Below are 57,671 nucleotides of genomic sequence, written 5' to 3'. Positions count from 1 at the left end.
GGTCGCATTCACGCAGAAGGACTAAAACCAGTAAGCCGCCTAGCAGGACACAACTACGCAAAACTAGGAGAACAATTTGAATTGGTGAGGCCTGTTTAAAAGCGGAAGCGGCTCGCTCAGAATCGCAGGACACTTCGATCGAGAGAGCTCCATCACCCAAATATAAAATCCCCCGCTAAAAGCGGGGGATTTTTTCACTGTCATTCTTCCTTCTTCTCCTCTAATGCAGGTAATTTCTCTTTTTTAGATTTACCAAGCTTTATTACAAAGAAATATAAGGAAAGCAATGTAATAAGAAAAACAATTAAAAACGGGTATGGAGAATAAAAAGTACGTGCTGCCTCCGTTTTTCCTGCAACAAATTTTAATGACTCAATATCTAAAAACTCGGCAAACATTTGTACACCGAGCATACTAAACCAAAAAACAAAAAAACTAATAATAATACCAAAAACTTGCTTCAATCTCGTCATTCATCTCATCCTTTCTATATTTGCAATTTTTTAGTGCGATCAATATAGTACAAACAAAACTATGCACAGAAAGGAGTCATCTTACCATTCACGAATTAATTTAATCCAACCTAACATCGAAATTCGCAAAATAATACCCAAAATTATAAGTCTTCTTAGCCATCGAGGAAAGAAGGTTAAAAACTTAACATACCATCCCCATAACTTGTTCATAATTCCTTCCTACATAAAATTATATAGGAAAAAGGATATATAATCCAAATCCAACTAGAATGATACCACCTACTATTTCACCATATGTACCAAGCATACCTTTCGCATGTCTACCAATTAATAAGCCAATCCATGCCAATAACATGCTTACAAATCCAAATAGTAATATCGTAATAATCGTCTGCGCACCATAAATCCCAAGACTAAGACCTACTGAAAAACTATCTATACTGACACCAAATGCAAATACAAATAAACTAATTCCAATTGGAGCAGTTCTAGTCTCTTCACCTTCTAAAATAGACGAATATACAATATAGAACCCTAGTCCAATTAATAAAATAGCCCCCGCGAAATTCGCGACATCCCCATACCTCTCTGATAGAAAACGTCCTAGTACCATTCCAATAAACGGCATAATAATATGAAATATCCCTATCGTCATACCGATATAAAGGATTTGTCTTAACTTTAACGTTACCATCCCCATACCGAGGCTCACTGAAAATGCATCCATCCCTAGGGCGAATGCCATAATTATTAAAGGTATTAGCTGTTCAAGCGTCATTCATGTCCCCCCTCGGACGTGCTACTTCACAATATGCTTATCCGAGGAGAAATATTCTGTTTGCTAAAGGTACATTATCATTCAGTAATAATATGATGTCCCGCTGCTTTTGTTAAACGATTCATAATTGCATTTCCTATTCCTTCATTCGGGAATGATTCACTAAAGATAACATCTACTTCACTTGCATCAAACGTTCTAAGCACATCATATAATTTAGTCGCAACGCTAGCTAAATCACTTCGCATACCACAAGATAATACAACATCAGCACTATATACATGTTGATACTCTTCGGTCGTTAATACACCTACTTTAAATCCTTCTTTCTTTTTCTCATCCACAATACGCTGAATAAACTCACGGGATCCTTCAACAATACTAAGTGGTGCTTTCGGTGCATAATGTGTATATTTCATTCCCGGCGATTTCGGTTTTTCTTTCTCATCCTTTAAAGCTGGATCTAAAGAAACATTTCCTATTACTACTTCCAATTGTTCCTTCGTAATCCCACCAGGACGTAAAATCGTCGGAACTTCGCTCGTACAATCAATTACAGTTGATTCAACGCCTACTCCTGTGGCCCCGCCATCAACGATACCAGCAATTTTCCCGTTTAAATCTTCATACACATGAGAAGCTAATGTTGGACTTGGGCGTCCAGAACGATTCGCACTCGGTGCTGCAACAGGCACGTTTGCTTCTTCAATAAGAGCGAGCGCTACTGGATGATCTGGCATCCTTACTCCAACTGTATTAAGTCCCGCCGTAACCCTCTCTGAAATCCCTTCTTTTCTCGGTAAAATGATTGTTAATGGACCTGGCCAAAAATGCTCCATTAACTTTTCTGCAACCGGTGGAATTTCTCTTACAATACCATCTAACTGAGATTTTGTTCCTATGTGGACAATCAGTGGATTATCACTCGGTCTCCCTTTCGCTGCAAAAATTTTCGCTATCGCTTCGTCGTCCATTGCGTTTGCTCCTAACCCATATACCGTTTCTGTCGGGAAGGCTACCGCTTCATTTTCTCTTAATAATCTCGCTGCTTCTTTTAACTGTGGATAATATTTTTTTCTTTCCACAACATTATCCACAACCCACATATTTGTATGCATTTTTTCCCACGTCCTTTTCTACCATGAAATACTTGTCTATTTTTAGTTTACTATGAGATTTATCCAAAAGACAAACAAGGTTTATCCACAAAATGTGGATAAACCTTGTTAATCCGTGGATAACTTTGTGAATAGCTGACAATTTAGTATTATTGCATTTGGCTCTTTTATATTTTTACAAAAGTGTTCTAATTGTCGAATTCCCTCTGGAACTTTCTCTTTCTCTATAATGACAAAGTTAAAGAACTGAAAGATTGTCGCAGATTGTGGATGGTTTGTGAGTAAGTACAATTGTCGAATATTTTTTTCTTTCATATACTGCAAAAACATTTCAAAAAAATATAAGAAAGTCTGCTTATCCACATTAGGTGTGAATAAACAAGAACGAATAAGTGCATCTCCTTCACTTTGTTCATATCCAATTACAGCTCGTATTTCTCCCGCCTCTTCCAAAATCATAAATTGCGCGTACAACTCATTTATTTTATCATCTTTTTTATTAGCTTGTCCGAAAAAAGAATGCAATCTTTCCACATCTGCTTTCGTAGCAAAATACACGTTCTTCATAGTAAATCCCTCCTCATTTTTATATATGAGGAGGGATTTACTAATAGTACTATTTAGAGAATAAAGATGTAAAAGCTTCGACGATAAATAATTTAACCTCTGGTTTTTCTTCTTCCTCTTCTACTTTTACATACTCATTTTGCTTTTCTTGTTTTTGCTCCACAGATTTCTCCACTTTTTCCACAGATTTTGTTTCTATTTTTTTTACAGGCTGTTCTTCTACTTGTGTTTCATTTGTCACTACTTTCTTTTCAGGTGCTGTTACTTTTTCAGCTTTTTCCATCTTTACTACTTTCTTTTCTTTCACCTTATCATCTTTCTTCTCCGGTACATCCATTAATTCCTCATCTGATTGTTCCACCTGCTCTTCTTCAGGAGATTCAGCTTTCACAACATGTTCTTCTTTCCTTACAGCTGTACCACTCGAAAAATCTAAGAAACACATCGGTGGAAATAATACACACCACCAGTTTGCACCTTCACCTTTTCCAATTGTAATAAGTACCGCTTCATATTCCCCTGCTGGATAAATAAAATTCCCATATACCTTTGTAGGAAACTTCACATTCTTACCGAATTTCACTTGAAAAGTCTCTTTACTTCCTTCCCCTTTCAGCGTATTCGCCACTGTCTTTTCAATTTCAGGAATATGATTTTGAATTACTTTTTGAGCTTCTTCAAATGACGTTAAATCCGCTACCCATCCATCGATTTGCGCTTTCACTTCATCACGTACTTTACGTTTTAATGCCTGATCTTTATCGGAATCACTATTAGCTAAAATACGTAATCGAACGGCCTCTTTCGGAATAACAGTAGGCCCTTTTGCATCAGCTTTCATATATCCAAACTGCACAAGTAACTGTGCACCAATTAATAATAAAAGAAAATAAGCAATAACTTGTTTTTTCATTTCCTCCACCGTCCCCTCTAGAAACAGTGTGGACAGAGTTACTTCTTTCTAAACTATTAAATTCAAAATCTATATAAATTTTTTCAAAAAAATAGAGTAAGGTTTTAACCTTACTCCATCTCTGCAAATACCATGCGATCTTTTCCATTAATATCAAAGACAACTTCAACGTGAGCGTGCGGGAAAGTTTGCTGTAATAATGCTTTTACATCTTCACCTTGCCCCACACCAATTTCAAACGCCACAATCGCCTTTTTCTTTAATACGTTCGGCAATTCCTCCATAAAACGACGATAGAAATCTAGTCCATCTTCACCGCCAACAAGCGCCCTTTTCGGCTCATGCTCTTTCACAACAGTAGAAAGACCACGCCAATCTTCCTCCGGTATATACGGAGGATTTGAAACAACGACATCTAACTTCTGACCAGTTTCATAAAACGGAGACAGTAAATCACCGTGATAGAAAGTTACTTCCGCTCCTAAAGCCTTTGCATTTTCTTTTGCAACTTCAATCGACTCCTGTGCAATATCTACCGTATACACATGAAGATTTTTATTTTCTAAAGCGAGCGTAATAGAAATCGCTCCACTACCTGTGCCAATATCCGCTACATGAAGCTCCTCATTACCGAAATGACGCTCAATTCTCTCTAGGACCCCAACTATAAGTTCCTCTGTTTCTGGCCTTGGTATTAATACTTCTTCATTCACAAAGAACGATCGTCCATAAAACATTTCATAACCAATCATATATTGAATAGGAATACCTTCTACATGCTTGTGGATAAACTCCGTAAAGCTTGTCTCTTGTTCCGCAGTTATTTCTTCACGCATATTCATGAGCATTCCTGTTCTGTTCGTCTTTAATACATGACAAAGGACAATTTCTCCCGCATTCTCATCTCGTCCATTTTCTTGTAAAAAAGAAGAAGCCCATTTCAGGGCTTCATAGACACGCATTACTCAGCTGCCTCCATCTTTTGCGCCTGATCTTCCATCACTAAGGCATTGATGAAATCATCTAACTTACCTTGTAGGATTTGATCTAGCTTTTGAATCGTTAAGCCGATTCGATGGTCAGTAACACGGTTTTGCGGGAAGTTATACGTACGAATACGCTCTGAACGATCTCCCGTACCAACAGCTTGTTTACGGTTTTGATCGTACTCAGCTTGTGCTTCTTGTCTAAATTTATCATAAACACGTGCACGTAATACTTTCATTGCTTTTTCTTTATTCTTAATCTGTGATTTCTCATCCTGACAAGATACAACTACACCAGTCGGTAAATGCGTTAAACGTACCGCTGACATCGTTGTATTAACGCTTTGTCCACCAGGACCACTAGAAGCGAACGTATCAACACGAACATCTTTTTCATGAATATTAATTTCTACTTCTTCCGCCTCTGGTAACACAGCTACCGTTGCTGTAGATGTATGAATACGTCCACCAGATTCCGTTTCAGGAACACGTTGTACACGGTGAGCGCCATTTTCGAATTTCAGTTTCGCGAAAGCACCTTTACCGTTGATCATAAAGATAATCTCTTTATATCCACCTAATTCTGTATAGCTAGCCTCAATAATTTCAGTTTTCCAACCTTGTACCTCAGCGTAACGACTATACATACGGTATAAGTCACCGGCAAATAAAGCCGCCTCGTCACCACCAGCTGCACCACGAACCTCAACGATAACGTTTTTATCATCATTAGGGTCTTTAGGAACAAGTAAAATTTTCAGACGTTCTGATAATGTTTTCTCTTGTCCTTCTAATTCAGAAACTTCTTCCTTAACCATTTCACGCATCTCAGCGTCTAACTTATCTTCTAACATTGCTTTTGCATCTCGTAATTGCTCACGAACATCTTTATACTCACGGTACACCTCTACCGTTTCCTGCATATCAGATTGTTCCTTTGAATACTCACGAAGCTTATTTGTATCGCTAATAACCTCTGGGTCACTTAACAATTCATTTAACTTCTCATAACGATCTTCTACAGCTTGCAAACGATCTAACACACCATTCACCTCTACATCCTAGTATCTAATACAAATAGTATATGGTACTTAATCAAAAAAACGCAAATTATATTTAAAAGCGGAGCCGACTGCTTAGGTCCAGTGGCTAAGGTTCTCTCGCACAGAAGACGCTTTTTGTCTTCTCGTGCGGGAGGTTCTTAGACTCAAGGACCTAGGAGGCGGAGCTAGATAATATTTAAAAGCGAAAGCGGCTCGCTCAGAATCGCAGGACACTTTCAGCTCTCGACCTTGAAGCGCTTTTTGCTTCGAGCGAGAGAGTGAAATGGCCGGAGATTCTAGCCGCTGGAGCTAGATAATATATTTAAAAGCGCAAGCGGCTTGCTCAACTCTGACTGCCTAAAGTTCTTAGCTGTGCGAAGAGCTGGCCACCAATCTTCATCTATTTTCGAAAAAAACCCGCTCTACATAGCGAGTTTCATTTATCTTTGTTTTGTAGGTACTGCATGACAATGACGACAACGTGGTTCATACGATTCTGAAGCCCCAACTAAAATAATTGGATCATCAAATGCCGCTGGTTCTCCATCGATTAAACGTTGCGTACGACTTGCAGGAGATCCACATGCAGAACAAACTGCCTGCAATTTAGTTACATGTTCAGCAATCGCCATCAGCTGAGGAACTTGTCCAAATGGTAGACCACGGAAATCTTGGTCTAATCCAGCTACAATGACACGATAGCCACGATTTGCCAATACTTGCACCACTTCCACAATGTCCCCATCAAAAAATTGTACCTCATCGATTGCAATAACATCCATTTCTTCTGTTACATGGTTAAATATATCTTTTGAAGCTGAAACAGGAACTGCTTTAACCTTTAATCCATTATGTGATACAACATCTTCTTCACTATAACGATTATCAATACATGGTTTAAATACAATTGCATGTTGTTTCGCAAATTGTGTACGGCGTATACGGCGGATGAGCTCTTCTGATTTTCCAGAAAACATACTCCCGCAAATCACTTCAATCCAACCATTTTGATTCATTAAGTACATTGAGCTCTCCTTTCATCTACTTTCCTAATCCAAAGTAGGGTAAAGGTTTAATATTTTTGCAAAAAAAACAGACAAGCGAATACATACACTTGCCTGTTTTATGTTCTTTATTACTTGATGCCGTATTTCTTATTGAAGCGGTCAACACGTCCGTCTGCAGTAGCAAACTTCTGACGTCCAGTGTAGAATGGGTGAGAATCAGAACTGATCTCAATTTTTAGTAATGGATAAGTGTTACCATCTTCCCACTCAACAGTTTCGCTAGAGCCTTTAGTAGACCCGCTTAAGAATTTGAAGCCTGTGTTCGTGTCCATAAATACAACTTTATTGTAATTTGGATGGATTCCTGCTTTCATTCTTTTCATCTCCTTCCGCCCTGAATCATTTTCGAAACAGAGTTTTTCATCTTCAGCTGCTTACACAACTATATTGATGAAACACATATGATGAAATTATAACAAGGCTAACTCCATTTTGCAACTACCTGTTTTTGTCTTTTTAAAAATTAAAAGCACAAGCGGCTCGTTCAGAATCCAGGACACTTCAAGCTCTCTCGCATGAAGCGCTTTTTGCTTCAGGCGAGAGAGCGAAATGACCGGAGATTCTAGCCGCTGGAGCTGGATATTAATTAAAAGCGCAAGCGGCTCGCTCAGAATGGAAGGTGGATGGAGCTTCTGACGCAGAGGCGCTTTTTGCCTCGTAGGAAGACGCGAAGCCACCGACCATTCTCGCCGCTGGAGCTAGATAACACCTGAAAGTGGAGGTGGCTCGTTCAGCTTTGACCAGCTAAGGTTCTTTCGCCCTAAAGGTGCTTTTTACCTTTCGGGCGGAAGGTTCTTAGATGCGAAGAGCTAGCCACCGGAACTGGATATTAATCAAAAGTGGAGATGACTCGCCCAGCTCTAATACAAAATATGATTTCCATCTCAAAAAACATAATTATTCCCATATATTACTCTCTCTAATATTCCCTTAAAAAACATAAAAAACTCGCTTACTACGAAATAAGCGAGTCCCAATCTTTTCCCTTTACTTAGTTGTTACATACCTTTTTGAGTCTGCAACAATGTTTTGTAAAAATTCTTCATTTGTCTTTGTTTGACGAAGTTTACGTAAGAAACTTTCAACAAAGTCTGGTGTATCACGCATCGTTTTACGAATACCCCATAATTTGTCTAAATGTTCTTTCGGAATTAACAGGTCTTCTTTACGCGTACCAGAGCGACGAATATCAATCGCTGGGAAGATACGACGCTCAGCTAATGAGCGATCTAAGTGAAGTTCCATATTTCCAGTTCCTTTAAACTCCTCGTAAATTACATCGTCCATACGAGACCCTGTATCAACAAGGGCTGTTGCTAAAATTGTTAAGCTACCGCCTTCTTCAATATTACGCGCAGCTCCGAAGAAGCGCTTCGGTCTATGGAAGGCAGCTGGATCGATACCACCGGATAATGTTCTACCACTTGGCGGAATAACAAGGTTGTAAGCACGCGCTAAACGGGTAATACTATCCATTAAAATGACAACATCTTTTTTATGTTCCACAAGACGCATTGCACGCTCTAATACAAGCTCGGCTACTTTAATATGATTTTCTGGTACTTCATCAAAAGTAGAGCTTACAACGTCACCTTTAACAGAACGTTCAATATCTGTTACTTCCTCTGGACGCTCATCAATTAAAAGTACAATTAATTCTGCTTCCGGATGATTTGTTGTGACACTGTGTGCAATTTCTTTTAACAGACTTGTTTTACCAGCCTTTGGAGGCGCAACAATTAAACCACGTTGTCCAAATCCAACTGGTGCGATTAAATCCATGATGCGTGTCGGTAACTTTTTCGTTTCCGTTTCCAATTTCATTTGGCGATCTGGGTATAACGGTGTTAATGCAGGGAAATGCACACGCTCTTTTGCTGATTCTGGATCATCACCGTTTACAGCTTCAACTTGTAATAATCCAAAATAGCGTTCATTTTCTTTCGGAGGTCGTACTTTACCAGAAACCTTATCTCCATTACGTAAATCGAAGCGACGAATTTGCGAAGCTGAGATATAAATATCTTCTGAGCTTGGAGAATAGTTGATAGGACGTAGGAATCCAAATCCTTCTGATTGAATAATTTCTAATACGCCTTCCATGAAAAAGAAACCTTCTTTTTCTGCTCGAGCTTTTAAGATAGCAAAGATTAGCTCTTTTTTCGTTAACTTGCTGTAATACGAAATCTTAAATTCTTTCGCAAGCTCGTATAACTCTTTTAATTTCATGTTTTCTAATGCTGCAATTGACAAATTCATTCAGACACCACACTTTAACGTTATTCTCTTTTCAAATGGGTAAAGGGAAAAAATACGGAAGGCAAATAATTAATAATGAAAGGCAATAAGTTCAAGTAGGGTAATATTCACTATTGTAACCCTTTTGTCTAGTTTTAATCAATACGTTGAAACACAAATACAAGAAGCGAAGACAAGAAAATTTGTCTTCGCTTTTTGCATGAACGGGCTGTAAGACTCCCACCTCAAAATCTGGCTATAAAGTACAGAATTTAGGCGGGAGATCAACCGCCCGTAAAAGCACGATTGGTGAAGGTTAATAATCAGCGGGGGATGAAGCTCCCCCCACTGATTAAAGTTTCACTTTATATTTCTTTCTTTTTTCTACTCACCTGATTTTAAGGAAGAATAGATGAGGCATTTCTACTTTTATTTAATCTAGTTTCGGCGGCTAGAATGGTCGGTAGATTCGCTTCTTCCTCCCATTCTGAACGAGCTGCCTCCACTTTTTATTTAATAACCAAGTTCGGTTTTTTATTTAAGCTATGACGTCCGTCTACGAAGCGTACTGTACCTGACTTCGCACGCATAACAAGGGATTGTGTTGTTCCTACGCTACCTTTAAATTGAACGCCGCGTAATAGTTCTCCGTCTGTTACACCTGTTGCAGCAAAGATTGCATCGTCACCTTTTACTAAGTCTTCCATACGAAGGATGCGATTTATATCTTCAATGCCCATTTTTTTACAACGTTCTAATTCAGCTTCGTCTTGTGGTAAGAGCTTTCCTTGAATTTCTCCGCCTAAGCATTTTAGCGCAACCGCAGCTAGTACACCTTCAGGAGCCCCACCAGAACCGAATAAAATATCTACACCTGTACGGTCAAATGCTGTATTGATTGCTCCAGCTACATCTCCATCATTAATTAACTTAATACGTGCACCAGCCTTACGAATTTCTTCGATAATTGCTTGATGACGTGGACGATTTAAAACTGTCGCTACAACATCTTCAATATCTTTATTCTTCGCTTTCGCAACGGCACGTAGGTTATCGATAATAGGTGCGTTAATATCAACTGCCCCAACTGCTTCTGGGCCAACCGCAATTTTATCCATGTACATGTCAGGAGCATGCAACAAATTACCATGATCTGCAATTGCAATAACAGCAAGTGCATTCCATCCGCCAGCTGCTACGATGTTAGTCCCCTCTAAAGGATCAACTGCAACGTCTACACGTGGTCCATATCCTGTACCTAATTTCTCTCCGATATACAGCATTGGTGCTTCATCCATTTCACCTTCGCCAATTACAACTGTCCCTTTCATCGGAACTGTATCAAATACATCACGCATAGCTGATGTTGCTGCACCGTCTGCCTCATCTTTTTTCCCGCGCCCCATCCAACGCGCTGATGATAATGCTGCAGCCTCCGTTACACGTACTAACTCCATAGATAAACTTCTTTCCACGATAATCCCTCTCCTTTAAGTCTTTATATTTCTGCCGTATTTTGTGAACCGTGTTTTTCTATAAAGTGTACTTCCGCAAGTGGTGATTCTTCGCTCCCCACTTGCGGAAGTATCATCACTTTAAGCGTTCTTCATTTCTTCAATCTCTTGATTTGTCATTTGTTCCCGCCAAATGTTTGCACCAAGCCCTTTAAGCTTGTCTACTATATTTTCATAGCCTCGATCAATATGTTCAAGTCCGGTTACTTCTGTAATTCCATCCGCCATTAACCCTGCAATAACAAGGGAAGCCCCAGCTCGTAAGTCACTTGCCTTCACTTTTGCACCTTGCAATAAAACAGGACCAGTTACAATTGCCGAACGACCTTCTACTTTAATTTGCGCATTCATACGACGCAATTCATCAATATGTTTGAAACGTGCGCCGTAAATTGTATCCGTGACAACTCCCGTCCCGTGCGCCTTTGTTAAAAGCGTCGTAAACGGCTGTTGTAAATCTGTTGGGAAACCTGGATATACAAGCGTTTTTATATCAACTACTTTTAACCTTCTATTACCGTTCACTGTAATTTGGTCATCGTTCGTTTCAACTTGGACACCAGCTTCTCTTAGCTTCGCAGTTACTGACTCTAAATGCTGAGGAATAACATTATCAACTGTTACTTCTCCTCCTGATGCAGCTCCTAAAATCATATACGTACCAGCTTCAATACGATCTGGAATGATAGTATGGTGACAACCATGCAGGGAGTCCACACCATCAATTCGGATTACATCTGTACCAGCACCTTTAATGCGCGCTCCCATACTTGTTAATAATGTGGCTACATCAATAATCTCCGGTTCTTTCGCTGCATTTTCAATAACAGTTCTACCTTTCGCTCGTACAGCCGCTAGCATAATATTGATTGTTGCTCCTACACTAACAACATCTAAATAAATACGTGCCCCGCGCAATTCATCGGCTCTTAAATAAATGGCACCTTGTTCATTTGTAACATGTGCCCCTAACGCTTCAAACCCTTTAATATGCTGATCAATCGGTCGTGGCCCTAAATGACATCCACCTGGAAGCCCAATAACAGCTTTTTTAAAACGGCCAAGCATTGCACCCATTAAATAATAAGAGGCGCGCAATTTTTTCACTTTTCCATTTGGTAAAGGCATCGCAACCATGTTAGAAGGATCGACTACCATCTCTTCTTCCTGCCCATAAGTTACTTTCCCTCCAATTTCCTCTAGTAAGTCTCCTAACATTTTCACGTCCGAAATATTAGGAACGCCACCGATAGTTACTGGAGTATCTGCTAAAATTGTCGCTGGAATTAATGCAACAGCACTGTTCTTTGCACCACTCACACGAATTGTTCCATTTAAAGCTCTTCCGCCTTCAATTAGCAACTTTTCCATATTGAGCTCCCTTCTCGTGAATGTATTTATCTTCTACTGCTTTATAAAAAGAAGTAAAAGGTTCCCCTTAAGAATCTCAACCACTCTTTCCACCCTAAAACTCAATAAGTAGAAAACCATCACCTGTAGCTCCCCTGCTGTACAAATAGATGAAGATTAACTATTCATCGAATCAAATTCCCCAACTCAGATACTCATCACATTTATTAATAGGACTATGCACATTATTTTCTATATTTGCAGGCTAAAAATTCATTTTATAAAATCTTTAGACTTGTTCACGCTTTCATTATACAACGAAAGGAAACCGTCTAAAAGACTAGACGGTTTCCAAAACGGAATTTTATTCTTACGCTTTACCGTTAGAACCGAACTCACGCATTTTACCAGCAACAGTTGCTTTAATAGCGTCGCGGCCAGGTCCAATAAATTTACGAGGATCGTAAACTTCTTGGTCTTTGTTTAATACTTCACGAACAGCTTTTGTAAACTCAATTTGGTTCTCAGTGTTTACGTTGATTTTTGAAGTACCTAAAGAAATAGCTTTTACGATATCAGCAGTTGGGATACCAGTACCACCGTGTAATACTAAAGGTACGCCAGTGAAGTCACGCACTTGTTCCATTTCAGCGAATCCTAAGTTAGGCTCACCTTTGTAAGGACCGTGTACAGAACCTAAAGCTGGAGCTAGGCAATCGATACCTGTTGCTTCAACAAGGTGTTTACACTCTGCTGGATCAGCGTAAATTACGCCTTCAGCGATGATGTCGTCTTCTTGTCCGCCAACTGTTCCAAGCTCAGCTTCAACAGATACGTTACGAGCGTGTGCGTATTCTACTACTTTTTTAGTAGTTTCAACGTTTTCTTCGAATGGGTGGTGAGAAGCGTCGATCATTACAGATGTGAAACCTGCATCGATTGCTTCTTTACATTTTTCGAAGCTTGAACCATGGTCAAGGTGAATCGCTACAGGAACAGTGATGTTCATTTCTTCGATTAAAGCTTTAACCATAGCTACAACTGTTTTGAAACCAGTCATATGACGAGCTGCACCCTCAGATACACCTAGGATTACAGGAGATTTTTCTTCTTCCGCAGCAGCTAAGATAGCTTGAGTCCACTCTAAGTTGTTCATGTTGAATTGACCAACTGCGTATTTTCCTTCTAGTGCTGTGTTTAGCATTTCTTTCATAGAAACTAAAGGCATGGTGAATCCTCCTAAAAAACGTTTTTTGTATCCGATAAGTTCTTATCGCTGGTAGTATGACCAGAATAAGGTAAAATATGTATATCTGTATACCGGACTTTTTTCTACACTCATTAGGATAACAACTTGTACTAAAAAACTCAACCGTATTCACCCGCTCAATAGTCCATGTAAACGCTTTTTTCCATATTTTTTATAAAAAATTCATTTTTTACGCCTCTACAGCAAGTTGATCTCTCACTGCTTGACGAATCTCATCAATATCAAACGGTTTAGCAAAGTGCATTAAAGCTCCTAAATCTTTCGCTTCTTGAATCATATCCAATTCTCCATAAGCAGTCATTAAAATCACTTTAATACTCTCATCAATTTCTTTTACATGTTTTAAAATCTCTATACCATCCATACCTGGGATTTTCATATCTAACACTACTAAATCTGGATTATCTTTTTTCACGATATCTAAAGCTTGAAATCCATTCGCTGCTTGGAACGTCTGATAACCTTCTTTTTGGAACACTTCATGTAATAACACACGAATGCCATATTGATCATCAACGATTAAAATTTTACCTTCCATAACTCCCAACCTTTCTGTGTAAGTACAAGATTTACAGCTTCTTATATCTTATCGATTTATTTTCGCTATTCTTTGCCAAATTCCTTCCTATTCTTTCTTATTTTACCGTTTACTATTTCGTTACGCTACCTACGATTTCACCTTTCTAAAAAAATAAATTATAATGAAAGCCGGCAAACACGTACGAAGGGAGTAACATTATGTTAAAAATTTTTTCAACTCAATTAAGTGGTTATTTCTCCAGAGTTTCTCAAAAAGAGGAAATGAATATAGAAGATAGCGCTCGTCTACTTGCTCAAGCACTAGTTGGCGATGGTTTCATTTATTTACATGGTACAAATGAAATGGAGGGCGTTGTTGCTGAAGCACTATTTGGTGCTGAACCAATGAAACAAGCAAAACGTTTAATAGAAGACGGCGAACTAGCGGCTGTAACCTCTGCGGACCGCGTGCTTCTTATTAGTCGTTTTTCGACGGATGAGGAAATTGTAAAAATCGCAAAAAAATTTCAAGAAGAAGGTCAATCTATTGTTGGAATCTCGGCTATTCAAGAAGGTACGGAATCACTGGAACAATACACAGATGTACATATCGATACAAAACTGTTAAAAGGCCTTATTCCAGATGATGAAGGTAACCGCTACGGGTTCCCAAGTTTAATTGTAGCTTTATTTGCTTATCACGGATTGAAATTTACAATTGATGAAATGTTAAACGAATATTAAAAAAAGCGCCCTATTTCAGGCGCTTTTTTTTATTACTTGCTCTCTTTATTCGTAATAGAAGCACTTACGAAGTCATGGAACAATGGTTGTGGACGGTTTGGACGAGATACAAGTTCTGGATGGAACTGTGCTGCCACGAACCAAGGGTGGTCTTTTAATTCAATGATTTCAACTAGACGACCGTCTGGGCTTGTACCAGAGAATACAAATCCTGCTTTTTCCATATCCGGACGGAATTGATTGTTGAACTCATAACGATGACGATGACGCTCATATACAACCGGCTCGTTGTAAGCATTGTAAGCATTTGTTTCTTCAGCAAGCTTACATGGGTATAGACCAAGACGAAGTGTACCACCTAAGTCTTCTACATCTTTTTGTTCTGGTAATAAATCGATAATTGCATAAGGTGTGTCAGGATTAATTTCAGAAGAGTTAGCTCCTTCTAATCCTAATACGTTACGTGCGAATTCGATTGATGCAAGTTGCATACCTAGGCAAATTCCTAAGAATGGAACTTTGTTTTCACGAGCATATTGAATTGCAACGATTTTACCTTCTACACCACGATCTCCAAAGCCACCTGGTACAAGGATACCATCTGTATCGCCAACTAATTCTTTCACGTTCTCTGCTGTTACGTGCTCAGCATTTACCCATTTTACTTCTACATCTGTGTCGAATGAATAACCTGCATGACGAAGTGCTTCTACAACAGAAATGTATGCATCTTGAAGTTCTACGTATTTACCAACAAGAGCGATTTTTGTTTTCTTAGAAAGGTTACGTACTTTATTAACTAGCGCAGTCCACTCTGTCATATCTGCAGCAGGATTGTCTAATTTCAAGTGATCGCAAACGATTTGATCCATGTTTTGCTCTTGAAGAGATAATGGAACCGCATATAAAGTATCTGCATCGCGTGCTTCGATAACTGCTTTTGTATCGATGTCACAGAATAATGCAAGCTTATCTTTCATGTCCTGAGAAACAGGTAGTTCTGTACGAACAACGATAATATTTGGTTGAATACCTAAGCTACGAAGCTCTTTAACGCTATGTTGTGTTGGTTTTGTTTTCATTTCACCCGCAGCTTTTAAGTACGGGATTAACGTACAGTGAATGTACATTACATTGTCACGACCGATGTCGCTCTTAATTTGACGAATTGCTTCTAAGAATGGTAGAGACTCGATATCACCAACAGTTCCACCGATTTCTGTAATAACAACGTCCGCGTTTGTTTCGCGACCAGAACGATATACACGTTCTTTAATTTCGTTAGTAATGTGAGGAATAACCTGAACTGTTCCCCCTAAGTATTCACCACGACGCTCTTTTTGAAGAACTGAAGAGTAAATTTTACCTGTTGTTACGTTGCTGTATTTATTTAAGTTGATGTCGATAAAACGCTCATAGTGACCAAGGTCTAAGTCCGTTTCTGCACCATCATCTGTTACGAATACCTCACCGTGTTGGTATGGGCTCATAGTCCCCGGGTCTACGTTAATGTATGGATCAAACTTTTGAATAGTTACGTTTAAACCACGATTTTTTAAAAGTCTTCCAAGAGATGCTGCTGTAATACCTTTACCTAAAGACGATACTACACCGCCTGTTACAAAAATATACTTAGTCATGAAAATACTCCCTTCTACCTTGTTGTTATATAATCACCGTTGCAAAGCGCAACGTATGTAGATAACACTGTACCTATCTTATTGTTAGACTCTTTTTATTTTCTAAACAAAAAACAAAAAAGAAAATTGCTCCCCTCATCACATAAGTAATAAGTAGGGAGCAATTTTCTTTTATATTTACACTTTAAAAGTATTATCGTCCTGTTTTAAAGAGCCCAAAAATGATTCTACATGGACGATAATGAAAAGTCAAGAACTACAGCTCTTCCTCTTCTTCTTCAGCTTCATCGTACTCAATTTCTTCTTCTGCGAATTCTTCATCATCTTCTTCTAAATCATCAAGATCATCATCTTCGTCATCTGCGTCTTCTTCTTCAAGAACCTTGTCCAAATCTTCTACATCATCTTCTTCGTCTGCATTTCCGTCTGCATCGTCGAATTCATCTTCATCTTCTTCGATGTAGTCGTCAAAACCGTCCTCTTCAACTTTACGTTTCTTCTTCGGCTTTGGCTGAGGTAAGATTTCTTCATCAATTTGCTCATATGGGTACCAGCTGCGTAGTCCCCAACGATTTTCTCCTAAATTAATGAAACGTCCATCGATGTTTAAATCTGTATAAAATTGTGCGAGTTTCGCATTAACTTGCTCTTGAGATAGTCCCAGCACTTGAGCGATTTCTTGAACCAACTCGTTGAATGTCGTTGCTTGTCTTTTATCCCCTAAAACGCTATGTACAACTTCAATCATTGAACATTCTTTTAGCTCTTCTGGTGAATATTGCTTAAAATTCACTTATGCGGCACTTCCTTTCTTCAAATATAACCTTATATATAACGGTCTGCTTAAAAAAATCCATACTATTCATTATAAACAAAAGTCGCACAAATATGCTACAAAAAAAACGGGAAACTTTAATATGGTAATAAAATTATAATTTGTCCATTCCTTATTTCGGAAGCATATGCGCCCCTTGCAATACATACCTAATTTGCATTTCTGTATATTCTTCAAGCGTATACAGTTTTTGCAGGGCCCAACGTCTAAATCCCCACATTTGTCCTTGTATGAAAATATTATGTGCAAGAAGCTGTATTTCTTTTTTATTTAATGTAAATGTTCCATTTTCCGTACACTGTTCTAAAATATTCTCGAACATTCCTACCATTTGAAACTCTTTTTCTAATACATATGGGAGTGATTCTTTCGGTAAAAAACGTACCTCTTGGTACATAATTAATACTTCTTCTTGCAATTCATCCATCACTTTAAAATAATTCGTTATTGCTATCTTTAAACTTTCTATACTTCCCTTCTCTGTACACACTACTTCCTCTAACCGCTCTTTTACATGTTCATATATACTATCACAAACTAAATATAAAACATCATCTTTTGTACGAATGTACTCATAAAGTGTTCCAATACTAAACCCAGCCGCCTTCGCAATTTCTCTCGTTGTTGTACGTGGGAACCCTTTTTGCTTAAACAGTTGCACCGCACCTTTAATCATTTGTTCACGCCTTAACGCAACTAATTTTTCATCTTTCACTGATGCATGTACATTATGTTTAACCATCCCCTTCACCTCTCTCTATTATTTTTGGAAGGAAAAAGCGTAGGAAAATACCTACGCTTTCGTTCCTATTTCGTTAACATACGAGAAATTACAAGTCTTTGAATCTCTTGCGTTCCCTCATATATCTGTGTAATCTTTGCATCGCGCATGTAACGCTCTACTGGATAATCTTTCGTATAACCATAACCACCAAATACTTGTACTGCTTCAGTCGTTACCTTCATCGCTGTATCACCTGCAAATACTTTTGACATCGCTGACTCTTTCCCGTACGGAAGCCCTTCAGATTCAAGCCAAGCCGCTTGATATGTTAAAAGACGCGCCGCCTCTACATCCGTTGCCATATCTGCAAGTTTAAAGCCAATCCCTTGCTGCGCCGCAATTGGCTTACCGAACTGATGACGCTCTCTTGCATATTCTACAGAAGCATCTAAGGCTGATTGTGCAATACCAACCGCTTGCGCCGCAATACCATTACGACCGCCATCTAACGTTTGCATCGCTACCTTAAATCCTTGCCCCTCTTCCCCTAGTAAATTCTCTACAGGAATGCGGCAGTCTTCAAACATAATTTCAGTAGTCGGCGAAGAGCGAATCCCTAGCTTGCTCTCTTTTTTCCCAACTGAAAATCCCGGCGTATCGCTCTCCACGATGAATGCGCTCGTACCGCGCTGCTTCGATTCAGGGTCTGTTAGTGCAAAAACAACATAAATATCAGCAATGCCACCATTTGTAATAAAGATTTTCGATCCATTTAAAATGTAATGGTCTCCATCTCGTTTCGCAGTTGTCCTCATTCCGCCAGCATCTGAACCGGAACTTGGTTCCGTTAAACCGTATGCGCCAATTTTCTTTCCTTCTGCCATTGGTCGTAAAAACTTTTGCTTTTGCTCTTCCGTTCCAAATTTAAAAATTGGCCAACCAGCAAGTGAAGTATGTGCAGACAATGTTACGCCTGTAGAAGCACATACGCGAGATAATTCTTCAATGGCAATTACATACGCTAAGTAATCGCTTCCAATTCCACCATACTCTTCAGGCCACGGAATGCCGGTTAAACCAAGCTCTGCCATTTGATCAAATAAAGCGCGATCAAATCGCTCTTCCTCATCACGCTCTGCCGCCGTCGGTGCTACTTCATTTCTTGCAAAATCCCGAACCATTTTTCTTATCATTTCATGTTCTTCTGATAATTTAAAATGCATTCCCGTCTCCCCCTCGTCTTTTTATAAAGCTCGACTAATTACAAGCTTTTGTATTTCGCTCGTTCCTTCATATATTTGCGTGATCTTCGCATCACGGAAAAATCTTTCTACTGGATAATCTTTTGTATAACCGTAACCGCCAAATACTTGCACCGCTTCAATTGCAACTTCAACAGCCGTCTTAGAAGCAAATAATTTCGCAATAGAAGCTTCTTTACCGCATGGTAATCCTTGCGCTCTTAGCGATGCCGCTCTGTATACAAGTAATCGCGCTGCTTCTACGCTAGTCGCCATATCTGCAAGTTTGAATCCGATTCCTTGCTGCGCCGCAATTGGCTTACCGAATTGCTCGCGCTCTTTCGCATAATCAATCGCACATGCAAGCGCCGCTTCCGCGATTCCTAATGCCTGCGCTCCGATTCCAATTCGCCCAACATCTAAATTCGCCATCGCCACCTTAAATCCTTGTCCTTCTTCACCAAGTAAATTCTCGGCCGGTACTTTCATATCTTCAAACGTAAGTTGCACTGTACGAGAACCAAGAAGACCCATCTTATGCTCATCTTTTCCGATGATTAAGCCTGGCGTATCTTTCTCTACTATAAATGCAGAAATGCCACTTTTCCCCGCCTCTGGATTTGTAGAAGCGAATACAATGTATGTACTTGCTTCGCCGCCATTCGTAATAAATACTTTCGATCCATTAATGATGTAGTGATCGTCTTTTTTTACAGCTCTTGATTTCAAACTACCTGCATCTGATCCTGCATTTGGTTCTGTTAGAGCAAATGCGCCTAAATACTCACCAGTCGCCAATTTAGAAACATATTTCTGCTTCTGTTCTTCTGTTCCGAAGTATAAAATCGGATTCATTCCAACTGACGTATGTACAGCTAAAATTACACCAACCGTTGCACTTACCTTTGAAATTTCCTCAATTGCTAGAATGTAAGAAATAAAATCCATTTCTGCCCCGCCATATTTTGCAGGCGCTGGAATACCCATTAGTCCAAGCTCACCCATCTTTTGCAAAATCTCTTTCGGGAACACCCCTTGTTCCATACTAGGAACAGAGGGAGCTATTTCCTTCTGCGCAAAATCTCGAACCATTTTCCTCATCATTTGTTGCTCTTCAGTAAAGTGAAAATTCATGTACTTCGCCTCCGTTTGCTATATATCTTTTTAACAATCTGGTAAGACCACTATTTTAATAAAGGGAGGACTTTATTCGTAAACGTAGAAACCACGACCCGTTTTACGTCCTAACCATCCTGCATTCACATACTTGCGTAATAATGGACATGGGCGATATTTACTATCTCCTAATCCTTCATGCAACACTTCCATAATGTATAAACACGTATCTAAACCGATAAAATCAGCGAGTGTCAAAGGTCCCATCGGATGATTCATACCGAGCTTCATTACTTCATCAATCGCTTCTTTCGTTGCTACACCTTCATATAACGTATAGATCGCTTCGTTAATCATTGGTAATAAAATACGGTTCGATACAAACCCTGGGAAATCATTTACTTCCACTGGCACTTTCCCGATTTTTTTCGTAATATCCTCAATCGTTTCGTACACTGCATCATCTGTAGCTAAACCACGAATAATTTCAACGAGTTTCATAACTGGAACTGGATTCATAAAGTGCATGCCGATTACTTTCTCAGGACGTTTCGTTACCGCTGCAATTTCCGTAATTGGTAACGATGACGTATTCGTCGCTAAAATTGCGTGTTCTGGAGCGATTTCATCTAGATTCGCAAAAATTTTCTTTTTAATATCCATTTTCTCAACAGCTGCTTCAATAACAAGATCCGCTTCTTTGACACTATTTAGATCGAGCGTCCATGTAAGACGATTTAAAGTCGCTTCTTTCTCTTCTTCCTTCATACGGCCTTTTTCTACTTGACGGGCTAAATTTTTCGAAATAACAGCTAGCCCTCGGTCTAACTGCTCTTGCTTTAAATCTTGCACTTTCACATCATAGCCTGCCATTGCACACACTTGTGCGATACCTGAACCCATTTGTCCTGCACCAATTACAACTATTTTTTGTACACCCATTCTTTCTTCCCCCTTAATATAAGTTGTTAATAAACCCAAAATTTCCTGAACGTAAATTAATGAACCTCAATCATCACTGCATCACCTTGACCGCCACCGCTACAAATAGAAGCAATTCCAATTCCGCCGCCGCGCTGCTTCAGTGCATGGATAAGTGTAACGATAATACGTGCTCCGCTCGCTCCAATTGGATGCCCCATTGCTACAGCACCGCCATTTACATTCAATTTTTCCGGATCAATCCCTGCAATTTCAGTACTTGCAATTGCTACCGCCGCAAATGCCTCATTGATTTCAAATAGATCAATTTCTTCAATTGTCTTACCTGTCTTTTTCAGCAATTCATTAATTGCATAACCTGGCGTTCTTGGGAAATCCTTCGATTCTACCGCAATTGCTGTATGCGCCAAAATTGTCGCTAATGGCTTTCTTCCCTCTTGCTTCGCTCTGTCCTCGCTCATTAATACAAGCGCCGCACCGCCATCATTTAGTCCAGGAGCATTACCAGCTGTCACCGCTGACGTCTTATCAAATACAGGCTTTAATTTTGCTAATTTTTCAATCGTTGTATCCTCGCGTGGCGCCTCATCCTTAGCCACGACGATAGGATCGCCTTTTCTTTGCTGAATTGTTACTGGTACAATCTCCTCTTCAAAACGACCTTCCTTATGTGCTGAAACCGCACGTTGATGGCTACGATATGCCCATTCATCTTGTGCTTCGCGAGAGATCCCGTCTTCTTTTGCAACTTCCCCTCCATAAACACCCATGTGTATACCTGAAAATGCGCATGTTAAACCGTCTGCAACGTTTAAATCGATAACTTCGTTATTACCCATTCTGTATCCCCATCTTGCTCCTCGTAAAATGTAAGGACTGTTACTCATCGATTCCATTCCACCAGCTACAATCAGTGATTGGTCACCAGTACGAATAATTTGATCCGCTAAAGTAACTGCGCGAAGCCCTGATGCACAAACTTTATTTACTGTTTCTGTCTGCACTTCCCAAGGAATTCCAGCCGCTCTTGCTGCTTGGCGTGATGGAATTTGTCCTTGTCCTCCTTGGATAACCGTTCCAAATATAACTTCTTCAACATCACTCGCGGAAATATTCGCCCTTTCAAGCGCTGCCTTAATTGCGATTCCTCCAAGTTCCGTTGCTTTCACGTCTTTTAAAGTCCCTCCAAATTTCCCAACCGGTGTTCTTGCAGCACTTAAAATAACTGTTTTACTCATGTTTCTTTCCCCCATTTCTTTTTTTAACGCCGAGCGCTCGCTCGGTATTCCTACGTTGAGAAGAGGTGCAATAATTGCACCTCTTTCTAAAGTTGTATGCATTCCCACAAACTAGATTGCTTCTTTCTTCTGTCCGATAACTGAGCGTTCTAAAATCTCTGTTACGTCCAGAGTTTGAACCGTTTCTTCAACTTCTTTCGCTTTCGTACCGTCACTAATCATCGTTAAGCAATATGGGCATCCTGTACCGATAATTGACGGTTGTACAGCCAGCGCTTGTTCTGTACGAGCAACGTTAATACGAGAACCAGCCGTTTCTTCCATCCACATTAAGCCGCCACCTGCACCACAGCACATTCCCGTTTCACGGTTACGCGCCATTTCTACAAGGTTTACACCTGGAATTGCTTTTAGAATATCGCGCGGTGCCTCATATACTTCGTTGTATCTTCCTAAGTAACAGGAATCATGGTACGTAACTGTTTCTTCAATAGAATGGACAGGTTTTAAACGTCCTTCCTTCACCCACTGGGCTAGTAATTCTGTATGATGATAGACTTCTGCTTGTAAGCCAAAGTCCGGGTACTCATTTTTAAAAATGTTATAAGCATGAGGGTCAATCGTAACGATTTTCTTCACTCCTGCTTTTTCAAATTCTTCAATGTTTTTCGTTGCCATCTCTTGGAATACAAATTCGTTTCCGAGGCGGCGCGGTGTATCACCAGAGTTCTTTTCCTTATTACCAAGAATTGCGAATGAAATGTCTGCTTCGTTCATTAGCTTCGCAAATGATATCGCAATCTTCTGACTGCGGTTGTCATACGAACCCATTGATCCAACCCAGAATAAGTATTCAAACTCTTCGCCTGCTTTTGATTTCTCTTTTACAGTTGGAACTGTTACTTCATCATCACCTTGACGCCATGTTTCACGCTCTTTACGATTCAGTCCCCACGGATTACCTTGACGCTCGATATTAGTCATTGCACGCTGCGCCTCTGCATCCATTTTCCCTTCTGTTAAAACGAGATAGCGGCGTAAATCAATAATTTTATCAACATGTTCATTCATAACTGGACACTGATCTTCACAGTTACGGCACGTTGTACATGCCCAAATCTCTTCTTCTGTAATAACATCTCCGATTAAGCTCGGATCGTAAGCGAGTGCTGTAGCTGCTGATTCTTGTTGTCCTTTTCCAGCTGCCATCATCGCTAACTGATTTCCTTGTGTATTATTAAAAGCAACAACTGGAACCCACGGTGCTTTTGATGTTACCGCTGCTCCTTTATCAGTTAAATGATCACGAAGTTTTAAAATTAAATCCATCGGTGATAACATTTTGCCTGTTCCTGTTGCCGGACACATATTTGTACAACGGCCACATTCTACGCAAGCATATAAATCAACGAGCTGATTTTGTCTAAAGTCTTCAATTTTACCAACACCGAATGTTTCTTGTGTTTCATCTTCAAAATCGATTTTTTCAAGTTTTCCCGGATTTGAAAGACGACCAAAAAACACGTTAACTGGTCCAGCAATTAAATGCGCATGTTTTGATTGTGGAACATACACTAAAAATGTTAACAAGATTAGTAAATGCACCCACCAAGAGAAATAGAACACAGAAATGGCTACGGTTTCATTTATCCCTGAGAAAACGTAAGCGATTGCAGAAGCGATTGGTTCACTCCATGAAAGCTCCTCACCGTGCCATATAATTCCCATCCCATTACCAAGTAGCACAGAAATCATTAAGCCACCAATAAAGATAAGAACAAGACCTGATTTGAAATTACGTTTTAAACGAACAAGCTTTTCAACATAGCGTCTATGGAAAGCCCAAAAGACTGCAATTAAAATAACAAGTGTGACAATTTCCTGGAAGAATGTAAATGCAGGGTATAGTGGTCCAAGTGGAAGATGTGATCCTGGTGCGAGCCCTTTCCAAACGAAGTCAATTGCTCCAAATTGGACAAGAATAAATCCGTAAAAGAACATAACGTGAATGATGCCGCTCTTTTTATCTTTCAGCAGCTTTTTCTGACCGAAAACATTGACCTTAAGAAGATCCCAACGCTCTTTAAAACGACGGTCAAATTCAATCTTTTTTCCTAATTGTATGTAGGCCATCCTCGTTCGTATAAGATATACAAACAAATATCCCGCATAAGCAATAACAGCAATGGCAGCCAGCCAATTAATGATCAGTAAGCTATTCATTTTTATGCTACCCCTCTCTTTGTAAGCTCTCTTTCTTTTTAGAATCTTCAAAAACATATAATTTTCTGAATTTTATCCCCTACCTTCATTATATAATGAGTGAGCATTCAGTCAACAGTTTTTTGTTATACAACAACATATTTTTTAATAAAGCTGTTTATTTGGGTGAAACTATAAAGTGAAACTTTAATCAGTAGGGAGCTGTTTATGCCCTCCTGATTATTAGCCCACACCAATCGGGCTTTTACGGGCTGTTGCCTCCCGCCTGACTCCTTTGAGTAAGCCTAATTTTGAGGTAGGAGGCTTACTACCCGCAAATAGCGGGGTAAAGTGAAATTTTGATTTGTAAAAAACTGATGGTGAAAAGACCGTGAAGGAGGGAATTTACTTATGTTCTTCTTATCTCTCTTGTTAATAGGTAGCGCTCTCTGGATTACAATCGACCTTTCATATGGGAGAGTTGTTCATTTAAAGCGTGTACGTTCTCGTTCTTTCCCTTTACGTCAAAGTGATTTTCACCTTTATACATACGGAAAAGATTTGTATGACACCCTATTTACTGATATAAAACAAGCTAAACACCATGTGCACGTTTTATTTTTTATTGTAAAAAATGATGAGATAAGTCGTAAGTTTTTAAAGTTACTTATCGATAAAGCACAAGAAGGAATTGAAGTAAGACTTTTACTCGACCGGTTTGGCAGTCATTATTTATCAAAAGAAGCGATTTACTCGCTACAAAAGCATGGTGTCTCTTTTTCATTTTGTCACAAAGTAAAATTTCCTTTTCCTTTCTTTTCTGCAAATCAAAGAAATCATAGAAAAATTATAGTTATTGACGGGGAAATTGGCTATATTGGTGGATTTAATATTGGCGAGGAATATTTAGGGCATAATCAAAAGTTAGGATTATGGCGAGATTATCATTTACGTCTTACAGGAGAAGGGATACAAGATTTACAAAAACAATTTTTACATGATTGGCTCGACGATACAGGCCAAAATTTATTAGATTCATCTCTTTATTTTCCTAAGCAACAACCAGGGACCGTTCTACATCGTTTTATCCCTACTGATGGTGCCTATTTACAAAATACATTTTTACAATTAATCGAAAGCGCGAAAAAAGAAATCTTTATCGGTACACCCTATTTCATTCCTGGAAAAAAAATTATGAACGCATTATTAAACGCACGAAAACGTGGGGTTCAAATAACTATTCTCGTTCCACAAAAGGCCGATCACGCCCTCGTTAGAGAAGCAAAATTCCCATATTGCCGAAAGTCAATACAAGCTGGTTGTAATATTTACGCTTTTCAACAAGGATTTTTTCACGCAAAAATCATTATAGTAGACGATCATATTTGTGATATTGGAACTGCTAATTTTGATATGAGAAGTTTATATATTAATCATGAAATCAACTGCCTTTTGTACGATAAACACTTCATACAAGAAGTAAAAAATAAATTCCATGAAGATCTAAAAAATGCGTCATTACTTTCCTTTGATGATGTCAGCCCACTTTCCCTTATTGATAGGGGCAAAGAATGGATAGGAACGATATTTGCGTTCTTTTTATAGGAAAGGCGATGAATAAAAGAGGTGTATCCTTTATGATTATGCGGTTTGGATATGTCTCACATGCAATGGCACTCTGGGACTGTTCTCCTGCTAAAACGATGACATTTACAAGCTTTAAAAAACTCAATAAACAAGAGCGAGAAGATAAATTGTACCATGTTACAAGGCAGAATCTAGAGCATACAATACGCATCCTTCATTACAATATTGCACACGAAATTCCATTATATCGTTTATCATCTTCTATCGTTCCGCTTGCAACACATCCTGAAGTTGAATTTGATTACATTCAACTATTTGCTCCACTATGGCGTAAAATAGGAGCATTAATTCAAGAACACAATTTACGCGTAAGTTTTCACCCAAACCAATTCACACTATTTACAAGCGACAAACCACATATTACAACTAATGCAATTACAGATATGACCTATCATTATAACGTGTTAAATGCTATGGGAATTGCAGATTCTTCCTACATTAATATTCATGTAGGTGGCGCGTATGGAAATAAGGAGAAGGCAATCGAACGGTTTCATGAAAACATACAAAAACTTCCTTATCATATAAAAAGACAAATGACTCTTGAAAATGACGATAAAACATATACAACTTCTGAAACTTTGGCTATTTGCCAAAAAGAAAAAATCCCTTTCGTGTTCGATTATCATCATCACATAGCGAACCTTTGTGGTGAACCGCTAGAAGAGTTACTTCCTATGATATTTGAAACTTGGTCACATACAAATATCCCACCTAAAGTTCATATTTCTTCTCCTAAATCAGAAAAAGAATTTAGGGCCCACTCAGATTATATTGATTTAGAATTTATTAAACCCTTTTTGCACATTGCAAAAAAAGTTGGCCGTAATTTCGATATTATGATTGAAAGCAAACAAAAGGATTTAGCACTTCTCCAATTAATAAGTGAAATCTCTTCAATAAGAGGAATAAAAAGAAAAAATGGCGCAACGTTACAATGGTGATTTGTAACATTGCGCTATTTTTTCAAAAAAAAGTAATTTTCACAGTAAAAAATATCCCAATTTATATGCTATTATTTAAATTAGCATTTTCCCCCTGAGATTCAACTTTATTGAAATGGAGTCATAATATGATTAATCAAAAGAAATATGTACAATTTGTCATGATGTATATAATTATATTTTCTCTTTGGATATTCCTTATCCCTAGGAATTTAAATATAAAAGAAATTGGAATTCTCTTCTTATTTTGTTTTGCGGCACTCTTTTCTTGCTATTGCTTATATAAAGCAATTAAGAAGATGAAAAGCAGTGACAAACTATTTTGGGTTTTACTACTATGTACTTGCATATGTGGACTAATTATGGAAATAACTTTATTTCTTCAGTCACCTTCTATTTATGATCAAGTCATATTCTCATATAAAGCACTACCTTTTTTCATCATACAATATATTTTGCTTTTTTCTGGCTTTGCTATAAAGTTTATAAAACATTACTCCATTAGAGGTCTTGCTCAATTTTCATTCGATAGCATCTTCATTGTTATTATGAATATTTATTTTGCCCTAACCTTTATTTTAGATATTTCTAGCTTTCGTATGTTGAAGACGGACACGTGGCTTTTGATTGGGTATTTTATCGCACAATCATTAGTAATTTACGCCGTTATTAGCCTATATAGAAGAGAACAATATTCTTCTAGTAGAATCTCATTAATTATCGGCTTTACTATCATACTTATGTACGGATATATACATCTGTTCCAATTAAACAAAGGAATGGAAACTTCTTCTGAAGTCTCTTATTTAATACATACTGCTTCGATTTTACTAATCGGTTTATCGTCCATACTGTACATTTTGGATAAACCAATGCAACATGAAACGAAAATGAAGTATTATCGATTCGATTATGTACGCTTTATATTACCTTATTTTAGTATAATCATTACTTTTTCCTTTATTGTCATTCAGCCTTGGGACGATAAGTTCATGCTAATCGGTCTAGTATTATCACTAATCTTATTATTCCTACGACAACTTTACATGTGGAAAGATAATCAAGTATTAATCGATACGTACGAACAGTTGACTACACAACTAGAAGGTGAAGTCGAAGAAGGTGCATCTGCCCTATCAAAAAGTGAACAGCGTTATAAGTCTTTATTCGAAGATCATCCTGATGCTGTTTTTTCTTTAAATATGAACGGGATTTTTCAACAATCTAATAAGGCTTGTGAAAGTTTATTTACACCCTATTATTGTGAAGTAACAAGCTATTCTCTTCTACACTTCATTGATCCCCAAGATCATGAATTATTGAAGAAATCTTTACAAAGTACAAGAGAAGGTAGACCACAAACTCTAGAAATTCGTACAAAAGAAAAAGAAGGCTATTATTATTATCTTCACATTACATTCATCCCTATTTTTATAAATAAAGAAGTTGTTGGGATGTTTGGTATAGCACGTGATATTACAACTTTATATGAAAAACAAAAACAAGTAGAGCATTTGGCTTTCCATGATGCACTTACAGGACTGCCGAATCGACGAAAATTCGAAAAAGATTTAAAAACGATTTTAAATACAGCGAAAAACAAAACTAATGACGTTGCCGTCATGTTCCTCGACTTAGACCGATTTAAAAAAATTAACGATCGACTCGGTCATGATGTCGGAGATTTATTATTAATTGAAGTGGCAAAAAGATTACGTGGATGTTTGCGTTCAAAAGATATCGTCGCCCGCCAAGGCGGAGATGAATTTACGATCCTATTACCAGATATGTACTCTGAAAAAAGTGCTGCTTTTATAGCCGAACAAATTTTAACCATCTTAAATAAGCCTTACTTCATTAAAGATGAAGAACTTTCTGTTACACCGAGTATCGGAATTGCAATGTTTCCGGAATACGGAACCGATGTAACCAAATTAATGAAAAATGCAGATATGGCTATGTACCGGGCAAAAGCTAATGGGAAAAATAGATTTATTTTCTTCTCAAAAGAAATGAGTGTTGCGCAAAATGAACTACACTTCCTAGAAGGTGAACTTTCAAAGGCTCTACAACAAAATGAATTTTTCCTTGAGTATCAACCGCAAGTAAATACAAAAACAAAACAAATTATCGGTTTTGAGGCATTAATTCGCTGGAAACATCCAAAACTCGGAATTGTATCACCTGCCCAATTTATTCCTCTAGCAGAGGAAACAGGATTTATTATTGAACTTGGTAATTGGATTTTACGTACCGCCTGCTTAGAAGCAAAAAAGTGGCATAACCAAGGATTTTCTCACCTAAAGGTTGGTGTGAATTTATCTGTTGTTCAATTTAATCACGCAGATTTAATATCAACTATTTCAAAAGTCTTGGAAGAAACAGAACTAAAACCAGAAGCGCTAGATATTGAGATTACAGAAAGTATCGCGATTAATCAAAATCATTCTGTAATTGCTAAACTAGAAGAACTTCAAAATCTCGGTATCCAAATTTCAATTGATGACTTTGGAACAGGTTATAGTTCTTTAGCTTATTTAACGAAATATCCAATCAATACATTAAAAATTGCTCGAGAGTTTATTTGTGGAATTACAAATAGCCCTTTAGAAGAAGCGATTATCGCTTCCATTATTAAGCTATCGAAAGAATTAAATTTAAAGGTTATTGCGGAAGGTGTAGAAACAGAAGAACAATGGAAGTTTTTACACGAACAAAACTGTGACCACATTCAAGGATTCCTATTTAGCAAGCCTGTTTCTAGTAAAGATGTTTGGATGTTACTCCACTAAAAAACAACCGTCTAAGTAAGACGGTTGTTTTTTAGTACTCAAAAGGTACATCTGAAGCTACTTGTATCTCTTGATCATTATAAGAAATTACTTGATTTTTCTCTAAAACTGTATCTCCTAATGAAATACCCCATGCCATCGCTAACGTTAATAGACTACCAATAAGTAGTTTTTTCATATTCCATCACCCGCATTTTTTCTTTAAATATATCATGAAAATTTATCCACATCTTATGCAATTATGCATATTTGTTTTTTGTTTTTTTTATTTCTTCATTTTTTTTATAATTGACTCTTTTAACGTGTGATTTCCTAATATATCGAAAAAGAAGCACGCTTTTTCGTAAGCATCTTCAATTTCTGCTCTATCACACTCGAGCTTTTCTAGGCATTCACCTTTTCGATAGTATAACTGTCCAATCAATGTCATACTATTAATTCGACACGATAGTTCAATGGCTTTATTTGCGTGACAAAGCGCTTCTTCGTATTGATTGTCTAAGTATAATGCTTTTGCATGATTATGTCTCACCTTCACATCAAACTCTTTATTATCATGTAATGCCTCTAATTGTTTTAATATATTTTCAAATAACTCAATACTCTTCTTAAAATAGCCATTTTCAGCGTAAATGTTTGCAATTGCGTTTTCAATATAAAGGTTCTGATATACATCTATTCCTGCCAATTGTTGATTGAGCAATTTCTTTAATTCTAAAATACAATATTCGTAATCGATTTTTTTCAATATGTAAGCAGCTACATAATATTGCCATTGAAGAAATTGCTGAAGCTCGGGATGATATTCTTCCTTTTTCAACTCATTCCATACCTTATTATAAATTTCTTTATATTTCTTTTGCTTACAAAGCATAATAATTCGATCTTTTAATTGCTTATTCCTCTCAATATCAGAATAAATGAGTACCTCATAAAAATGAATAATGGGAACTTGTAACTTCGCTGCAATACCTTGCAATATATCCATACTTGGGTATACCGCGCCCGATTCAATTCGACTCACTTCCGATTGATGACATATGTTCTCGGATAACTGCTTTTGTGTTAATCCTCTCATCACCCTAATTTTCTTAATTTCACTTCCTAGTTTTTCTGCGTGCATACTTACTCACCATCCCATTATAACAATCTAATTTTTTGAGTTGTCATACCACTACAATAATGTGAATTCGACAATTTTTGATATGAAATAATGCATAATATATATAAGATTCGGCAAATTTTTCATACAATCCATCTCACATAATATAATAGACTAGTAATTTTATAGATCAATTATAGAAAATTTGCCCGTGCTTTCGTTACATTCGGTCTTCTTTATCCTTTATCAGCAGAAGCTATTCACACCCAAGAACTAGATAGAAATGAAGTAAACGTTGAAATTGCTCAGCCTAGTTTAACGATTTAACAATTAACACAACCTCAAAATGATACAAAAATATATGGCGAAAAAGTATTTAAAGGGTGAGATAAATGAGGCTAAAGCTCAACAAAAGTGAGTGACAACTGAAATGAATGTAGATTCCCAACCTACAAATAAAGATACAAAAGAAAATAAAACCGAAGTTCGCCTTGCACAAACTTACAAAAATTATAAAGTATATGGCCAAGATCTTATTGTAAAAGTAGATAAAAATGGAGTAATTACAACTGTTAGTGGTAAAGTTGTCCAAAATTTAGACCAACAACCTAATCTTACTATAACAAATTTTTTGTCGAAAAATGAAGTAAAATCTAAATTACGCGATATACTTCAAATTCTGAGCTATGCGACTGCGACGAAACTCTCTATTGAAATACTTGTTTATAAGAAAAAAGAAGCTTACCACTCATAGGTAAACTTCTTTTCATATCCATCCCTTTTCTTCCGCAATTGTAATTGCCTCAATTCTATTTTTCGCATCAAGCTTCGTTAATACTTCAGAAATATAATTACGTACTGTACCAGGTGAAAGATAAAGTGCCTTCGCAATTTCATTTGCCGTCTTTCCTTCTTTCGCAAGTAACAATACTTCTTTTTCGCGATCCGATAATGGATTTTGCTCCTGCCATAAGCCGAACATTAAATCTTGAGAGATCTCTCGCTTACCTTTCATTACATTACGAATTGCTGCAGCTAGATCTTCACTTGGGCTATCTTTTAATAAATACCCGTGAACACCAGTTTTCATTGCCCGTTCAAAATAACCTGGTCGTGCAAATGTTGTTAAAATCATTACTTTACAAGGTGACTTTTCCTTCTTCAGCGCTTCAGCAACATCTAAACCACTTTGAATCGGCATTTCAATATCCATAATACTTATATCAGGCCTTAGCGATTCGATTAATTTTAACGCCTCTTCCCCATTCGCAGCCTGACCAACTACTTCAATATCATCCTCTAGATCAAGCAGGGCTCCTAACGCACCACGAAGCATTCGCTGATCTTCCGCAATAATAATTCGAATCATGCCCTCACCTCATCTTTTCCTGTTCGAATAACAACTGGTACTTTCACTATTAATAGTGTCCCTGGATTGATTGTACCCAGTTCAACAAACCCATCAATAAGAGCGATGCGCTCTTTCATACCACGAATGCCATTTCCATCGTGGTTTTGATCCGTTAAGCCAACTCCATTATCTTCTACTGTCAAAATTAATTCACCTTGTGATTCTAGTACAGAAACTGTACAACGCGTCGCCTTACTATGCTTTACAACATTCGTCACAGCCTCACGTAAACACATTCCTAAAATATTTTGTTCAATCGGTGATAACGAACTTGCACTTGTTTCTTGTTTTATTTCTAATTCAATAGTAGCAGCTTGTAAGATTGCTTTTATTTGCTCAAGCTCTTCTTCCACTGTAATCATACGCATATCCGAAATTAATTCCCTTAACTGCTTTAAAGCGGTACGAGATGTTTGTGTAATTTCCTTCGCTTCCACACTTGCACGCTCCGGATTTTTTACAATTAACTTCTCCACAAGCTGACTTTTTAAAGTAATGAGTGATAACGTGTGCCCTAACGTATCATGAAGATCCCTTGCAATCCGCTGACGTTCTTCACGTTTTACTAAGTCTTTAATTTGCTCATTCGCTTCGTTTAATTGATTTCTTAACATCTTTTTCTGATTAAAATTACGCATTCCAAATGGCGTAAGAAGCATTAAAATAAACATCGGAACGATATTCACTAAACTCGGGATTGTTAGTTGATTAACATTTACAAATATAAAAGCTCCAAGCATTACAACTAATAAACCTAATAGCACACGAAACGCTTTCTTACTTGGCGCAAATCCCATCGCACTCGCCGTGAAATATCCAAACAATATCATGAAGGGATTATAAAATAAAGCAAATGAGAATGTGAGCATCATTTGAATACACGCCCACAAAATGAACGTTTTCTTAACAAAATAAAGCTGCCGGTATGTGACGGTGAAGACTATCAACATACCGATCCCTATTACAAGCTTCCATCCTGATACTTGTGTTAAATTATAGATTGGAAATAATAAATACACGAGCCACATATACGGGAAGAAACCCATCTGTTTCGGAAAAACTTCAAACCTTTTCTTCTCTATCATTTATACCGCTTCCTGTCTTTTTCTTATATATATTGATACTACAACAAATATAAGGAAATAACCTCCTAGTACCGCGATATTTTCCCAACCAATCGACTTTCCAGCTACAATATCCCATGCACCACTTCCGAAATGATATGTTGGTGTCCATTCGCCGATAGATCTTAAAATTTTCGGGAATACTTCAATTGGCATCCATAATCCACCGATTACAGCTAGACTCATATTTAAAATATTCGCTAAGCCAGCAGCTGCATCCGCCTTCTTAATTGAACCTATTACTGTTCCAAGGGCTAAAAATGGTGTCACGCCTAGTAATAGCCATAATCCTGCACCAATCCATTGGCCTATCGTTAACTCAACATTATTAATTAATATTCCTGCCATAAAAATAACTAAGATTGAAAAAGCATTCACTACTGTTTGAGCAATAATTTTGGCTGCTAAATATGCCCCCTCTGGAAGCGGGGTAATTTTTAACAAATGTGTCCATCCTTGCCCTTTTTCCTGAGAAAGTCTCACACCGAAACTAAAAAGGGCAGTCCCTACAATACTGAAAGTCGCCATTGAAATTAAATAATGCGCTTTCCATACATCTCCGTTTTGCGGGACTTGAACAACATTTGTAAAGATGTAATAAAACATAACTGGCATTAATAATGAGAAAAAGATGAATAATTTATTGCGGAACGTACGTAAAACCTCTATTTTACATTGCATCCATAATGCTCTCATGCGATTCCCTCCTTCTGATTTGCAACAAACTGTTCAAATGCTTCATCGAGGCTTCCACGTTCAACTGAAACGTCTGTTACAGGTAGATTCCTCTGATAAATTGCTTGTAAAGTGGCATCTGTATCTTCCGTCGTTAAAGTGAAGCGCTCTTCATTTGACTGTACTTCCGTTACATGCGGTAATTCCTTTAGTAAACTCTTAGGAATTTTTTCTTTCGAATAAAACGAGATTGTTTTTCGAGAAATCGTCGCTTTCATCTCATCCGGTGTGCCATCTGCGATAATCTTTCCGTTCGCAAATAATAAAATTCGATCTGCTAACGCATCCGCTTCTTCTAAATAATGTGTTGTTAAAATAATCGTTTTCCCTTCACTTGCTAATTTTCTAATCGTTTCCCAAAACGTTTTTCGAGATGTAATGTCCATTCCTACAGTTGGCTCATCTAAAAATAACAAATCTGGATTCCCTGCAAGTGCCAGCACAAAATTTAACCTTCTTTTTTGACCGCCCGACAATTTCTCACATCTTTGCTTTCGTTCTGATTCCAAGTTTGACAACTGCAGTAATGTTTCTTTCTCTACAGGATTCGTATAATAACTACGGAATAACTCGATTGCCTCTTCTACCGTGATGCTATCAATCACACTTACTTCTTGCAGCATCGCACCGAGGCTATTGCGAACCTCTCTATGCTTCGGACTCTTTCCAAATATAGAGATATTCCCTTCTGTTGGATCTTTTAACCCGAGCATCATTGAAATTGTCGTTGTTTTCCCCGCACCATTCGGGCCGAGTAATGCTACTATTTGCCCTTTATTCACATGAAATGAAACGTTATTTACTGCTTTTTTATGTTTAAATGTTTTAGAAACACCATTTACTTCAATAATCTTTTCCATCTCTCCACCCCCGCCGTTTCTTATATTTACATTGTATGCTCTGGAAAAGTTAGGAAACAGTATGATGCGTCATGACATCCATATGACAATTGTCATGTATTCTCTATGAGAGGAATCAACCCGCATACCGCACGCGAGTAGCAGTACAAAAACAAACATGATACAATCGGATAAGACATATATTCGAGGAAGGACAGTGGTTTTCATGATTATTCGTAATGAGCAAGATTTAGAAGGTTTACGAAAAATCGGCCGCATCGTTGCACTTGCACGCGAAGAAATGAAGAAACAAGCGAAGCCAGGTATGACAACGAAAGAGCTTGATTTAATTGGTAAAAAAGTATTAGACGAGAACGGTGCTATTTCAGCGCCTGAAAAAGAATATAAATTCCCAGGTGTAACTTGCATTAGTGTAAACGAAGAAGTTGCTCACGGTATTCCAGGCGATCGTGTATTAAAAGAAGGCGATTTAGTAAACGTAGACGTATCGGCAGCACTTGACGGCTATTATGCAGATACAGGTATCTCATTTGTTCTTGGAGAAGATGAAGAAAAAGAAAAGCTATGCCAAGCTGCAGTAGATGCATTTTGGGAAGCAATGAAAAAAGTAAAAGCTGGATCAAAACAAAATCAAATTGGTCGTGCTGTTTCTAACTTTGCACATAAAAGTGGATATAACGTAATCCAAAACTTAACTGGTCACGGCATTGGTCTTAGTTTACACGAAGCTCCAAACCACATTTTAAGCTACTATGATCCAATGGATAATGCACTTCTAAAAGACGGTCTTGTTATCGCTGTAGAACCATTCATCTCAATGAAAGCAGATCATATTATTGAGCGCGGTGATGATGGTTGGACATTCGTTACGCCAGACAAAAGCCTTGTTGCACAATGTGAACATACAGTTGTCGTCACTCGTGGCGAGCCAATTATTTTAACTCAACTATAATAAAAAATAGCCGTTTTGTAGATTCCTTCTACTAAAGCGGCTGTTTTTATTATTTTTAAGTATGTAACATCCCCATAAACAGAAAGCTTATAAAAATAAAAAGGTGATACATCAAAGTATCACCTTTTTAACGGGGTGAGGCTGCCCAAAAGTACGTAAAACTCTTGAACAGCCTCGTATTTTCATATGGATGCCTTACATATATCATTGATGATAATTATGAAATGCGGAAACATAGTTATCATCACATGATTCAAACAAAAGAAAAGAAACCCTATAACAGATCTCTTTTCCCTACATAATCTAAAGTTTGGGTACACTAGATTCATGCAATGTAGGAGGCTTCAGAACTGAAAGCGATCCTTCATTTAAAATGATAGCATACATATATCCGCTAAAAATATGCAAATGTGCATATAGCGTTTTTCATTTCTCAACTTACAATTATTGAAAATTAAGGAAAATAAAGGTAAGATTAAGTCGTTATCCGTCTTCTTTTGTCAGTCAGAGAGAATAGAAGAATGGGAGAGGAAAAAATGAGAAAATCACTGAAACAAAAAATAGTAAGCTCCTTGCTTGCTGTATCACTCGCCGTTAGCTTAGCTCCAATCGGACAAGCAAAAGCTGATTCCACGTCAGAAATTACACAAACTCCATCTATTACAAAACAAGTTGATGCAAGCCGTGCCCTCGAGCATATCCGTTTCTTATCCGAAACAATCGGTCCCCGCCCAGGTGGTACAAAATCAGAAGAATGGGCTTCTCGCTATGTTGGTATGAAGCTTAAATCAATGGGATATGAGGTAGAATATCAGCCCTTTCAAGTGCCGGATCAATACGTTGGATTTATCGAATCACCATTAGGGACAAAGCGTAATTGGCAAGCTGGCGCTGCTCCAAATGCACTAATTTCTACAGAAGCTGTTACAGCTCCGCTTATCTTTGTTCATGGTGGTACAAAATTAGACGATATTCCAAATGAGGTAAACGGGAAAATTGTTTTATTCGAAAGAGGTACAACTGTAGCAGATTATAATAAACAAGTTGAAAATGCTGTTAGTAAAGGGGCAAAAGGTGTGCTTTTATACAGCTTAATTGGAGGTCGTGGAAACTACGGACAAACCTTCAATCCTCGCTTAACTAAAAAGCAGTCTATCCCTGTCTTTGGTCTTGCTTATGCTCAAGGAAATGCGTTTAAAGAAGAAATTGCTAAAAAAGAGACATCGATGCTTTCCCTAAAAGCGAGACATGAGTCTAATTTAACATCCCTAAATGTCATCGCTAAAAAGAAACCAAAAAATAGTACAGGTAATGAAAAAGCTGTTGTTGTAAGTTCACACTATGATAGTGTCGTTGGGGCACCTGGGGCGAATGATAATGCTTCTGGTACAGGATTAGTATTAGAATTAGCTCGTGCTTTTCAAAATGTAGAAACTGATAAAGAAATTCGTTTTATTGCTTTTGGCTCTGAAGAAACTGGCTTACTTGGCTCTGATTATTATGTTAATAGTCTGTCCCAAAAAGAACGTGATCGAATTTTAGGTGTCTTTAACGCAGACATGGTTGCAACAAATTATGATAAAGCAAAGAATTTATATGCAATGACTCCTGATGGATCAACGAACCTTGTAACAGATGCTGCCTTACAAGCAGGTAAACAATTAAATAATGATCTCGTTCTTCAAGGAAAATTCGGCTCTAGTGATCACGTACCATTTGCTGAAGTGGGTATTCCTTCTGCACTATTTATTTGGATGGGTGTCGATAGTTGGAATCCATTAATCTATCATATCGAAAAGGTATATCACACGCCTCAAGATAATGTATTTGAGAACATTTCACCAGAACGTATGAAAATGGCATTAGAAGTTATCGGAACTGGTGTTTATAACACCCTTCAAAAACCTGTTACTCAAACAGGTCAAAAAGCTGCTTAATACAGATCAAAAGAGGCAACCACATGTTATTGTGATTGCCTTTTTTGATCTGTATGTCGAGCTCTGCCTTCTAGCCCCTTCTGTATAAGAACCTTCCCCATGAGAAGATAAACTGCATCTTCTGTGGGAAAGAACCTTAGCCTTCGGGACTAAACAGTCGGCTCCGCTTTTCTTTATGTCCAGCTCCAACGGCTAGAATAATCGGTGGCTTCGCGCCTTCCTCCGAGGCAAAGTACGCCTCTCTGTCAGGAGCTCCATCCCCCTCCTATTCTAAGCAAGCCGTTTCCGCTTTTCTTTATTACATTTTTTCTGGTGCAGATACTCCTACGATTGCTAATGCATTTTGAAGTGTAGTGCGTACTGCTTTCATTAATTCGTAACGAGCTTTACTTAATTCTAAGTTATCTTGGTTTAATACTTTTTCTGCATTGTAGAAGCTGTGTAATGCTGCTGCTAATTCAAATGCATAGCTTGTAATGCGGTGTGGCAGACGTTTTTGCGCTGCATCTGCAACTACAGCTGGGAATTCACCAAGTTTTTTCAGTAACTCTACTTCTTTCTCAGAGGTAACAAGTTTATAATTCACGTCTCCGCCTGTAGCTAATCCTAACTCTTCACCTTGACGAAGGATACTGCATACGCGAGCATGAGCATATTGTGCATAGTATACTGGGTTTTCATTAGATGTTGATACAGCTAAGTCCATATCGAAGTCCAAATGAGAATCACCGCTACGCATTGCGAAGAAGTAACGCATTGCGTCCACGCCTACTTCTTCCATAAGCTCACGAAGTGTAACTGCTTTACCTGTACGCTTACTCATCTTCATTTTTTCACCATTTTGATACAGTTGTACCATTTGAATGATTTCTACTTCAAGAGTATCTTTATCGTAACCAAGCGCTTGAATAGCAGCTTTCATACGAGGAATATAACCGTGGTGGTCAGCACCCCAAATGTTGATTAATTTATCGAAACCACGCTCTAATTTATCGCGGTGGTAAGCGATATCTGGCGTTAAGTATGTGTAAGAACCGTCGTTTTTAATTAATACACGGTTTTTATCATCGCCGTAAGTCATTGAACGGAACCAAGTTGCGCCGTCTTCTTCAAAGATTTCCTCACGCTCTTTTAATACAGCAAGAGCTTGATCAATTTTTCCGTTTTTGTATAATGATGTTTCTGAGAACCATACATCAAACTTAACACGGAAGCTTTCTAAGTCTTTTTGAAGTTTCGCTAACTCATATTTCAAACCGTATGAACGGTAGAATTCATAGCTTTCTTCCGCATCAGCTTTCGCATAACGATCGCCGAACTCTTCAGCTAAACGTTTACCGATTCCAATGATGTCTGCACCGTGGTAACCGTCTTCTGGCATTTCTTTCTCTAAACCTAACGCTTGCATGTAACGAGCTTCAACAGAAAGAGCTAAGTTATTAATTTGGTTACCCGCATCGTTAATATAGTACTCACGAGATACATCGTATCCTGCTTTCGCTAATACGTTACATAAAGTGTCACCTACTGCCGCACCACGTGCATGTCCTAAGTGAAGATCGCCTGTTGGATTCGCAGATACGAACTCAATCTGTACTTTTTCACCTTTACCAGTATTCGTTTCACCGTATGCTTCACCAGCGTTTACGATTGTTGGGATTAAGTCCGTTAAGTAGCTATTATCCATGTAGAAGTTAATGAAACCAGGACCAGCGATTTCAATTTTTTCAATAGAAGCTTTTGCTTTATCGAAGTTTGCAACTAATTCTTCTGCAATCATACGAGGTGCTTTTTTCGCAACGCGTGCAAGTTGCATTGCCATATTTGTAGAGAAATCACCATTTGTTTTATCTTTTGGAGATTCTAATATAACGTTTGGAATCTGTTCTTCTGTTGCTAATTCTGCCTTTAATACAGCAGCTTGAATTTCTTCTTTAATCAATCCTTTTACTTGTTCTAAAGAATTCATTATTTTGCCTCCTTCAAATTAATTGTAATTGTATATCTGCCAGCTTCTTGTTCACTTAGAAGCAATGCGTACGTTAAGAAGAGTTGTCCTTTTTTCTTTTCATCCGACCATTTAAAAAGAACATTATCAGTTTTCGTTTGCAATACAAACGTACCAAGTTCACTCGTATACGTACCAGTTGTCCATTCACCTTTCACATGCGTCTGACGCATAGAAATAGCACCTGAACGCATAATGAGAACTTGTTCATCTTGAATTTTAATAATTGTTTTCACTTCGCCTTGTTCGTTCGGCTCTTGGAATGTTATATATGTACCTTGACCTTTTACATAGTATTGACCATTTGCTTCAAAAGCAACGGTTTCCTTCCTCGCCCCTTCACGGATTTCTGTTACGAAATGAACGTGTACTGGCAAGCCTGCAAGTTGTTTCTTCACGTCTTGCACACCTTTCAAATGTTATAGATATTAAATACTACTTATAATAAATCACTTTTCCTATCATATCAAAAAAAGACTCTGTCTGTCTGCTGAAAAATCAGGAAAACTCCTTTTCAAAAAATAATTCAACTTCTCTTTATTTCGTATGTTAAAATATTTTTAAAATCTGAATATTTTTTCATTTAAAGAGGTGAATCTAATGCTACCAACAAAATTTAAAAAAGGTGATGAAATAAGGATTATTTCACCATCTTGTAGTTTAAGTATTGTCTCAAATACGAACCGAGAACTTGCTATAAAAAGATTAACCGACATGGGCTTTCAAGTTACATTCTCAAAATATGCTGATGAGATAGATCAATTTGCTTCCTCTTCTATTTCTTCACGCGTTCAAGATTTTCATGAAGCATTTAAAGACCCTAATGTAAAAGCAATTTTGACGACACTTGGAGGATACAACTCTAACGGTTTATTAAAACATCTCGATTACGATTTAATTCGAGAAAATCCGAAATTTTTCTGTGGCTATTCTGATATTACCGCTTTAAATAACGCACTTTACACAAAAACAGGCTTAGTTACATATTCAGGTCCTCACTTCTCTTCATTCGGAATGGAAAAAGGGCTCGATTATACGACCGATTACTTTTTAAAATGTTTAGCTTCTAATGAGCCTATTGAAATATTACCGGCTGAAACATGGAGCGATGATTCTTGGTATATGGATCAAGAAAATCGAGAATTTATTAAAAATGAAGGATATGTTTCAATTCAAGAAGGGGAAGCGACGGGAGATATTATTGGTGGTAATATGAGCACATTTAATTTACTGCAAGGTACACCATATATGCCAAGCTTACAGGGCAAAATTTTATTTCTTGAAGAGGATAGTTTAACCGGAAAAGCTACCCTAAAAACTTTTGATCGATATTTACATTCTCTTATGCAGCAACCTGGCTTTGAACATGTAAAAGGCATTGTTATAGGAAGAATGCAAAAAGGAGCAGAATGTACGATAGAAGACATTCAAGAAATGATTGCTTCAAAATCCGAACTTACACATATACCTATTATTGCAAACGCTAGTTTCGGGCATACAACTCCGATTTTCACTTTCCCAATTGGCGGACGTGCAAAAATCATTTCTAATAAAGAAAGTTCAGCTATCACCATTTTAACGCACTAAAAAAGGAGCGAACGATTCGCTCCTTTTATGATTTTTCTATCTTTTGCAATGCTTTTTGTGGAATTGACTCTTCCGGGATTTCAGCCCATCCTTTTCCTTGCATACCTTTTGCATAAATTTTTATAAAAGCACCCGTGTGCAATTCACGGTTCACCATTCTTTTAATAACTTGTAACTTTCCATCTTCTGTATACCCTTTAAATGTATACAAATATTCATCGTCTTTTTTCTCACCTTTATCTATAACTGCATAATAATCTTGTATTTCTTTATTTGAAAAGAAGTTGTCTACAAAAGCATGCACACCTTCTGTTTTTGTGTTTAAATAGTACGCTGTTCCACCCAAAATAATAGCGAACACAGCTAAAACTTTAATTACCAATTTCATAAATGCGCCTCCTGTTTGCACTTCTTTCTCACTAACCGTATGTCTATACCTGTATTATACGAAAAAAAGCCTACTATACTCTATCGAAATGTCTTACACTTCCCTTACATTATTGTAAGGCTTTTTCACCTTACAGCAATTTCCGGGCAAAAAGTTTTCCCGTTTAACAAACTTTTATATTATTATTGAATGATACAAATTTTTATTACAAAAATCAAAGGAGACAGTTTTCAAATGGCTATCTTGCAAGGTTTAGCACTATTACTTGTTGTACTTTGTCTATTTACACTTTTTAGTTACCGTGCTCCTTACGGAATGAAAGCAATGGGTGCTTTGGCTAATGCAGCAATCGCAAGTTTTCTGATTGAAGCATTTCACCGTTATATCGGTGGAGAAATGTTTCATAATGACTTTTTACAATCAGTAGGAGAAGCTTCTGGTAGTATGAGCGGTGTCGCAGCAGCGATTTTAGTAGCATTAGCAATCGGTGTTTCACCCGTATATGCTGTTTTAATCGGTATCGCTACTAGTGGATTCGGTATTTTACCAGGTTTTTTCGCCGGATACGTTTGTGCTTTCGTTGTGAAATTTCTCGAAAAGAAATTACCAGCTGGTGTAGAATTTTTAGCAATTTTATTTATTGCTGCACCAATCTCACGCGGAATGGCAATGCTTATGGACCCGCTTGTTAACGCAACACTCGGTAAAATCGGTTCTATGATTTCAGTTGCAACTACAGAAAGTCCTATCATTATGGGTATTATGCTTGGCGGATTAATAACAGTTATTTCTACCTCTCCATTAAGTTCTATGGCACTAACTGCAATGCTCGGATTAACAGGTTTACCAATGGCAATTGGTAGTCTTGCCGTAGCAGCCTCAGCCCCGTTGAACTTTATTTTCTTTAAACGACTAAAAATTTGTTCAAAGAAAGATACAATCGCTGTAGCAATCGAACCGTTAACACAAGCCGATGTTGTCTCAGCAAATCCAATTCCAATTTATACGACTAACTTCGTTGGCGGTGCACTTGCTGGTATTATTACATCGCTATTCCAGCTCGTTAATAACGCGCCAGGAACAGCATCACCAATTCCAGGACTTCTTGTCTTATTCGGATTTAATGACGTTGTAAAAGTAACAATCGCTGCTATATTATGCGGAATCGTTACCACTATTGTTGGATACGTTGGATCAATTGTATTCCGTAAATATCCAATCCGTTCTGCTGATGAAATTCGTGGCATTACTTCGGAAGAGAAAGTCGCATAAGAAAAAGAGCTATTCTCAAATGATGAGAATAGCTCTTTTTTATGTCATATGACATTAAGTGAAATTATATCGGCGACTCTGAACAAGTCGGCTTCACTTTTACTTTACCCAGCCGAGCAGCATTTCCCGCACGAATTTGCTTGCTGCAACTGGTGTTTGATCACTATGGTCGTAGACAGGAGCTACTTCTACTAAATCTGCTCCAACTACATTTATATTTGAATTTGCAATTGCTACGATGGAATCTAATAGTTCTTTAGATGTGATACCTCCAGCCTCTAACGTTCCTGTTCCAGGAGCGTGAGCTGGGTCTAATACGTCAATGTCAATTGTGACATAGACTGGGCGTCCTGCAAGTTTCGGTAATACTTCTTTTAACGGTTCTAATACGTCAAATTTGTATAAGTTCATACCTACTTCTTTTGCCCATTCAAATTCTTCCTTCATTCCAGAACGAATTCCGAAAGAATATACGTTTTCCGGACCAATTAAATCACACACTTTACGAATTGGTGTAGAGTGAGATAAAGGCTCTCCTTCATACGATTCACGTAAATCAGTATGAGCATCCATGTGGATGATTGCTAAATCCGGATATTTTTTTGCCATTGCCTTAAAAATTGGCCAAGACACTAAGTGCTCACCGCCGAGACCTAGTGGAAACTTATCGGCATCTAAAAGTTTTGATACATATTCTTCAATCATGTCTATGCTGCGTTGTGGGTTCCCAAATGGTAATGGGATATCACCCGCATCAAAATACTTTACTTCTTCTAGTTCACGATCTAAATACGGACTGTATTCCTCTAGTCCAATCGATACTTCACGAATACGTGCAGGGCCGAAGCGAGAACCTGGACGGTAACTTACTGTCCAATCCATTGGCATCCCGTAAATAACTGCCTCTGACTCTTCAAAACTTGGATGACTTTTAATAAATACTTTACCTGAATAAGCTTCATCAAAACGCATATTCTTTTCCTCCTTATGTGGAACTTAAGGTATCCCAACCTTTCATATTTCTCAAATTTGGAGCGCACTGCTCCTCTTTCTCGATTTACCGGGGTCTTCTGTTTCATAACAAGAAGATTATTTCATTTACAGAAGTGTAAATAGCTAGCATGCTCAAGTCTTCTGGACAAACACCTTAAATGAGCTACTTACACTTTATTTGTTCAAACTCGATTTCTTACTTAATTAAATCGCCAACAAATTTCGGTAATGCGAATGCTGCATTGTGTAATTCTTTTGTGTAGTATTTCGTTTCGATTTCGTGGAAACGCTCTTCACTTACTTCTAGTGGATCATGTTTTTTAGATCCGATTGTGAATGTCCAAAGTCCACTTGGGTAAGTTGGAATGTTCGCTGTGTATAAACGAGTAATTGGGAAAATCTCTTTTACGTCTTTAAACACAGTTGTAATTAGTTCTGGTGTAAACCAAGGGTTGTCCGTTTGAGCAACGAAAATACCATCTTCTTTTAACGCTTTAGAAATTCCAGCGTAGAAGCCTTTTGTAAATAGGTTTACCGCTGGGCCTACTGGCTCAGTAGAATCTACCATAATTACGTCATATTCATTTTCGCTTTCTGCGATGTGTAGGAAACCGTCTCCTACTTTTACTTCTACACGCTCATTATCTAATGCGCCTGCAATTGATGGTAAGTATTGTTTAGAGTACTCAATTACTTTTCCATCGATTTCAACAAGAGTTGCTTTCTTTACGCTTGGGTGTTTTAACACTTCACGAATAACACCGCCATCGCCACCGCCTACAACTAATACGTTTTCAGGGTTTGGATGTGTAAATAAAGGTACGTGCGCTACCATTTCATGATAAACGAACTCGTCCTTTTCAGTTGTCATAACCATGCCATCTAAAATAAGCATGTTTCCGAACTCTTCCGTTTCAACCATATCAAGTTTTTGGAATTCTGTTTGCTCCGTATGTAATGTGCGGTTAATACGCGCCGTAATCCCAAAATGCTTTGTTTGTTTTTCAGTGAACCATAGTTCCATCGTACAATCACGCCTTTCAATGCAAATTTATAATAGGGACATCATTAATGTCCCCTAACAAAAATAAAACAAAACATCCAAAAAGTATAGTTAAAAGTACAAAAATACCGAAAATATATTTTAGTCAGAGGGTTCTAACATATATGCAAAAAGGGTTTGCTCTGCAACAGGAAAGAAAACCCTTTCTTAAGAAAGGGTTTCTGTCTCTATTTCTACCGGTTTACGAATCGGAATTAAGATCATTACGCAACCAACTAATACAACAATTCCACCGACTAAAAACGGACTTTGTGGTGAAACTGTATGACCGATGACTCCTGATAAAATTGGAGCAATCGCGCCTCCTAACCAACGAACAAAGTTATAAACACCTGATGTAACAGATCTTTCATAAGGTGAAATATCCATTACATAACTTGTAAATAACGCGTTATTTAATCCTGATGCTAATCCTGATAGAACGATTAACACGATTTGTAACCACATGATTTTAACGAAGAATAGTGCAATTAAGAAAATCGCAAATACGAGTAAACTACCTTTTAACAATGTTTTTGGTTCATATTTACCTTCTAGCTTATGCGCTAAAATTGCTGATCCGTAAGCTAATGCTAATCCCCATCCGCAAAATACAAATCCTAATTGAATAGCAGATAAATGCATAATCAGTGGTGAATATGCTAACACGACGAAAAATCCGTAGTAGTATAACATTCCTGAAATGGCACCTTGCATAAACGGTTTATATTTCACCAGGTTAAGTAATTCACCTACGCCTGCTGCTTTACGCTTCACTTCTCGCTCCGGTTCTTTTACAAAAAAGAATACTAAAATAAATGCTAAGAAAATTAAAATACTCGTTGCGAAAAATGGGTAACGCCAAGAATGTCCACCTAATATACCACCTAACAATGGGCCACCTGCCATCCCTAAACCGATAGCTGCTTCATATAATCCTACTGCTTCATGAACTTCTTTACTTAATGCTATTAAAAGTGTCATTGCTGTAGCAAAAAACATCGCATTTCCTAATCCCCACCCTGCACGGAAAAGAGATAATTGAGCAATCGTTTGCGATATACCACATATAAATGCAAACACAGTTACAATCGCAAGACCGATCGTCATCATTCGTTTATCACCAAATCTTGATGCAAATATTCCAGCTGGTAACATCATAATTGCCATCGTTAAAATATAAGCTGTAAATAACATCTCGACTTGCCAATGCGAAGCACCAATTTGTTCAGCAATACTTGGTAAAATTGGGTCAACTACTCCTATACCTGAAAAGGCAAGGAAGGTAGCCACCACTGTAATCAATCTCCCTAATTTTTGTTTGCTCTCCATTTTGATTACTCTCCTTTTGTATTCTCTAAAAATGTAACCGCTCGACTTAAACTATCCTCTAGCTCTGCCTTCACGCGCTGCATTTGCTCCATTTTCTCGTCTAACGTTTGCACTTGTTTTTCAAGCATCTCTTTAATTTCTTGAATAACTTCACGGTCACGAGGATTCTCGCTATTTCTTCTTTGTTCCATTCGTTCTTTTAACGATAAGAAATGTTGCATTTCTTGAAGTGTAATTCCTAGCACTTCTTTCGCTTCCACAATCTTTTTAATTCTTGCAATGTCCTCATCTGTATACAGGCGAATGTTCCCCTCACTTCGTTCTGGGGGATGAATTAAACCAATTTCCTCATAATAACGGAGTGTACGCTTTGTTAAACCAACTTGCTTTGTTACTTCATCGATTTTATACATGTTTATTCCTCCCTTCACTTGATTATTACATTTTACGTTAACGTTAACTTTTATGCAACTGTTAGACTTTTGTAAATGTTTGTCCTATTCAATTGTATTTTTCCCAAGGCAGTTTCATAATGAAGAAAAAGAGATGATAAGGAGATTTTCACATGAATAAACCACTTATTTTCGCTCACCGCGGGGTAAAAGGGACACATCCAGAGAATACGATGATTGCCTTTCAAGAAGCCGAACGCATTGGTGCTCATGGAATTGAACTTGATGTCCATTTATCAAAAGATGGTGAACTTGTTGTAATTCACGACGAAACCGTCGATCGTACAACAAATGGCATAGGACTTGTTTCTGAAAAAACTGTAGAGGAATTACAAACTCTAGATGCTGGTAGCCATAAAGATCCTTCTTTCCATGAAGCAAAAATTCCAACGTTACGCGAAGTATTCATTTGGCTATCTACAACAAATTTACAACTTAACATTGAGTTAAAAACAGATGTGATTCACTATCCTAATATTGAAGAGAAAGTTGTCGCTCTTGTTCGAGAATACCATCTATCTAATCAAATTGTATTCTCATCATTTAACCATGACTCTGTTTCATTATTAGCAGAGATAGCCCCTGAAATCCCAAGGGCAATTTTATATGATACGCCACTTGCTGATCCTATTGCCGAGGCAAAACGTAGAGAAGCAACTGGATTACATCCAAATTTCCAGCTATTAACCAAAGAATTTGTACAGTTAGCACAAGAACAAGGATATGTTTTCCGTCCTTATACAATGAACGAATACAAAGATTTGCAAACTATGATTGATTATGGCGTAGATGTCATTATTACCGATTGGCCAGCACGTGCCTTTGAGCTCCTTTCTTAATTGAAGGGGCTTTTTTGTTTTCAAAATTTCATTGTTTAAAATAAACCAAAACCCTCAATACTAATACAATAATGCTTGTATTAATGAGGGGCTGAAAAAGATGGATCAAACTATGAATCCAAAACTTAAAAAATATAAACGTCTTTTCTTCACCGTAATGTTTTCTTGTGTTCTTTTTTTCGTTTTTTCCTTTTTCATTATCATTATAGCTGCAAAAATTATGGGGCCTCCCCCTGTTGCAGTTCCGCAAACGAGTGTGTTTTACGCGAACGATGATACAGTGATTGGACAAAGTAACGAAATACAAAAGCGTTACAATGTCTCTCTTGATGAAATTTCTCCCTATGTAAAAGAAGCGACACTTTCTATTGAAGACCAAAGATTTTATAAGCATCATGGCTTCGATATGAAACGTATTGCAGGTGCAATTGTTGCTGATTTAAAAGCAATGGCAAAGGTGCAAGGAGCTAGTACGATTACACAACAATACGCACGTAATCTATATTTAGATCATGATAAAACGTGGAAACGAAAACTACTAGAGGCAATGTACACTGTCCGTCTTGAAGTGAATTATAATAAAAATCATATTTTAGAAGGATATTTAAATACAATTTATTACGGACATGGCGCTTATGGCATCGAGGCTGCGTCTCGTCTATATTTCGATAAAACAGCAAAAGAATTAACATTAGCAGAAGCTAGTATGCTTGCAGGAATCCCGAAAGGACCTAGTGTCTACTCTCCCTTTTTAAAAGAAGAACGTGCTAAAGGACGTCAATCTCTCATATTAGATGAAATGGTAGAGCAAGGTTATATTACGAAGCTGCAAGCAGCTTCAGCAAAAAAAGAAACGCTAACTTTCGCCTCATTAGATACGAAAAAAGTGGCAGAGGTCGCGCCTTATTTCCAAGATGCTGTACAAGCTTCTCTTCTTCGGGATATCGGATTAGATGAGCAAGCCTTACAACGAGGTGGCTTGCGTATTTATACAACGCTAGATCCTAAGTTACAATCTGTAGCAGAACAAGCTGTCAAAGATCATATACCTGAAACAACAAACATCCAAACTGCCCTCGTCTCTATGAATCCAAAAACAGGTGAAGTGGCTGCTCTTGTTGGAGGAACTGATTATAATACGAGTCAATTTAACAGGGCTACACAAGCCCTTCGTCAGCCTGGCTCTACATTTAAACCATTTCTATATTACGCGGCCTTGGAACGAGGATTCACCCCTACTACGCGCTTAAAAAGCGAATACACTGTATTCACTTTAGGTGACGGCGTTTCAAAGTATAAACCGAAAAACTATAAAGATTATTATGCAGATGATTTCGTAACAATGGCGCAAGCTCTCGCAGTCTCTGATAACATATATGCTGTGAAAACAAATTTGTTTTTAGGAGATGACACGCTCGCAAAAACAGCGAAGCAATTCGGAATTAAGAGTGCATTAAAAGATGTGCCTTCTCTAGCTCTCGGTACGTCCCCTGTAAAACCGATTGAAATGGTGAACGCTTATAGCATGTTTGCAAACGGCGGAAAAGAAGTAAAACCTATCTTTATAAGGCGCATTATGGATCATGAAGGGAACATGTTATACGACGCTCATTTGGAGAGCAATCAAGTTCTCGATAAGAGCAAAGCATTTGTGATGGAAGAAATGATGACAGGTATGTTTAATAAAAAACTAAGTAGTTATGCCGCTGTGACCGGACAATCGATGTTATCCAAACTATCAAGAACGTATGCTGGAAAGTCCGGTTCAACAGAAACTGATAGTTGGATGATTGGATTTACTCCGCAACTTGTAACAGGGGTTTGGATTGGATACGATCAACCTAAATCCATTTCAAATGTAGCAGAACAAGGATACGCGAAAAAAATATGGACCGATACAATGGAAAAAGGATTGGATGGACAGCCTAAAAAAGAGTTCAAACAACCAGCAGATGTTGTTGCTGTAGACGTTAACCCTGAAAACGGTAAGATTGCTACAAAAAATTGTCCCATTTCTGTGAAAATGTATTTCACAAAAGGTACAGAGCCAACTGAGTATTGTATGGATCACGTTGATGATAAAGAAGAGTTTGAAAAGGTTAGTGAAGAGAAGAAAAAGACGGGTTGGTGGAAGAAATATCTCCCGTGGTAAGAAAGAAGGCTATTGTCATTCTTTATCGGTAAATCGATATTCCTTATCGAATCGTTGATATATGCGAGTTACGTTAGATATATTTTCATATGCCATGGTCCTATTCACTAAATAAAAAGGATGTCACCTAGTCAAAAAACTCGACTTACGGGACATCCTTTTCTTTTATTCACCTAATAATGCGTGGCGCAATTCTTCACTAGATTCGTTCCAAATTGCTTCATTATGCTCTTTTAAGAATGTACCAAGTACTTTTTTAGATGATTCATCCATATGATTGATCATGATGTGACGCTTTAGTGATTTATCCATTTTGTTTACATGCTCTGGAAGTGATTTATATCCGCGGCGAATTTCACGATCAACTGTCATTTCACAAGCAGTTACACCTGCGTAATATGCACCGTTTGGTGTTCTTTCAATCGTTACCCAAACAAGCCAAAATGGTTTTCCGTTTGGAACTTCATCTTTATTTGTTAAAAATTTAATACCTTTTTCTACTGTACTACGCGCATGCATCGCCCCGATATCAACGAATGCAGTTTTCTCTAGTACATCGACAAATACAGGTGAAATATTTTCTAGGCTTAATGCCCCAACGCCAAACCCACCATGTCCATCTGTTGAATCATTTTTTACAATATTAAAACCGATTTTTTTCTTTTTCTCTGTCATATGTAAATTCCTCCTCACTTAAAGATTATAAAAGCCCAAAAATAGGCGCAATGATATTTTGTAAAAATACTAATACATATGGGATAACAACATTGAAAATAGGCTGAATTGTGTAATTGCTAAGCGGTGTAATAACAAGAATTAATAACGCAATTGATCCATACTTTTCATACTGTGTCATTTTCGCTCGCACATTTGCTGGTGCTAAATCTTCCACAACGCGATATCCATCAAGTGGCGGGATTGGTAATAAGTTAAATACAAGTAAAACAATATTAAGCATAATAAAAATTTGGAAAAATTGATTTAACGTCTCTCCTACTGCGGGTGGAATCGCATCTAACACACCAAACGTTATTAGGCTATACCAAATAATTAAACCAATTGCACTTAAGATAAGATTACTTATCGGTCCCGCAATAGAAACTAATATTCCCGCAAGACGCGGTCTTTTAAAGTTATACGGGTTAACAGGTACTGGTCTTGCCCAACCGAATCCAAGAATTAGTACAGCAATCATCCCGATAGGATCTAAATGAGCCATCGGTGATAACGTTAAACGTCCTTGTTTTTTCGCTGTATCGTCTCCAAATTTATATGCAACATACGCATGTGCAAATTCATGCACAGATAGCGCAATAATAATCGCCATTGCTACCAACGGAATTTGTTGCAATGGGTATCTAAATAACTGATCCATAACTCATCTCCTCTTCAATATGTCAAAAAAAGAAATTATTTGTTTTTTCGATTGTTCTTCCTCATAATCCGCTATAATAAGAGTGTAACTTACATAAAAGGAGCGATTGTACATGCCATACGTAACAGTGAAAATGCTAGAAGGACGCACAGAAGAACAGAAGAAAGCTCTTGCTGAGAAAGTAACAGCAGCAGTAAGCGAAACAACTGGTGCTCCTGAAGAAAACATCGTTGTTTTCATCGAAGAAATGTCTAAAAACCATTATGCAGTTGGCGGAAAACGCTTAAGCGACAAATAATTTCAAGTTTTTTCATAAGAAGCAGCTCTTAGCTGCTTCTTATTTCTTTCCCTCTAACAACTCGATAATTCTCTCTTTATATTTTCCTCTTCTTCCATCTTCATAGATCAAATCATGCGGATAGAATAGTTTTTGATCCGTTCGCTTCTTACCTGTAATCGCCTCAACAATATCCGATTCACGCGAAAGCTCTCTAAGTTCCCCATTCGGCATAAGAAGTAAGATTGGTAGACGTTCTTCTTCTTCTCCTGCACGATAAAAGTCATACGGTAAGTCTGATGTTGAATCAACAACTAAATAATACTCTGGATCGAGTCCAATCTTTTTAAATAAGCTACTTAATTCCATCCAATTATCTAAACCGTGCTTATCAGTAAACTCTACATATTTAAATAGATTTCTGTTCATAAAGCGGCGGCATAAGTCACTTAAAATCGGATCTTCTTCGTCTTGCCATACTTGGAAGTAATAATACATTACGTTCTCGTCTAACTTTAAATAATCCTCTACTGTTACCTCTTCTTCAAATAAAGAATAGAAATGAACAGGATGATTTTTAAACGCATAATACTTCTCATGCAGTGATTTAGCTCGGTGTAAAATCTTCGTTAAAATAACTTCTGCACTACGTGTTACCGGATGGAAATATACTTGCCAATACATTTGATAACGGCTCATAATATAATGCTCTACAGCATGCATACCACTATTTTTAATGACAACTTGATTACCGTATGGGCGCATGACACGCAGTATACGTTCCATATCAAAGTTCCCATACTTTACACCAGTAAAATATGCATCTCTTAATAAATAATCCATACGATCAGCATCAATTTGGCTTGAAATCATACTAATTGCTAATTTATTAGTAGATGTTTTCGCAATGACATCTGCTACCTTTTGCGGGAAATCCTTATCAACACGGCTTAACACACGATTAATTTCCGTATCGCCAACGATAATCTTTTGCGTAAATTTCTCATGATCTAACGAAAATACTTTTTCAAACGAGTGAGAAAATGGGCCGTGACCGACATCATGAAGTAATGCCGCACATAAACATAATAATCTATCTTCAGCATTCCAGTTCGGTCTGCCATCAAACACATCATCAATCATACGACGAATAATTTCATATACACCTAACGAATGAGTAAAGCGACTATGCTCTGCACCGTGAAATGTAAAAAATGTCGTTCCAAGCTGCTTAATACGGCGCAAGCGTTGAAATTCTTTCGTTCCGATTAAATCCCAAATAACGCGATCACGCACGTGCACATATTTATGTACTGGGTCTTTAAACACTTTTGTTTCGCTGAGTTTGTCGTTTAAATATACCACCTTCCGACATCCCCCTTCCTTTACTACATTCTTACTTTATATTATAAACGAAATAAGAAACAGAAAGAAATGAAAGACTATATTAATTCCTGTTATATAAAGAAAAATCACTTTTACCGACGTAAAAGTGATTTTTCTTTATATATTATTTTCCTAAAACAAACTCAGCAACTTCGTCTAAGATCATTTCTTTACCTAGTGGGAAGTATCCTTTGTTTAGGTCTTCATTGCTAATTGTGAATACGTGATTGTTTTTAACAGCGTTCATATTTTTCCAAATTGATTCTTCTTGGAATTCTTTTAGACGCTGAGAACCGTCACCAGTTGTAAATACGAATAAGTAATCTGGATTGTAATCGATTAAAGCTTCTTTTTGTACTTGTACTAATGGTTTATCAGTTGGTGTACCTTTAACTGCTGGTAACTTTAAGTCATTAAAGATTACGCTACCGTAACCGTAGTCACCGTATACGCGGAAAGCATTTGGATATGCAGCCATTTTCATGAATGTTGCATCACCAGTTTTAGCGATGATTTTGTCATGTAATTTGCCTGCTTTTTCATCATACTGTTTGAACCATTCTTTTGTTTCTTTCTCTTTACCGAAGATTTGACCTACTTCTTCGAATTTTGGACGCCATTGGTCTAATGGAGTTTTTAACATAACTGTTGGTGCAATTTTAGATAATTGATCATAAATCTTTTCTTGACGATTGTTTACAAGAATTAAGTCTGGTTTTGCAGCAGCTACTGCTTCGATGTTAATTTTATCGCCCCAAGCAGAACCTACTGGTTTCACGCCTTCTAATTTCTTTGCAATATGTCCATCAATTTTTTCTTGTGTTGTATTTGCAGTAATAATCGGTTTCATACCGAAAATTAATAATTCTTCTGTTGAACCACTAAGGTCAGCAATTTTCTTTGGATTTGCAGGAATTTTAATTTCCCCTTTTGCATGTTGTACAGTGCGCTCTTCAGTTTTCGCATCCTTCGCATCTGCTTTCTTTTCTTCTTCTTTGTTAGAACAAGCTGCAAATAGTACAGAAGTAACAACTAGTACCATTGCTAATAGTGACATTTTAAAATTCTTCATATTCCCACTCCTTCTAGCTGTATTTCTCTTATAATTTGCATGTAACTATAAGAAACGAAAACAACATTTAATTAATATATATTTATTAACTGTTGTTTATAGCCCGTTCTAACGGGCGTTCAACTTCCCATCCATGGGTAAGAAGCTCAACGTCCATTAGAACTCCCCCTCTCACCTCTTTAAGAGGGAGAAATCCTATTAATTACGCTTTTTTACGCAATTGATTATTAATCATCGCTAAATCGTATGTTAAACAAATTGGTTTACAGTTTACTGGACATGGAACGATTTGAGCTTCGATTTCAAATACATTTCGAAGCGTTTCACTTGTCATGACTTCATCTGGCGTTCCTTGTTTCATTAACTTCCCAGCTTTTAATGCAATCATATGATCAGAGAAACGAGAAGCATGATTTAAATCGTGAATAACCATAACAATCGTTCTGCCTTCTTCTTTGTTTAACTTCTTCAGTAAGTTTAATACCTCAAGTTGATGAGCCATATCTAAGTATGTTGTTGGTTCATCTAACACAAGTAAATCTGTTCCTTGTGCAAGAGCCATCGCAATCCATACACGTTGACGCTGCCCACCTGATAAAGCTTCTGCTGGACGATTTGCAAACTCAGTCATTCCAGTCACTTCAAGTGCCCAATGAATGTAGCGATAATCTTCTTCTTTCAATGTTCCAAATCCTTTTTGATGAGGAAAACGTCCATATGAAACAAGTTCAAACACAGTAAGGCCTGTTGGCACTTCTGCAGTTTGTGGTAAAATCGCCATTTTCTTTGCGATTTCTTTCGTTGGCTGTTTCTCAATTGCTTTTCCATCAAGATAAACAGTACCTCGTTTTGCTTTCAAAATACGAGAAGCCGTTTTTAATAATGTGGATTTCCCACAACCGTTTGGTCCAATAATCGTTGTAATTTGTCCTTCCGGAATTTCAACTGTTAATCCATCTATAATTAACCCTTCATTATAGCCAACAGATACCGCATCAACTGCTAAAGTTGCCATACAAAAAGCCTCCCTTTATTTTGTCCTCATAAGTAAATATATGAAATATGGTGCGCCAATTACAGAAATAACAAGACCGACCGGTATCTCTGAAGTTGGTAACACACTTCTTGAAATTACATCTGCAAATAAAAGTAAGAACGTTCCTATTAATGCAGCCGTTGGTAACATAATTTGATGCTTACCGCCAACGAGGCGCCTCGCTAAATGCGGAGCCATTAAACCGATAAAACCGATTCCGCCCGCAACAGCAACAGATGCACCTGCTAAACAAACTGCAATAAATAATAATTTCCGTCTTTCCTTTTCTACGTTTACACCAAGCCCAACTGCTGTAGGGTCGCCTAAATTCATTACATTTAATATGTGCGCTTTACTAATAGCTAGTGGTAAGAAAATAACCATCCATGGGAGCACACTTAGTACGAACTTCCAATCTGTTCCCCATAAACTTCCTGCCAACCAAATCGTTGCAAAACGGAAGTCGTTCGATGTCATCTTCATAGAAAAAATTAAACTAACCGCACCAAAGCCGGCTGCAACAGCGATACCAACAAGAATTAATCGAGTTGATGAAACGCCGTCTTTCCATGCTAGTAAATAAATAATAACCGCTGCCAATATCGCTCCAACTAGCGCAAAGAATGGAAGGATAAATACAGATAAAAGTGTACCTGTTCCAACTTTCCCGAAGAAAAAGTAGACGAATACAACAACTGTTAATCCCGCTCCAGCGTTAATACCGATAATACCTGGATCAGCAAGTGGGTTTCGTGATAACCCTTGCAAAATTGCACCTGACATAGCTAATGCAGAACCAACTAATATGGCAATAACCATACGTGGCATACGAAATTCAAATAAAATAACAGATTGATCTTCTGCACCTAATCCAACCAATGACTTTAATACATCTATTGGAGGAATTTTAAATGTTCCTATATTTAAACTTATTAAAAATACAGCAACAATTAATCCTACTAAAATCGTTAAAATAGAAATGTTCTTTTTTGTTAAGACGCTCGTCCTCACATCTTTCCTCTCCCTTCATTACGTGCTAAGTAGAGGAAGAATGGCACCCCAATTAGCGCTGTAATTGCTCCAATTGGCGTTTCAAATGGTGGATTAATAACGCGAGATAACATATCTGCACATTCAATTAGCAATCCACCTAAGACCGCAGAACATGGAATAACCCATCTATAATCTGAGCCGACAAGGAAACGAGTCATATGCGGAATTACAAGTCCAACAAATCCAACTGATCCTGCCATAGAAACCGCAGAACCTGTTAATACAAGAACAAGTACTGTTCCTATAAATTTAATTAATGTCGTATTTTGACCAAGTCCAATCGCAATTTCTTCACCAAAGCTTAAAATTGTGATATATCTCGACATCATAATTGCTATAATGAGACAAACAAGACCAATTGGTACTAACATATTAATACTTTGCCATTTCACTCCGGCAACGCCGCCTGCATTCCACATACTTACCTCTTGGGCAAGGTTGAAATACAATGCAATTCCAGATGAAATTGCCCCTAATAAAGCACTAATTGCTGCACCTGCTAAAGCTAATTTCACAGGCGTTAATCCACCTGGTGAAGAAGACCCAATACCATATACAATGCTCGCTCCAAACGCAGCTCCAATAAAAGATGCGATAACAAACATTAAATAAGGTGAATTAGGGAAAAATGCATACATAATTGCAATCCCAAATACAGCTCCATCTGTAATTCCCATTAACGATGGTGATGCAAGTGGATTTCGCGTCATACCTTGCATAATTGCACCTGATACCGCTAAAAAGGCACCTGCAACTACGCCCCCTATTGCTCTAGGCATGCGTAATTCTTGAATTACGTTATGGTGCGTTATGGAACCATCAAACTGAAATACAGCTTGCCAAACGGTCTTTAAACTAATATCTGCTGCACCAAACGAAATAGAAACTGCCATACTTAAAGCTAACAAAATTGTGCCTGCTATTAAAATAATAGAAGCAACGAGCGGTCTGCTCTTAATCTCTTTAACATTCACATCTTGCTGTTCTATACTCCTTGCGCTCGCTTCCATCCCTCAACCATCCTAACCAACAACATATATTTAATAAAATGAAATTTATTCTCAAATAATAATAAAAAAATTAGGTGAATTGACCTTTTTCCTGATAATGATTCTCAGAATCAGACACTTTCTATTCTACCTACCACGTCAAAAGACTGTCAACCATTATTTTGAAATACGAATTCATACAAAACGCTATCTTATGGACATAAAAAAAGAAGAGTAATCTGTTCACTCTTCTTTTTCTTACTTATTTAACTTTGCTTCAATTTTTACGATTAATTCGTCTTCTGTTGGAGCCGCAACTGGACGATTATTTACAAACGCGAATGATTTTTTACGACCAGGGCCACAGTAAGACTGACATGCGACCTCAATCGT

At 37.7% G+C, this 57,671-nt stretch carries 57 protein-coding genes (2 of these 57 cut by a window edge); 13 read left to right on the top strand and 44 right to left on the bottom strand.

Annotated features, from left to right (window positions below):
• Window positions 1–99: the end of a flavin reductase family protein gene (locus JDS80_RS10845; protein WP_098889048.1), read on the top strand. It extends 513 nt beyond the left edge of the window; 99 of the gene's 612 nt are visible here — the last part of the coding sequence; the start codon falls outside the window, past its left edge; the stop codon is at window positions 97–99.
• 101 nt (window positions 100–200) lie between these two features.
• On the opposite strand, the gene JDS80_RS10840 is transcribed toward JDS80_RS10845, so the two are convergent.
• From JDS80_RS10840 to spo0F, 15 genes are all read right to left on the bottom strand, one after another.
• Complete coding sequence (locus tag JDS80_RS10840; RefSeq protein WP_199638406.1) at window positions 201–473, bottom strand: DUF3935 domain-containing protein; 273 nt, start codon at window positions 471–473, stop codon at window positions 201–203.
• Between the two features lie 232 nt (window positions 474–705).
• Window positions 706–1,254 carry a manganese efflux pump MntP gene (locus JDS80_RS10835; RefSeq protein WP_071744062.1) on the bottom strand — a complete coding sequence of 183 codons (549 nt, stop codon included), beginning with the start codon at window positions 1,252–1,254 and terminating at the stop codon, window positions 706–708.
• 77 nt (window positions 1,255–1,331) lie between these two features.
• On the bottom strand, window positions 1,332–2,372 hold the full coding sequence (locus JDS80_RS10830) for an L-threonylcarbamoyladenylate synthase (protein WP_199638404.1): 1,041 nt from the start codon (window positions 2,370–2,372) through the stop codon (window positions 1,332–1,334).
• 108 nt (window positions 2,373–2,480) lie between these two features.
• Entirely contained in the window at window positions 2,481–2,939 is a 459-nt protein-coding gene (locus JDS80_RS10825) for a GNAT family N-acetyltransferase (protein ID WP_199638402.1), read from the bottom strand.
• Window positions 2,940–2,988: 49 nt separating this feature from the next.
• Complete coding sequence (spoIIR, locus tag JDS80_RS10820; protein WP_116733420.1) at window positions 2,989–3,861, bottom strand: stage II sporulation protein R; 873 nt, start codon at window positions 3,859–3,861, stop codon at window positions 2,989–2,991.
• Window positions 3,862–3,962: 101 nt separating this feature from the next.
• Window positions 3,963–4,814, bottom strand: coding sequence for a peptide chain release factor N(5)-glutamine methyltransferase (gene prmC / locus JDS80_RS10815; RefSeq protein WP_071744058.1), 852 nt, complete (start codon window positions 4,812–4,814; stop codon window positions 3,963–3,965).
• The gene (gene prfA, locus JDS80_RS10810; protein WP_002094338.1) at window positions 4,814–5,881 is read right to left on the bottom strand and encodes a peptide chain release factor 1; all 1,068 of its coding nucleotides are present in this window, start codon (window positions 5,879–5,881) and stop codon (window positions 4,814–4,816) included. The genes prmC and prfA overlap by 1 nt, the downstream gene beginning before the upstream one ends.
• Window positions 5,882–6,321: 440 nt before the next feature.
• The gene (locus tag JDS80_RS10805) at window positions 6,322–6,906 is read right to left on the bottom strand and encodes a thymidine kinase (protein ID WP_000281086.1); all 585 of its coding nucleotides are present in this window, start codon (window positions 6,904–6,906) and stop codon (window positions 6,322–6,324) included.
• Between the two features lie 110 nt (window positions 6,907–7,016).
• A complete protein-coding gene (locus JDS80_RS10800) occupies window positions 7,017–7,262 on the bottom strand; it encodes a type B 50S ribosomal protein L31 (protein WP_000643447.1) in 246 nt (81 codons plus the stop codon).
• Between the two features lie 96 nt (window positions 7,263–7,358).
• A complete protein-coding gene (locus JDS80_RS10795) occupies window positions 7,359–7,625 on the bottom strand; it encodes a hypothetical protein (protein ID WP_165616018.1) in 267 nt (88 codons plus the stop codon).
• 310 nt (window positions 7,626–7,935) lie between these two features.
• On the bottom strand, window positions 7,936–9,207 hold the full coding sequence (gene rho / locus JDS80_RS10790) for a transcription termination factor Rho (protein ID WP_002174368.1): 1,272 nt from the start codon (window positions 9,205–9,207) through the stop codon (window positions 7,936–7,938).
• Window positions 9,208–9,695: 488 nt separating this feature from the next.
• Window positions 9,696–10,661, bottom strand: a complete 966-nt coding sequence (gene glpX, locus JDS80_RS10785; RefSeq protein WP_071744057.1) for a class II fructose-bisphosphatase — start codon at window positions 10,659–10,661, stop codon at window positions 9,696–9,698.
• Between the two features lie 120 nt (window positions 10,662–10,781).
• Window positions 10,782–12,071, bottom strand: a complete 1,290-nt coding sequence (gene murA / locus JDS80_RS10780; protein ID WP_071744056.1) for a UDP-N-acetylglucosamine 1-carboxyvinyltransferase — start codon at window positions 12,069–12,071, stop codon at window positions 10,782–10,784.
• 349 nt (window positions 12,072–12,420) lie between these two features.
• Entirely contained in the window at window positions 12,421–13,278 is an 858-nt protein-coding gene (locus tag JDS80_RS10775) for a class II fructose-bisphosphate aldolase (RefSeq protein ID WP_001131859.1), read from the bottom strand.
• 211 nt (window positions 13,279–13,489) lie between these two features.
• A complete protein-coding gene (gene spo0F / locus JDS80_RS10770; protein WP_000398592.1) occupies window positions 13,490–13,858 on the bottom strand; it encodes a sporulation initiation phosphotransferase Spo0F in 369 nt (122 codons plus the stop codon).
• Between the two features lie 200 nt (window positions 13,859–14,058).
• Between spo0F and JDS80_RS10765 the strand changes: the two genes are divergently transcribed.
• Entirely contained in the window at window positions 14,059–14,583 is a 525-nt protein-coding gene (locus JDS80_RS10765) for a DUF2529 domain-containing protein (RefSeq protein WP_071744055.1), read from the top strand.
• Between the two features lie 32 nt (window positions 14,584–14,615).
• Here JDS80_RS10765 and pyrG read toward each other — a convergent pair whose 3' ends face one another.
• The 8 genes from pyrG to JDS80_RS10725 all read right to left on the bottom strand — a co-directional run bounded on the left by pyrG (window position 14,616) and on the right by JDS80_RS10725 (window position 24,542).
• Window positions 14,616–16,223, bottom strand: coding sequence for a CTP synthase (pyrG, locus tag JDS80_RS10760; RefSeq protein ID WP_000170445.1), 1,608 nt, complete (start codon window positions 16,221–16,223; stop codon window positions 14,616–14,618).
• A gap of 256 nt (window positions 16,224–16,479) precedes the next feature.
• A complete protein-coding gene (rpoE, locus tag JDS80_RS10755; RefSeq protein ID WP_071744054.1) occupies window positions 16,480–17,016 on the bottom strand; it encodes a DNA-directed RNA polymerase subunit delta in 537 nt (178 codons plus the stop codon).
• A gap of 154 nt (window positions 17,017–17,170) precedes the next feature.
• Window positions 17,171–17,800, bottom strand: a complete 630-nt coding sequence (locus tag JDS80_RS10750) for a TetR/AcrR family transcriptional regulator (RefSeq protein WP_000238599.1) — start codon at window positions 17,798–17,800, stop codon at window positions 17,171–17,173.
• Between the two features lie 65 nt (window positions 17,801–17,865).
• Complete coding sequence (gene acdA / locus JDS80_RS10745) at window positions 17,866–19,005, bottom strand: acyl-CoA dehydrogenase AcdA (protein ID WP_071744053.1); 1,140 nt, start codon at window positions 19,003–19,005, stop codon at window positions 17,866–17,868.
• A 21-nt stretch (window positions 19,006–19,026) separates the two neighbouring features.
• Window positions 19,027–20,157, bottom strand: a complete 1,131-nt coding sequence (locus JDS80_RS10740) for an acyl-CoA dehydrogenase (protein ID WP_199638400.1) — start codon at window positions 20,155–20,157, stop codon at window positions 19,027–19,029.
• A gap of 72 nt (window positions 20,158–20,229) precedes the next feature.
• Entirely contained in the window at window positions 20,230–21,081 is an 852-nt protein-coding gene (locus tag JDS80_RS10735; protein ID WP_071744052.1) for a 3-hydroxybutyryl-CoA dehydrogenase, read from the bottom strand.
• A 56-nt stretch (window positions 21,082–21,137) separates the two neighbouring features.
• Window positions 21,138–22,421: an acetyl-CoA C-acetyltransferase gene (locus JDS80_RS10730; protein ID WP_139254617.1), complete on the bottom strand. Its 1,284-nt coding sequence runs from the start codon at window positions 22,419–22,421 to the stop codon at window positions 21,138–21,140.
• A 9-nt stretch (window positions 22,422–22,430) separates the two neighbouring features.
• Window positions 22,431–24,542: a (Fe-S)-binding protein gene (locus tag JDS80_RS10725; RefSeq protein ID WP_098889044.1), complete on the bottom strand. Its 2,112-nt coding sequence runs from the start codon at window positions 24,540–24,542 to the stop codon at window positions 22,431–22,433.
• 390 nt (window positions 24,543–24,932) lie between these two features.
• On the opposite strand from JDS80_RS10725, the gene cls reads away from it, so the two are divergent.
• The 3 genes from cls (at window position 24,933) to JDS80_RS10710 (ending at window position 29,904) form a co-directional block, all read left to right on the top strand.
• The gene (gene cls, locus JDS80_RS10720) at window positions 24,933–26,126 is read left to right on the top strand and encodes a cardiolipin synthase (protein ID WP_199638398.1); all 1,194 of its coding nucleotides are present in this window, start codon (window positions 24,933–24,935) and stop codon (window positions 26,124–26,126) included.
• A gap of 32 nt (window positions 26,127–26,158) precedes the next feature.
• Window positions 26,159–27,112, top strand: a complete 954-nt coding sequence (uvsE, locus tag JDS80_RS10715) for a UV DNA damage repair endonuclease UvsE (RefSeq protein WP_071744075.1) — start codon at window positions 26,159–26,161, stop codon at window positions 27,110–27,112.
• Between the two features lie 128 nt (window positions 27,113–27,240).
• Window positions 27,241–29,904 (top strand): DUF4084 domain-containing protein, encoded by a 2,664-nt coding sequence (locus JDS80_RS10710; RefSeq protein WP_199638396.1) that lies wholly within the window; start codon window positions 27,241–27,243, stop codon window positions 29,902–29,904.
• A gap of 31 nt (window positions 29,905–29,935) precedes the next feature.
• Here JDS80_RS10710 and JDS80_RS10705 read toward each other — a convergent pair whose 3' ends face one another.
• Both JDS80_RS10705 and plcR read right to left on the bottom strand, forming a co-directional pair.
• Window positions 29,936–30,082 (bottom strand): quorum-sensing peptide PapR, encoded by a 147-nt coding sequence (locus tag JDS80_RS10705; RefSeq protein WP_000734736.1) that lies wholly within the window; start codon window positions 30,080–30,082, stop codon window positions 29,936–29,938.
• Between the two features lie 87 nt (window positions 30,083–30,169).
• A complete protein-coding gene (plcR, locus tag JDS80_RS10700; RefSeq protein ID WP_000542930.1) occupies window positions 30,170–31,027 on the bottom strand; it encodes a transcriptional regulator PlcR in 858 nt (285 codons plus the stop codon).
• A gap of 409 nt (window positions 31,028–31,436) precedes the next feature.
• Between plcR and JDS80_RS10695 the strand changes: the two genes are divergently transcribed.
• Complete coding sequence (locus tag JDS80_RS10695) at window positions 31,437–31,760, top strand: bacillolysin (RefSeq protein ID WP_071744047.1); 324 nt, start codon at window positions 31,437–31,439, stop codon at window positions 31,758–31,760.
• 12 nt (window positions 31,761–31,772) lie between these two features.
• Here JDS80_RS10695 and JDS80_RS10690 read toward each other — a convergent pair whose 3' ends face one another.
• From JDS80_RS10690 to JDS80_RS10675, 4 genes are read right to left on the bottom strand one after another with little or no spacing between them, the layout of a single operon-like run.
• The gene (locus JDS80_RS10690) at window positions 31,773–32,375 is read right to left on the bottom strand and encodes a response regulator transcription factor (RefSeq protein WP_097831449.1); all 603 of its coding nucleotides are present in this window, start codon (window positions 32,373–32,375) and stop codon (window positions 31,773–31,775) included.
• Window positions 32,372–33,502, bottom strand: a complete 1,131-nt coding sequence (locus tag JDS80_RS10685; RefSeq protein WP_098889041.1) for a sensor histidine kinase — start codon at window positions 33,500–33,502, stop codon at window positions 32,372–32,374. The genes JDS80_RS10690 and JDS80_RS10685 overlap by 4 nt, the downstream gene beginning before the upstream one ends.
• The gene (locus JDS80_RS10680; protein WP_199638394.1) at window positions 33,503–34,237 is read right to left on the bottom strand and encodes an ABC transporter permease; all 735 of its coding nucleotides are present in this window, start codon (window positions 34,235–34,237) and stop codon (window positions 33,503–33,505) included.
• Window positions 34,234–35,136 (bottom strand): ABC transporter ATP-binding protein, encoded by a 903-nt coding sequence (locus JDS80_RS10675; protein WP_199638392.1) that lies wholly within the window; start codon window positions 35,134–35,136, stop codon window positions 34,234–34,236. The genes JDS80_RS10680 and JDS80_RS10675 overlap by 4 nt, the downstream gene beginning before the upstream one ends.
• Window positions 35,137–35,293: 157 nt before the next feature.
• On the opposite strand from JDS80_RS10675, the gene map reads away from it, so the two are divergent.
• Together map and JDS80_RS10665 are read left to right on the top strand one after the other, a co-directional pair.
• A complete protein-coding gene (gene map / locus JDS80_RS10670; protein ID WP_116733419.1) occupies window positions 35,294–36,088 on the top strand; it encodes a type I methionyl aminopeptidase in 795 nt (264 codons plus the stop codon).
• A gap of 536 nt (window positions 36,089–36,624) precedes the next feature.
• Window positions 36,625–38,025: a M28 family metallopeptidase gene (locus JDS80_RS10665; protein WP_199638390.1), complete on the top strand. Its 1,401-nt coding sequence runs from the start codon at window positions 36,625–36,627 to the stop codon at window positions 38,023–38,025.
• Window positions 38,026–38,323: 298 nt separating this feature from the next.
• Here JDS80_RS10665 and argS read toward each other — a convergent pair whose 3' ends face one another.
• Window positions 38,324–39,994 carry an arginine--tRNA ligase gene (gene argS / locus JDS80_RS10660; RefSeq protein ID WP_098614830.1) on the bottom strand — a complete coding sequence of 557 codons (1,671 nt, stop codon included), beginning with the start codon at window positions 39,992–39,994 and terminating at the stop codon, window positions 38,324–38,326.
• Complete coding sequence (locus JDS80_RS10655; RefSeq protein ID WP_071744041.1) at window positions 39,994–40,431, bottom strand: YwiB family protein; 438 nt, start codon at window positions 40,429–40,431, stop codon at window positions 39,994–39,996. Before JDS80_RS10655 ends, argS begins: the two co-directional genes overlap by 1 nt.
• 202 nt (window positions 40,432–40,633) lie before the next feature.
• Between JDS80_RS10655 and JDS80_RS10650 the strand changes: the two genes are divergently transcribed.
• The gene (locus tag JDS80_RS10650; RefSeq protein WP_199638388.1) at window positions 40,634–41,620 is read left to right on the top strand and encodes a S66 family peptidase; all 987 of its coding nucleotides are present in this window, start codon (window positions 40,634–40,636) and stop codon (window positions 41,618–41,620) included.
• Between the two features lie 25 nt (window positions 41,621–41,645).
• Here JDS80_RS10650 and JDS80_RS10645 read toward each other — a convergent pair whose 3' ends face one another.
• A complete protein-coding gene (locus tag JDS80_RS10645) occupies window positions 41,646–42,008 on the bottom strand; it encodes a YxeA family protein (protein WP_199638386.1) in 363 nt (120 codons plus the stop codon).
• A gap of 234 nt (window positions 42,009–42,242) precedes the next feature.
• Between JDS80_RS10645 and JDS80_RS10640 the strand changes: the two genes are divergently transcribed.
• Window positions 42,243–43,280: a PTS sugar transporter subunit IIC gene (locus tag JDS80_RS10640; protein WP_071744038.1), complete on the top strand. Its 1,038-nt coding sequence runs from the start codon at window positions 42,243–42,245 to the stop codon at window positions 43,278–43,280.
• 99 nt (window positions 43,281–43,379) lie between these two features.
• On the opposite strand, the gene speB is transcribed toward JDS80_RS10640, so the two are convergent.
• The 4 genes from speB to JDS80_RS10620 all read right to left on the bottom strand — a co-directional run bounded on the left by speB (window position 43,380) and on the right by JDS80_RS10620 (window position 47,060).
• Window positions 43,380–44,252 (bottom strand): agmatinase, encoded by an 873-nt coding sequence (gene speB / locus JDS80_RS10635; RefSeq protein ID WP_001209823.1) that lies wholly within the window; start codon window positions 44,250–44,252, stop codon window positions 43,380–43,382.
• Between the two features lie 217 nt (window positions 44,253–44,469).
• Complete coding sequence (gene speE, locus JDS80_RS10630) at window positions 44,470–45,297, bottom strand: polyamine aminopropyltransferase (RefSeq protein ID WP_000424696.1); 828 nt, start codon at window positions 45,295–45,297, stop codon at window positions 44,470–44,472.
• Between the two features lie 186 nt (window positions 45,298–45,483).
• Window positions 45,484–46,647 (bottom strand): MFS transporter, encoded by a 1,164-nt coding sequence (locus JDS80_RS10625; protein WP_071744037.1) that lies wholly within the window; start codon window positions 46,645–46,647, stop codon window positions 45,484–45,486.
• A gap of 5 nt (window positions 46,648–46,652) precedes the next feature.
• Entirely contained in the window at window positions 46,653–47,060 is a 408-nt protein-coding gene (locus JDS80_RS10620) for a MerR family transcriptional regulator (RefSeq protein WP_071744036.1), read from the bottom strand.
• A 152-nt stretch (window positions 47,061–47,212) separates the two neighbouring features.
• On the opposite strand from JDS80_RS10620, the gene JDS80_RS10615 reads away from it, so the two are divergent.
• Together JDS80_RS10615 and JDS80_RS10610 are read left to right on the top strand one after the other, a co-directional pair.
• Entirely contained in the window at window positions 47,213–47,938 is a 726-nt protein-coding gene (locus JDS80_RS10615) for a glycerophosphodiester phosphodiesterase (protein ID WP_071744035.1), read from the top strand.
• Between the two features lie 100 nt (window positions 47,939–48,038).
• Window positions 48,039–50,090 carry a transglycosylase domain-containing protein gene (locus JDS80_RS10610; protein WP_199638384.1) on the top strand — a complete coding sequence of 684 codons (2,052 nt, stop codon included), beginning with the start codon at window positions 48,039–48,041 and terminating at the stop codon, window positions 50,088–50,090.
• Between the two features lie 165 nt (window positions 50,091–50,255).
• Here the strand turns inward: JDS80_RS10610 and JDS80_RS10605 are convergent, their stop codons facing one another.
• Both JDS80_RS10605 and JDS80_RS10600 read right to left on the bottom strand, forming a co-directional pair.
• The gene (locus tag JDS80_RS10605; RefSeq protein WP_199638382.1) at window positions 50,256–50,765 is read right to left on the bottom strand and encodes a YwhD family protein; all 510 of its coding nucleotides are present in this window, start codon (window positions 50,763–50,765) and stop codon (window positions 50,256–50,258) included.
• 25 nt (window positions 50,766–50,790) lie between these two features.
• The gene (locus JDS80_RS10600; protein ID WP_071744033.1) at window positions 50,791–51,465 is read right to left on the bottom strand and encodes a site-2 protease family protein; all 675 of its coding nucleotides are present in this window, start codon (window positions 51,463–51,465) and stop codon (window positions 50,791–50,793) included.
• 112 nt (window positions 51,466–51,577) lie between these two features.
• On the opposite strand from JDS80_RS10600, the gene JDS80_RS10595 reads away from it, so the two are divergent.
• Window positions 51,578–51,763, top strand: coding sequence for a 2-hydroxymuconate tautomerase (locus JDS80_RS10595; RefSeq protein WP_001147171.1), 186 nt, complete (start codon window positions 51,578–51,580; stop codon window positions 51,761–51,763).
• Between the two features lie 39 nt (window positions 51,764–51,802).
• Here JDS80_RS10595 and JDS80_RS10590 read toward each other — a convergent pair whose 3' ends face one another.
• From JDS80_RS10590 to JDS80_RS10565, 6 genes are all read right to left on the bottom strand, one after another.
• Window positions 51,803–53,107, bottom strand: coding sequence for an HD domain-containing protein (locus tag JDS80_RS10590; protein WP_071744032.1), 1,305 nt, complete (start codon window positions 53,105–53,107; stop codon window positions 51,803–51,805).
• Between the two features lie 145 nt (window positions 53,108–53,252).
• Window positions 53,253–54,200, bottom strand: a complete 948-nt coding sequence (locus JDS80_RS10585; RefSeq protein WP_199638380.1) for an ABC transporter substrate-binding protein — start codon at window positions 54,198–54,200, stop codon at window positions 53,253–53,255.
• A gap of 202 nt (window positions 54,201–54,402) precedes the next feature.
• Window positions 54,403–55,215 (bottom strand): ABC transporter ATP-binding protein, encoded by an 813-nt coding sequence (locus JDS80_RS10580; protein ID WP_000212073.1) that lies wholly within the window; start codon window positions 55,213–55,215, stop codon window positions 54,403–54,405.
• A gap of 15 nt (window positions 55,216–55,230) precedes the next feature.
• Window positions 55,231–56,247, bottom strand: a complete 1,017-nt coding sequence (locus tag JDS80_RS10575; RefSeq protein WP_199638378.1) for an iron chelate uptake ABC transporter family permease subunit — start codon at window positions 56,245–56,247, stop codon at window positions 55,231–55,233.
• Window positions 56,244–57,299 carry a FecCD family ABC transporter permease gene (locus JDS80_RS10570; RefSeq protein WP_000388282.1) on the bottom strand — a complete coding sequence of 352 codons (1,056 nt, stop codon included), beginning with the start codon at window positions 57,297–57,299 and terminating at the stop codon, window positions 56,244–56,246. Before JDS80_RS10570 ends, JDS80_RS10575 begins: the two co-directional genes overlap by 4 nt.
• 237 nt (window positions 57,300–57,536) lie before the next feature.
• Window positions 57,537–57,671: the 3' portion of a YuzB family protein gene (locus tag JDS80_RS10565; protein ID WP_000526075.1), read on the bottom strand. Its footprint extends 90 nt past the window's final position; the window shows 135 of its 225 coding nt (coding positions 91–225); its start codon lies beyond the right edge, outside the window — the gene reads right to left on this strand; the stop codon is at window positions 57,537–57,539.

The sequence above is a fragment of the Bacillus cereus group sp. N8 genome (genome assembly GCF_016483685.1).
GTDB classification, from domain to species: domain Bacteria; phylum Bacillota; class Bacilli; order Bacillales; family Bacillaceae_G; genus Bacillus_A; species Bacillus_A proteolyticus.
The sequence above is the reverse complement of the archived record's forward strand: the minus strand, read 5'-3'. Positions and strand labels throughout refer to the sequence as shown.

What these genes read in the sequence shown, in the direction of transcription:
- speE (WP_000424696.1), bottom strand. Translation starts at nt 45,297, where the DNA reads ATGGAACTATGGTTCACTGAAAAACAAACAAAGCATTTTGGGATTACG.
- uvsE (WP_071744075.1), top strand. Translation starts at nt 26,159, where the DNA reads ATGATTATGCGGTTTGGATATGTCTCACATGCAATGGCACTCTGGGAC.
- JDS80_RS10675 (WP_199638392.1), bottom strand. Translation starts at nt 35,136, where the DNA reads ATGGAAAAGATTATTGAAGTAAATGGTGTTTCTAAAACATTTAAACAT.
- pyrG (WP_000170445.1), bottom strand. Translation starts at nt 16,223, where the DNA reads ATGACTAAGTATATTTTTGTAACAGGCGGTGTAGTATCGTCTTTAGGT.
- spo0F (WP_000398592.1), bottom strand. Translation starts at nt 13,858, where the DNA reads ATGGAAGGTAAAATTTTAATCGTTGATGATCAATATGGCATTCGTGTG.
- JDS80_RS10830 (WP_199638404.1), bottom strand. Translation starts at nt 2,372, where the DNA reads ATGCATACAAATATGTGGGTTGTGGATAATGTTGTGGAAAGAAAAAAA.
- JDS80_RS10680 (WP_199638394.1), bottom strand. Translation starts at nt 34,237, where the DNA reads ATGAGAGCATTATGGATGCAATGTAAAATAGAGGTTTTACGTACGTTC.
- JDS80_RS10705 (WP_000734736.1), bottom strand. Translation starts at nt 30,082, where the DNA reads ATGAAAAAACTACTTATTGGTAGTCTATTAACGTTAGCGATGGCATGG.
- JDS80_RS10835 (WP_071744062.1), bottom strand. Translation starts at nt 1,254, where the DNA reads ATGACGCTTGAACAGCTAATACCTTTAATAATTATGGCATTCGCCCTA.
- JDS80_RS10730 (WP_139254617.1), bottom strand. Translation starts at nt 22,421, where the DNA reads ATGCATACAACTTTAGAAAGAGGTGCAATTATTGCACCTCTTCTCAAC.
- argS (WP_098614830.1), bottom strand. Translation starts at nt 39,994, where the DNA reads ATGAATTCTTTAGAACAAGTAAAAGGATTGATTAAAGAAGAAATTCAA.
- rho (WP_002174368.1), bottom strand. Translation starts at nt 9,207, where the DNA reads ATGAATTTGTCAATTGCAGCATTAGAAAACATGAAATTAAAAGAGTTA.
- JDS80_RS10765 (WP_071744055.1), top strand. Translation starts at nt 14,059, where the DNA reads ATGTTAAAAATTTTTTCAACTCAATTAAGTGGTTATTTCTCCAGAGTT.
- prmC (WP_071744058.1), bottom strand. Translation starts at nt 4,814, where the DNA reads ATGCGTGTCTATGAAGCCCTGAAATGGGCTTCTTCTTTTTTACAAGAA.
- JDS80_RS10735 (WP_071744052.1), bottom strand. Translation starts at nt 21,081, where the DNA reads ATGGGTGTACAAAAAATAGTTGTAATTGGTGCAGGACAAATGGGTTCA.
- JDS80_RS10595 (WP_001147171.1), top strand. Translation starts at nt 51,578, where the DNA reads ATGCCATACGTAACAGTGAAAATGCTAGAAGGACGCACAGAAGAACAG.
- JDS80_RS10665 (WP_199638390.1), top strand. Translation starts at nt 36,625, where the DNA reads ATGAGAAAATCACTGAAACAAAAAATAGTAAGCTCCTTGCTTGCTGTA.
- JDS80_RS10600 (WP_071744033.1), bottom strand. Translation starts at nt 51,465, where the DNA reads ATGGATCAGTTATTTAGATACCCATTGCAACAAATTCCGTTGGTAGCA.
- acdA (WP_071744053.1), bottom strand. Translation starts at nt 19,005, where the DNA reads ATGCATTTTAAATTATCAGAAGAACATGAAATGATAAGAAAAATGGTT.
- speB (WP_001209823.1), bottom strand. Translation starts at nt 44,252, where the DNA reads ATGCGTTTTGATGAAGCTTATTCAGGTAAAGTATTTATTAAAAGTCAT.
- JDS80_RS10605 (WP_199638382.1), bottom strand. Translation starts at nt 50,765, where the DNA reads ATGACAGAGAAAAAGAAAAAAATCGGTTTTAATATTGTAAAAAATGAT.
- JDS80_RS10650 (WP_199638388.1), top strand. Translation starts at nt 40,634, where the DNA reads ATGCTACCAACAAAATTTAAAAAAGGTGATGAAATAAGGATTATTTCA.
- JDS80_RS10625 (WP_071744037.1), bottom strand. Translation starts at nt 46,647, where the DNA reads ATGGAGAGCAAACAAAAATTAGGGAGATTGATTACAGTGGTGGCTACC.
- JDS80_RS10690 (WP_097831449.1), bottom strand. Translation starts at nt 32,375, where the DNA reads ATGATTCGAATTATTATTGCGGAAGATCAGCGAATGCTTCGTGGTGCG.
- JDS80_RS10570 (WP_000388282.1), bottom strand. Translation starts at nt 57,299, where the DNA reads ATGGAAGCGAGCGCAAGGAGTATAGAACAGCAAGATGTGAATGTTAAA.
- JDS80_RS10750 (WP_000238599.1), bottom strand. Translation starts at nt 17,800, where the DNA reads ATGGTTAAACATAATGTACATGCATCAGTGAAAGATGAAAAATTAGTT.
- JDS80_RS10725 (WP_098889044.1), bottom strand. Translation starts at nt 24,542, where the DNA reads ATGAATAGCTTACTGATCATTAATTGGCTGGCTGCCATTGCTGTTATT.
- map (WP_116733419.1), top strand. Translation starts at nt 35,294, where the DNA reads ATGATACAATCGGATAAGACATATATTCGAGGAAGGACAGTGGTTTTC.
- JDS80_RS10805 (WP_000281086.1), bottom strand. Translation starts at nt 6,906, where the DNA reads ATGTACTTAATGAATCAAAATGGTTGGATTGAAGTGATTTGCGGGAGT.
- JDS80_RS10610 (WP_199638384.1), top strand. Translation starts at nt 48,039, where the DNA reads ATGGATCAAACTATGAATCCAAAACTTAAAAAATATAAACGTCTTTTC.
- JDS80_RS10740 (WP_199638400.1), bottom strand. Translation starts at nt 20,157, where the DNA reads ATGAATTTTCACTTTACTGAAGAGCAACAAATGATGAGGAAAATGGTT.
- JDS80_RS10615 (WP_071744035.1), top strand. Translation starts at nt 47,213, where the DNA reads ATGAATAAACCACTTATTTTCGCTCACCGCGGGGTAAAAGGGACACAT.
- JDS80_RS10710 (WP_199638396.1), top strand. Translation starts at nt 27,241, where the DNA reads ATGATTAATCAAAAGAAATATGTACAATTTGTCATGATGTATATAATT.
- JDS80_RS10645 (WP_199638386.1), bottom strand. Translation starts at nt 42,008, where the DNA reads ATGAAATTGGTAATTAAAGTTTTAGCTGTGTTCGCTATTATTTTGGGT.
- JDS80_RS10685 (WP_098889041.1), bottom strand. Translation starts at nt 33,502, where the DNA reads ATGATAGAGAAGAAAAGGTTTGAAGTTTTTCCGAAACAGATGGGTTTC.
- JDS80_RS10620 (WP_071744036.1), bottom strand. Translation starts at nt 47,060, where the DNA reads ATGTATAAAATCGATGAAGTAACAAAGCAAGTTGGTTTAACAAAGCGT.
- JDS80_RS10825 (WP_199638402.1), bottom strand. Translation starts at nt 2,939, where the DNA reads ATGAAGAACGTGTATTTTGCTACGAAAGCAGATGTGGAAAGATTGCAT.
- JDS80_RS10840 (WP_199638406.1), bottom strand. Translation starts at nt 473, where the DNA reads ATGACGAGATTGAAGCAAGTTTTTGGTATTATTATTAGTTTTTTTGTT.
- JDS80_RS10800 (WP_000643447.1), bottom strand. Translation starts at nt 7,262, where the DNA reads ATGAAAGCAGGAATCCATCCAAATTACAATAAAGTTGTATTTATGGAC.
- murA (WP_071744056.1), bottom strand. Translation starts at nt 12,071, where the DNA reads ATGGAAAAGTTGCTAATTGAAGGCGGAAGAGCTTTAAATGGAACAATT.
- JDS80_RS10580 (WP_000212073.1), bottom strand. Translation starts at nt 55,215, where the DNA reads ATGGCAACTTTAGCAGTTGATGCGGTATCTGTTGGCTATAATGAAGGG.
- JDS80_RS10695 (WP_071744047.1), top strand. Translation starts at nt 31,437, where the DNA reads ATGAATGTAGATTCCCAACCTACAAATAAAGATACAAAAGAAAATAAA.
- plcR (WP_000542930.1), bottom strand. Translation starts at nt 31,027, where the DNA reads ATGCACGCAGAAAAACTAGGAAGTGAAATTAAGAAAATTAGGGTGATG.
- cls (WP_199638398.1), top strand. Translation starts at nt 24,933, where the DNA reads ATGTTCTTCTTATCTCTCTTGTTAATAGGTAGCGCTCTCTGGATTACA.
- JDS80_RS10640 (WP_071744038.1), top strand. Translation starts at nt 42,243, where the DNA reads ATGGCTATCTTGCAAGGTTTAGCACTATTACTTGTTGTACTTTGTCTA.
- JDS80_RS10775 (WP_001131859.1), bottom strand. Translation starts at nt 13,278, where the DNA reads ATGCCTTTAGTTTCTATGAAAGAAATGCTAAACACAGCACTAGAAGGA.
- JDS80_RS10585 (WP_199638380.1), bottom strand. Translation starts at nt 54,200, where the DNA reads ATGAAGAATTTTAAAATGTCACTATTAGCAATGGTACTAGTTGTTACT.